Below are 57,671 nucleotides of genomic sequence, written 5' to 3'. Positions count from 1 at the left end.
TGAAAACTGTCGGAAAGTTAAATCCAGTCGACGGAATCCGGTGTCCTGAAAATGAAATTTGCAGATCTCTCAGAGATATGGAGAGAGAACACATTATCAAGGTTCTTGAGTATTATGATGAAAATATAAGCAAAGCGGCAAAACAATTGGGCATTGGAAGGAATACTCTTTATAGAAAGTTGGAAATGTACGAAATTTGCTGTTCTGAAAAGTAACAATGTTCCAAAAACGAACGCGCTAGTCGTGTAAATGTGTTCGAAAATCATACATATTAAAAGATCAAATAAACATGCTTTGAAAAAAACCACTGAAGACTCTACCTTTGGAGTCTTCTTTTTATTTGGCACGAAACTTGCAACTAAATAGATATATATAAAATTTATCGAGGAGGATGAATATGAACGGTTATAACGGAACGGTGTTAAGAGTAAATCTTACTGATGGAAAGATAACAAGAGAAGCTTTAAATCAGGATGAGGCCAGGAAGTTCATTGGAGGAAGAGGATTGGCAACAAAAATGCTCATGGATGAGATAGATCCCAAAATCGATGCTCTCAGCCCTGAAAACAAGCTGATATTTGTTACAGGTCCTTTGACCGGAACTCCCACACCAACTGGCGGAAGATACATGGTCGTAACGAAAGCGCCCCTTACTGGGACTGTTGCCAGTTCAAATTCAGGAGGATATTGGGGGGCAGAGCTGAAGTTCGCCGGATACGATGCGGTTATTTTTGAAGGAAAATCTGAAAAACCGGTATATTTGAATATCGTGGACGATCAGGTGGAACTTAAAGATGCCCAACCACTTTGGGGCAAGCTTGTTTCAGAAGCGACTGCGCAGCTTGAAGAAGAACACGGCAAAAAAGCAAAAGTTGCAGTTATCGGACCGGCAGGAGAAAGATTGTCGAAAATCGCAGCAATCATGAATGATAGAGGCAGGGCTGCGGGAAGATCCGGAGTCGGAGCAGTCATGGGATCAAAAAACCTCAAAGCCATAGTAGTTAAGGGAAGCAACAAGGTCAGTATTGCAGATGAAGCTAAATTAAAGGAAGTCTTTGCAAGATGTATGACGAAAATCAAGGAAAATGGCGTTACAGGTCAGGGTTTGCCTGCATACGGAACAGCTGTGCTCGTAAATATCATAAATGAAAATGGAGTTTTTCCTACAAACAATTTCCAGGAATCTGTTTTCGGTGAAGCTGAAGAAATAAGCGGTGAGACTTTGGCAGAAAAGTATCTAAAGAAAAAAGACCCCTGCTACCGATGCCCGATTGGATGCGGCAGATACTGCGAAGTCGATGACATAAAAGGACAGGGTCCTGAGTATGAGACCATATGGGCTTATGGATCAGACTGTGGAGTTTCAAATCTGGGAGATATAATCAAGGCAAACTACTGGTGTAATGAGTATGGCCTGGATACCATATCTGCTGGTGCCACAATAGCTGCAGCCATGGAACTTTATCAAAAAGGATTGATAAAGGAAGAAGAGATTACCGGAGCTCCTTCTCTTGAATGGGGCAATAGCCAAGCCATCATAGACTGGACTAAGATGATGGGTGCAGTTGAAGGATATGGCGCCAAGATGGCCGAAGGGTCGTATAGACTGTGCGAAAGTTACGGCGTTCCAGAGCTTTCAATGTCAGTCAAGAAGCAGGAACTTCCCGCATATGATCCACGGGGTATTCAAGGCCAGGGAATCCAGTATGCCACTTCAAACAGAGGGGGATGTCACGTAAGAGGATACATGATTTCACCTGAAATTTTAGGTCTTCCTGAAAAACTTGACAGGTTCACCTTGGACGGAAAAGCCGAATGGTCAAAAATCTTCCAAGATTTCACAGCAGCCATAGATTCTTCAGGTCTTTGCCTGTTCACATCATTTGCAATGGGAGCCGATGACTATGCGGATATGGTAAATGCAGTGTGTGGTTCAGATTATACAGGAACCGACTTTATAGAAGCTGGCGAAAGGATTTGGAACTTGGAAAAAGTCTTTAATTTAGAGGCGGGGATCGATCCTTCACAGGACACCCTTCCGAAGAGATTGTTGGAAGATCCTATCGAGGAAGGTCCTTCAAAAGGTTGGGTAACCAAGCTGAGCGAGCTTCTGCCACAATATTACAGTGTAAGAGGTTGGGACGAACAAGGCATACCTACCGATGAAAAGCTTAAAGGATTAGGTCTTAAGTAATAAAATTTAAATCACGACGAGGGTTCCGTTTTTGGAGCCCTTGTTTTACAATGAAGATGAGGAGGTGGCCTATGAAATATACGGTGAAGCTCTTTGCCACCCTGAGAGAAAACAGAGGCAAAATTCTAGAAATGGAAAAAAGCGGAAAAACTTCTATTCGGGAGATCACTGAAGAGCTTGGAATCAAAGCAGACGATGTTGCCATACTTTTGCTAAACGGTAGAGATGCTAAACTGGACGACTACCCATCCGATGGAGATACTATTTCAATATTCCCGCCGGTAGGAGGAGGTTGATATGGACTTGAGATATGCCAGAAATATTGGGACTTTTACCGAAGCGGAAATGGAAGCATTATTGAGCAAAAAAATCGGTATCGTAGGTTGTGGAGGCCTGGGAGGTTATTTGATCGAAATAATGGCCAGACTGGGAGTTTCTGAAATGATAGTGGCGGATAAAGACGTATTCGACGAATCAAATCTTAACAGGCAGTTGCTCTCAGATGAAAAGAGCCTGGGTTTACCGAAGGCTGAAAAGGCAAAGAATAGAGTTGCTGAAATCAATTCAAACATAAAGGTAAATCACTACGTGGGTGAAGTTAATTTAAAAAACGGTTTGGAAATATTCAAGGGAGTGGATCTCATACTTGACGGTGTGGACAGCATCAAGGCCAGGTTTGTTCTCCAGGAATTGGCCGAAAAATTGGATGTCCCCATGATACATGGTGCAATTGCAGGATGGTACGGACAGGTTACTACGGTTTTTCCGGGAGATCGAACACTGGATCTGATATATCCTTCAGATGTTCCCGACGTGAAGGGCATCGAGACAGGGCTTGGAAATCCCTCTTTTACACCTGCCCTGGTCGCCTCGATTCAATGCAGTGAAGCTGCAAAAGTACTTGCAGGCAAAGGAGAACTTCTAAGAAAAGAGTTGCTCTACATCGATACACTTAACCAGGAATTTGAAAAAATACAGCTAAGACCATGAATTGGAACAGAGCGGAAATTTCCGTTCTGTTCTATTTAATTATAAAAAGACTTACCATAAGATAATGTGAAAGGCTGCCGAGCAATATGAAAATATGGAATATTTCGTGATATCCAAAGTTGGCCACTCTGATTTTTTCGCTTTTTGTTCCGTAAATGATTGCTCCAAAGGTGTAAAAGAGTCCACCTGCAACAAGTAATAAAAACCCGGGCAGAGGCATCTTGCTGAAAAGGGGCTTGATGACTGAAATGCTGGCCCAACCAAGAAACAGATACAGACCGGTGGATATCCACCTGGGTACGTTGATAAAAAACATTTTTATGATCATTCCAACGATTGCAAGACCCCAGATGATACCCAACAAGATATAACCTATTTGTCCTTGAAGAGTGATCAGACAAACGGGGGTATAGGTTGCAGCAATAAGGAAAAAAATCATAACGTGATCCAGTTTTCTGAGTCTGACAAGTATTTTTTCTTCTGCTATTTTTCCATGATAGTAGAATGAAGCAAAGTAGAGTCCAATCAATCCTGCAGAAAAGATCACCGTGGACAATATGTTAAGGGAATTGAAGTCCATTATTGATTTTATCATCAGGTATATAAAGCCGATGATGGAAAGTACGAATCCTGCAAAATGTGTTATTGTGTTGATCGGTTCGCGTATAATAATTTTCATTTTTTATATCTCCTTTGATAATATGCTGTATAATAATATTATTACTTATCTGGGAACAAGTCAACATAAAAACTATTACATCTAGTTATTAAAACCAGATAAAACAAAGCAAGGTGGATCTTAAATGGAAAAACACTATATCCCTCCCGATATCATGGAAATCCCGGACATAAAACTTTATATGGATCAGATGATCGAGTATTTGGAAGTTAAACTTGAGCCATTGAAAGATGACGACAAGGCTGTTATAACCAAGACCATGGTGAACAACTATGTAAAAGCCGGTTTGATAGCGAAACCCTTTAAGAAAAAATATTCCAAAGATCAATTGATGGATCTGTTGATGGCGTGCCACTTTAAAAATGTCCTGTCCATAGACGAAATTATTCAACTGTTTAAAATCAAGGAAAAATCAACTTCAAACGATGAATTCTATTTATCCTACAGAAGCGTCTGTCTGGAAATCGAAGAGGGTATCGAAAAAGAAATTCCTTCAAGCAGGGGATGGGTAAATCTCATAAGAGCCATCATCAAGTCCGACTACCATAAGAGACAAGCGAAGAAATACTTGAAATTCACATCTGTCGAGGTTGATATTGATGTTGTATGATTCACGGCACTATATTATAATTAACGAAAAACTAAAAAAACCTATATATACAAGTTAATGGAGGGAAAACCTTGATACTTATGATAGACAACTACGACTCTTTTACGTACAATTTGGTGCAGTATATCGAGAGCATAGGACCCAAGGTAAAAGTAGTCAGAAATGACAAGATAACGATCGAGGAGATCGAAAGGATCAAACCGGACATTATTGTCATATCCCCCGGTCCTGGCAGACCGGAAGATGCAGGAATCTCCTTGGAAATTGTTAAGAAATTCAGTGGAAGCATACCTGTATTGGGAATTTGTTTGGGGCATCAAACCATAGCCCAGGCATTCGGTGCTAAAATTATAACAGCAGACCAACCAGTCCATGGCAAGGTCCATGAAGTGACTCACGATGGAAAAGGCGTTTTCAAGGACATAAAAAATCCACTAAAGGTAACCAGGTATCATTCTCTTGTAGTGGATAAAGACACACTTCCGGATTGTTTCGAGATCACCTGCGAAACGGCCATGGGGGAAATCATGGGTATAAGGCACAAAGACTTCCCGGTCGAAGGAATACAGTTTCACCCGGAAGCGGTATTGACTGAAATGGGTTTGGACATCTTAAGAAACTTTTGGATAATGCAGGGAGGCAAGGCATGATAAAGGAAATCGAAGGTGTTTACATCGATGCGTTTGACTTATTTTCTTTTATTAAGGATGAACCATACCCTTTCTTATTGGAAAGTGGAATGGATCACGAAAATTTAGGCAGGTACTCGATTATCGGGTGGAATCCTTTCATGCTGTTAAAGAGCGATAAGGGATCGGTTCAGTTAACGATGGATGGCCGATCCATGAAAACAGAAAAAGATCCTTTCGATGTTCTGGAAGAGTGCATGAACAAGTACAGACAGACCTCCAGGGAGAAGTTGCCTTTTGTCGGTGGAGGGGTTGGATATTTTTCCTACGATCTGAAAAACAGATTGGAAAGCTTGCCGCAGACAGCTATGGAAGATGTGGACATTTGTGACATGCATTTTGGATTCTACGATGAAGTGATCGTTATAGATCATTTGGAAAAGAAGACTTATGCTGCATCTTACGGAATAGCTGCAAAAGATGAAGAAGTCGTAAACGGCATTGTAAAAAGAGTTAAAGAATGTCTGCAAAATTTGAAATTGGAGTCAGAGTCATTTTCTTTCGATCCTGAAAAAAGAAGAAAAACAAATTTTACTTCTAATTTCACCAAAGAGGAATATCTGGTTGCACTGGACAAAATACACGAATATATCCGGCAGGGAGATCTTTATCAGACAAATTTGACCCAAAGATTCACTGCTGATCTTAAGACGACTCCTGAGAAACTCTACAGAGTTCTGCGAAAGGTAAATCCGGCTCCATTTGCTTCATACATACCTATGGATGAAGGTGCAATAGTTAGCAGCTCGCCTGAACGATTCATGAAATTAACGGACAATATTGCTGAAACCAGACCGATCAAGGGAACCATACCCAGAGGTGCTGACTACAATGAAGATGAAGCAAATAAAAAGGCGCTTTTCAATAGTGAGAAAGATAGATCTGAACTTTTGATGATAGTTGATCTGGAACGCAATGACCTTGGCAAGATCGCGGAAACCGGAAGTGTGGAAGTGACAGAACTTTACAAGATCGAAACCTATCCTACAGTTTTTCATCTGGTATCCAACGTGCGGGCCAAACTTGTGAAAGATGCCGATGCCGTAGATCTGGTAAAGGCAACCTTTCCAGGCGGATCGATAACCGGGGCGCCTAAGATAAGGGCTATGGAAATAATCGATGAGCTTGAACCGACGGCCAGAAATCTATATACCGGATCTATAGGATATTTGGATTTCAACGGAGACATGGATCTTAATATAGTCATCAGAACGATTTTGTGCAAAGGCGACAAGGCTTACTTTCAGGCAGGTGGAGGAATCGTATGGGACTCGAATAATGAGATGGAATACGAGGAAACATTTCACAAGGCGGTGGCATTGATGAAAAGCATTGAAATCGCAAATGGATTGGGTGATTAGATGAGCGCAGTCGTAATCGATGGAGTATTGGTCTCTTCAGAAGAAGCAAAACTATCCGCTACATCTCCGGGAGTAATGTATGGATTTGGAATTTTTGAAACATTAAAATACGTGAACAAAAAAGTGGAGCTGTTTTCTGATCATATGAAACGATTCAGAGAGGCGGCACATAAAATCGGCCTGTGCATCGAACGGACTGATCCTGAAATTGAAAAAGACTGCCTGGCGCTTATTGATCATTTTGGTGAAGAGTGCGGAGTGATCAAAATTTCTGCCATAAAGGAAGAGAAGACTCGAGTCATAATAAGTGGAAGAAAATTTATTTATACTCCCGATCACTACAAAAGGGGATTTTCTGTTTCCATATCCGAGGTGCTTCGAAACCAAACGAGTAATTTGGTCGGCATTAAAAGCGATAATTATCTCGAAAATATTTTGGAACTTGAAAAGGCCAGAAATTCCGGTCATGACGAGGTATTGTTTTTCAATACTGAAGGATATCTGGCTGAAGGATCATTTACCAATATATTTTTTGTCAAAGACCAAAAATTGTTCACCCCTGAAAAAAAATGTGGATTGTTGGTTGGGGTTATGAGAAATCAAGTTATCAAGGTAGCCTTTGATTTGGGGATCGAAGTAATTGAAGGAAAATTTACGAAGCTTGAATTGGGTGGATCTGAAGAAGCGTTCCTGACCAATTCCGTAATGGGGATCATGCCCATAAAAAGGATCGAAGAGAAACACATGCCTGTATTTGGCGCTTGCACTAAAATGTTGTATGATGAATTGAAAAATAGATTTTAAAATGGGAGGCAAGGAAATGGACAAGGCAAGAATTGAAAAAGCGGTAAGAGAAATTTTGTTTGCTATCGGGGAAGACCCGGATAGAGAGGGATTGTTGGACACGCCCAAAAGAATTGCTAAGATGTATGAGGAAATCTTTTCCGGACTTGAGGATGATCCTGAAAAGCATCTGGAAATTTATTTTCAGCAGGAAAAATACGAAGAACTTGTACTTATAAAAGATATTCCGTTTTATTCGGTTTGCGAGCACCACTTGGTACCCTTTTTCGGCAAGGCGCATGTTGGATACCTTCCGAAAGACGGAAAGCTTACAGGTCTAAGTAAACTGGCGAGAGTTGTTGAAACCGTTGCGAAGAGACCACAGCTTCAGGAAAGGCTTACAGCGACGGTGGCAGACACCATTCAAAGCAAGCTTTCACCTTACGGAGTGATAGTGGTTATAGAGGCGGAACATATGTGCATGACCATGCGAGGAGTCAAAAAACCCGGATCTAAAACTATAACTTCGGCAGTCAGGGGAGTTTTTGCCAATGATTCAATGGCAAGATCTGAAGTAATGTCATTCATAAACTTTGGCAAATAGAGGTGACAAATGAGTGAGAATATAAAACTCAAGGTTGAAAAGTTGACAGTTAACATAGGCGGAAAAAATATCGTCTTTGGAAACAAGACTTATATCATGGGGATTCTAAATGTTACCCCCGATTCTTTCTCCGACGGCGGAGATTTTTCCAGAATCGATGCTGCAGTAGACCATGCAAAAAAAATGATGGACCAGGGTGCGGATTTTATCGATGTCGGTGGAGAATCTACAAGACCTGGATATACTGTAATATCTGTGGAAGAAGAAATCGCAAGAGTGGTTCCGGTGATCGAGAGGCTTCGAAAGGAAACGGATGCTTTGATTTCCATAGATACTTATAAATCCAAAGTAGCAGAAGCGGCAATTGAAAGCGGCGCTCATGTTATAAATGATATCTGGGGGCTGCAGAGAGATCCTGAGATGATCCAGGTCGCTGCAAAATACCAGGTTCCGGTGATTGTCATGCACAATCAGGATGGAACTGAATATGAAGGAGAAATCATACACAGTATGAAAAAATTCTTTGAAAATTCCATAAAGATTGCATTGGAAAACGGTTTGAGAAAAGAAAACCTTATATTGGATCCGGGAATTGGATTCGGAAAAACCTCGGAACAAAATATCGAAATAATGTCTCAGCTAGGTTTCATAAGGGAGCTGGGTTGTCCGGTGTTGTTGGGGACTTCCAGAAAATCCATGATCGGAAAGATACTGGATGTTCCGCCTAAAGAGAGAACGGACGGGACAGTATCTACTACAGTGTTGGGAATTGTACAGGGAATGGATATAGTCAGAGTGCACGATGTCAAAGAAAATTCTCATGCAGCCAGGGTTGCAGATGCAATATTGAGGTGATAAATGGATTCGATAGTATTGAATAATATGGCTTTTTTCGGGTATCACGGTGTACTTGAAGAAGAAAAAAGACTTGGACAGAAGTTTTTTGTAGATGTAAAGATGTACCTTGATTTAGCCTTGGCAGGGTCAAGTGACGATTTGAATGAAACTGTACACTACGGGATAGCCTATGAAAAAATCAAGGAACAAGTTGAAGGCGCAAGGTACGAACTTATAGAAGCACTGGCAGAAAATATATCAAGAGTGCTATTTGAAACGTTTGAGAAGATACAAAAGGTGGACGTGACGGTTAGAAAACCTCAAGCCCCCGTACCGGGTATTTTTGATCATATGTCAGTAGAAATTTCCAGGGAGCGATCCAAATGAAAAGGGTATATCTGAGTCTTGGAAGCAACATGGGAGATACGAGAAAAAATCTGATGGAGGCAATGGAGCTTTTGAGGGAAAAAGTCCATATCGATGAGATTTCATCTTTTTATAGGACCGAGCCGGTAGGGTACAAAGACCAAGATTGGTTTTTAAATGTGGTGATAACCGGCGAGACCAGTCTCGAACCCATGGATTTGTTGGAGTTTTGCCAGAGTATAGAAAAAGAAATGAAAAGGGTCAAGACAATTAGATTTGGCCCCCGTATCATAGATGTGGATATATTATTATACGAAGGTTACGAATCAGATGATGAAAATTTGACCGTGCCTCACCCCAGAATGAAGGAACGGGCTTTCGTTATGATCCCCCTTGCGGAAATAGCACCTGAAGTTTTGGTGGGCAGAGAATCGGTGATCGAAATTGTAAATCGACTTGATGGCGAAGCGATAGAGAAGGTCGGTGATGTTGATGGAGAGGATAAATAGGATCCTGGTCGATGAAATTTACCTGAGTCACTTGAATAAAATCAAGGAACATGAAAAACAGAGAATTTTTTGCAGACATGACATAACACATTTTCTTGATGTAGCAAGAATTGCCTGGATCATTACCTTGGAGCGAAATCTGAACTTTCAAAAAGAAATCGTGTATGCCTGTGGACTTTTACACGATATCGGCAGGTGGCTTGAATATGAGGAGGGCACCGATCATGCCCTTGCAAGTGGCGAGATGTGCGTGGAAATATTGGAGAAAAACGGTTTTGACCCGGAAGAGATCCGTCAAATAAAAAAGGCAATAGCAAGCCACAGAGTAAAATGTGATGCAAATGAGGATCTGTCTGCATTATTATACGAAAGCGACAAAGCTTCCAGAAGGTGTTACAGTTGCGATGCCATAGGACAATGTAAAAAATTTCAGAACGGTGAAATTCCTGAAATCAAATACTAATCAAAAGGCGGAGGTCAAGGCTCTTGAAAGGCTTTAGAAATGTGCTGATCGAAAAAGTGCTTCGGGTTCAAAAGCTTAAGGCTGGCTTGGGACTTGAAACCATCAATTCAAAAAGAAAAAAGCAGGAGAGACGGGCAGCCATTTTCAATCTGGTTCCCGGAGTCGAATACCACGATATAGAAATCGACGGCATGAAAGCTCAATTGATCGAGGGCGAAGACAAGGTCAAGGGCAGGATAATACTTTATTTGCATGGAGGAACTTTCTGCACCGGATCTGTAAAATCCTATAGGATTTTGGCGCGAAAATTGGCGGACGTGTGCGCAAGCGAGATGCTTATAATCAATTATCGACTGGCTCCGGAAAATAAATATCCAAAAGCCCTTAATGACGCAATAAAAGCTTACAAATGGATACTTGAAAAAGGGTACAGTCCACAGGACATCTATTTAATGGGTGATTCCGCAGGAGGAGGGCTGGCTCTTTCCACTGTTCTTGCTATGAAAAAAATGGGGATAAGTTTTCCGGCAGGAATCGTATGCATGTCCCCATGGACAAACCTGAGTTTGTCATTTTCCAGCATGGCAAACAGACGAAAGCGAGATCCGATGCTGGTGCCGGAAGTGCTCAAGGAATGTGCAAGTCTTTATTGCGGAAATAATGTGAAAGATCCTCTAGTTTCACCTGTCTACGGAGATTTCAAAGATTTTCCTCCGGTTCTTCTACAGGTGGGGACCGAAGAAATACTTTACGATGATTCCGTTGAATTGGCAAAAAGACTTGAGAGACAGAAGGTTGACGTAACCCTTGAAATATGGAAAAACATGTTCCACGTATGGCAGTTTTTTTACCTGCTGCTCCCTGAAAGCAAACTCGCTGTCGAAAATATAGGGAAATTTATTGAAAAAACTTCAAAATCATATAATAACTATTAAAAAACTCCTTCGATATCCGATAAGTATAATAATACGTGAAATCGAAGGAGTTGAATTTATGAGCGAAAGAATTTTTGACAATGATACTTTGGATGCCTTCAGCAAAATCATAGATTATTTACCGAAAGTCATTTCTGATCCCACTGCAATTTATCTTGCAGATAGTGAAGAGTTCAAAGTGACCAGAAACGTGGAAGAACTCCCATTTGAAACAAACAATGGAGATAAGATAGAGGGTTTTGTAGCGGGAGTTGTAAATAAAGGTGAAATCTTCAAACAGGATGTAACCCCGGAAAATCAGGATGGAGTTGCAAGCTTTCCATTCAAGTCTGTGATCATTCCTGTAAAAAATGAAAAGGGAAAGCCGGTTGGAGCCATTTTAACGGCCCAATCCATGAAGAAGCGTTATGAGGTGTCCACCATGACTACGACCGTGAGAAGTGCCCTTGATCAAATAACCGATGCAATCAACGATTTGAATGTCAAAGTGCAGGAAGTGGTAGAAACCAACGGGTACATACTTAAGACCGTTAGGGAATCAAAGGAAAACACAGAAAACACGGATGAAATATTGGCTTTCATTCAGGAAATTTCTTCCCAGACCAATTTGCTTGGATTAAATGCGGCCATTGAAGCTTCAAGGGCGGGAGAATTTGGTAGAGGCTTTGATGTGGTTGCCAAGGAGATAAGAAAGCTCTCCTCTTCTACAAGCGAGTCCGTAAAGAAAGTGGATCAGGTGCTCAAATCCATTAAAACATCCATCGGCACCATCAACGATAAAGTCGGAGAAAACACTGAAATATACGAGACTCAGGCTGCAAGCTTTGAAGAAATCGCCGCTTCCATCGAAGAATTGAATGCTTCAGTAGAGGTTTTGAGCAATTTTGCAGACAACCTGTAATTAAATTTGAAAATTAGGTCGCGAGGAGAGATGATAATGGAAGAAAAAATATTTGAAAATCCGATCATGGATGCATTCCACAAAACAGTAAAATACATTCAAGAAATAATGCCGGAGCCTACAGCCATATTTCTGACTGACAGGACACATTACAAGTACACAGCTCATGCGGAGGGACTGCCGTTCAAGACGAAGGCCGGAGACGAACTGAAACCTTTCGTTAATGATGCAATTGGAAGAGGAAATTTATTTATTGAGGAAATAAAGGCCGGAACCGTATTTGAATTTCCATTTAAATCAATAATATTACCCATTAAGGATGAAAGAGGTGTTCCGGTAGGTGGTGTGCTCTTTGCTCAGTCGATGAAAAAACGTCATGAGATTTCATCCTTGGCTGATTCAGTAAGAAGTGCCCTTGATCAAATCACCGATGCAATCAACGATTTGAATGTCAAAGTGCAGGAAGTGGTAGAAACCAACGGATACATACTTAAGACCGTTAGGGAATCAAAGGAAAACACAGAAAACACGGATGCAATATTGGCTTTCATTCAGGAAATATCTTCACAGACCAATTTGCTTGGATTAAATGCGGCCATTGAAGCTTCAAGGGCGGGAGAATTTGGTAGAGGTTTTGATGTGGTTGCCAAGGAGATAAGAAAGCTCTCCTCTTCTACAAGCGAGTCCGTAAAGAAAGTGGATCAGGTGCTCAAATCCATTAAAACATCCATCGGCACCATCAACGATAAAATCGGAGAGAACACTGAAATATACGAGACTCAGGCTGCAAGCCTTCAGGAAATCGCGGCATCCGTTGAAGAATTAAATTCGACGGTGCAGGTCCTCAATAATTTTGCAGAAAATCTATAAGAATAAATATTGATATAAAATACCGGCAAAGAACAGATCCGTGATCTTGTTTTTGCCGGTGTTTTTATAGGGTGGAAACAGGAACAAAAAATTTTATTGTATTGTCAATATTGCAATCAAGACCTGTTTCGTAGCTGAGATTTTTAAACAGGGAACTTATCCTATCAGGGTTGAATCCGGAGGAAGGATCTGCCATCGCAAAAACTGCCATGACTTTTTCATAAGCATCATCTACAGCACTGTCGAAAAGTTCCGGATAGGAAAAATCATAACATGTGGCATCATCGCAAGGATGGCACCATCTTTGATGGTCTAAATTCAGGATAGTAACGATGTCATCTTCTCTAATTTTATAAAAAGCATTCGAATAATGTCCGTAGTCACCTGCAAGGATTTCTCCAAAGCCTACCATCAACTTTTTTAAGCCTGAAGGATCAGACAGCAAACCGGTAAGGCTTCCGGCCTTGGAAACGCTTTTGGAAACGGTCCCTTGGGTCATGGTTTCGCCAAAAACATTAAACATGATTTCGTCGAAAAAAAACTCTGCGGCATCCAATTCCCGGGAAGTCAAATTAAAAATTTTGTCAAAATCAAATCGATATGCCTTTTTACCGTATCGATATTGATAAAATGCCGTATCCAACTGGATTTCATACTTTTTGTGAAAGTATTTGAAAGTCTTGGTCTCGGGTCGCTGGGGAACATATTTTCCACTACGGTAGAAGATGAACGGGTGAGTGCTTACATCCAGAGAATGATGGCAAATCAAACCCGCCACGTAGGAAAGGATGTTGGTCTTGTCTTCGATCGGTCGGCTTCTGATGATTTCCACCGCTTTTATGAAAAAATCGTTGACCCTGTGTTTGTGGAGCAAGTCGCCATAAGGGATCTTATCCTTGCTTTTTGTAAATACGTTGTGATAAAAAAAGATGTCCGGTCCTTGGGTTCCAAGGTTGAACAAAGTTCTGTTGATTGCCGGGATATGATCTCCTCCCAATAGACGGATCATGAGCTCTTCTCCACACAAATAATGATTCAATGCATCTGACATGAACAAACACCTCCCTTGATAATTCAATCATAACACAAAATTCATTTTAAAATATTAATATAACTGATAAAATATGATTATAAAATACTAGGGGTGACGGCATGAAACTAACCAAAGAAGAAATCAGTTGGATCCTGTACGATTGTGGAAACTCGGCCTATTCCATCATAATCACCACGGCGATTTTTCCCATTTATTTTACGAGCATGGCTTCTGCAGGAGGCGCCACCGGGGCTTCGGCAACGGCTTGGTGGAATTATGGCAATGCTTTAGCAACATTTATCATCGTGGTGCTCAGTCCTATTTTGGGAACCATAGCCGACTACAAAAACTTTAAAAAGAGGTTTTTCACTTTTTTTGCCTCCTTAGGCATTGGATTTACGGCTTTTCTGGCTGTCATACCTCAGGAAAACTGGCAAATCCTCATGATACTTTACGTATTGACTGTGGCTGGATTTGCGGGTGCGAACATCTTCTACGATGCATTCTTGGTGGACGTGTCGGAAGATGACAATATGGACAAGGTGTCCTCCTCGGGATTTGCATTTGGTTACATAAGCAGCGTGATCCCTTTTATATTGTGTATATTTTTGATAAACTTTTCCGGTTTGGATGTAATATTGATGACAAAATTGTCATTTGTTATAACTGCTCTATGGTGGGGTTTGTTTACGCTTCCGATGATCAAAAATGTGCACCAAAAGCATTACATAGAAAGAGAACCGAAGCCTGTAGTAAACAGTTTTAAAAGAATATTTGCAACATTCAGGAACATCAGGAAATACAAGGTCATTGCAATATTTCTATTGGCGTACTTTTTCTACATAGATGGAGTGGACACCATAATTCGTAATGCGGCGGTGTTCGGAGAGCAAATAGGACTGGATACTACAGGTTTAATGATTGCCTTGCTGCTGACTCAAATCGTAGCTTTTCCATGTGCTATTTTATATGGGATGCTTGCCAAGAAGTTCACGGCAAGGAATATGATCATATTTGGCATATTCACTTATTTTGTCGTCTGCCTGATGGCATACAGAATGAAGACAATTTGGGATTTTGCGCTTCTCGGCTTTATGATAGCATCGGCTCAGGGCGGGATACAAGCCTTGAGCAGGTCTTACTTTGCCAAGATCGTACCCAAGAAAAATTCCAATGAATTTTTTGGTTTTTACAACATACTGGGCAAATTTGCAGCAATAATGGGTCCTATTCTCATTGGAACCATAACTTTGATAACCGGGGACATAAGAAAGGCCGTTATGAGCTTGATACTGCTTTTCGGCATTGGCTTGATATTGATTTTAAGATTGCCAAAAGAACCCGAGAGAGTCGAAAAAATTTAAATATTAAAAAGCCAACAGACATTGGCACGCCAATGTCTGTTGGCTTTTAAGGTGCGAAGTTTATATTTTACTCACATTTCAAGGTTGCAGAATTTTCCCATAAGCCATGGATGTTACAGTAGCTCATGGCCATCAATTCGCCGGATTCCTGGACCTTTAGCATTACATCTGCACAGTACGAAGTAAATACTCCGGATTCGCCGTGGGAATCGAATGCGACAGTTGCCACTTCTATCGGGAACTTTCCGCTGTCAGGTTTAAAGAACAGCTTGATCCATTTGATGTAATGTTCAAAGGTGTTGGGATGGGCAATTTCTTCGCCCACGACTACGGTTACTAAAAAAGCTTCGTCTTTTTTGACAGATTCAGGTGCCTTGATCACAGGTACGTGTTTTTCATTTTTCCAGTCGCCGCTTTGAACGGTGGAAGTTAAATTTGACATATAATATACACTCCTTCTATTATGAATTCACAGTACAATTCATACCCAGACAATAAATAATATAAACAAATTAATATTTTTAGAAAAATTGGGTATAATAGACGAAGAGGTGAAGAGGGATGATCAGGGTAAACTTAATAATCGAAGGACGGGTTCAGGGCGTGGGCTTCAGATGGTTCGCCAAGGAGCTTGCGTTAAAGTTGGATTTAAGCGGCAACGTCAAAAATAATTACGATTCCACTGTAGAAATCAACGTACAAGGAAGAGAAATCGACATAGAAAAATACATATATCGACTATATGAAGGACCAAACAGGTTTGCTGAAGTTGAAAACATAAGGGTCCGTGAAATTCCAGTGGTAGAGGGAGAAAAAGATTTTAACGTTGTATTATTGTAATAATTATGGAAGTACGGTATAATTCCTTTTATTGAAAAGGGAGGTAAAAAAATGGCCTTATACGAAGAATGGAAAAATATAATAGAAAAATCCATGGAAAGCGAAGAAAAACAGCAGGAATTTTGGGATGATTTTTGTGGCAGAGAACAAAAGATATACGAGAAGATCCTTGGAGAAAAACAAGGTGAAATAAAAGGAAAAATATCAGATCTTGCCCAAGTGTATGGAGTGGATACAACATATTTCATGGGATTTTTAGATGGGATAAACGACAGCATCAAAGAACCAAACGATTTGGAAAAGTTGAGTGAAAGTGATACGGTTCAGATAGACATAGATTTTGAAAAACTTTATTACAACATGTTGGCTGTTCCAGCGCCTTGGCTTTACGAATTGGAGCAGTGGGAAGGAATTTTGTCTGCTGAGAAAAGAAAAGCCATAACCAAGGAATACAATCGTTCTAAAACCATCGTTAAAGAAAACAAGGTGGGCAGAAACGATCCCTGTCCTTGTGGAAGTGGAAAAAAATACAAGAAGTGTTGTGGAAAAGCATCGTAAAAGATTCAAATAAAAGGCGTCTCGAAAGTTTCAAAAATACTTTCGGGACGCCTGTTTTCATCCGTTGCTCAAATACAACAAAGTAATTATTGACAGTGAAATTTCAGGGGTAAAATTTTCAGTCAGTTTTTTCAATGGAAATCTGGAATTGACTCCAATACTTAAAAAATACATGTAATAAGACAGAAATGATATCTCATCCAGAGGAGTTCCTTCCTCATCGTTCAGTTTGAAAATACTGAGTATCTTTTCAGGACTTTTTATGCTGGCCAGATGTTTGTCCAACAGGCTGTTAACGCTCTGAAAGATTTCTCCGATCAGTTCATCGCAAGTATACTTCTTCAGCCTTGGAACATTCAAGTTTCTGGCGGTCATTTCAATCATGGATATGGCCATGGGCCTGCCGCGATAAGGAGTGAATCCCAATAGTCCGGATATTGAAGAAATATTTTCTTCCCGTGTTCCAAAATTCTTGATCCCAAGAAGAGATGGCAATTTGATGCCGTCCTCGCCTGGCAGAGGAAAACCCAGGTGCTCCTTGAACTTAGTGAAGTCACTCATTCCCTCGGTCAAGTCAAGGTAATAATACTTTCCCTGGAGGACATCGAATTTTTTTAGAGTGTCCAGATGACCCATTGCAACGTTTCTTTCAAACATTACAGGATCGAATTCCAAAGTCAAACCCAGATGCTCCGAGTTTTGGATGCTGACAGATTCAATGGGTCGGGGCTTGTTTCCGTACGGAAAACCGTGATCGGCGGATTGACCGGCCAAAATATGCTTCAAGTATCCGAATTCAGTCAACAGGCTTCCTGGAGTTTCAGAGATGTCGGTACCGATCCTGAGAGCCGGATAGGAAAAACCGGACAAGATGTGATCCATCAAATCTCCTTCGGGAATTTGATCTATGGAGATGCCTGCGGGTTTTATGTCTTTGGGAGAATAGGTTTGAAGAATCAAGTTGACGGAAGAACCCCTTATTTTATCTTCGTTGAGATATTTTGCCAAATAATCTTTAAAAGCTTTTATTTCAGGAATTTCAGAATAAATAAATGTTTTAAAGGCGGACCTGAATTCATGATCTTCCAACTTGGACCAAAGAGCCAGATAATTTTCAGTCAGTATCTGATTATATCTGTTGTATTCGGACATAAAGCCTTCAGACCAAAATGAAATAGCCAGCTCAAAATCATTTTGTGCAATAAGAGCCGCATTTACAAGGCCAATTGAACTTCCAGTTACAGCGCAGATTTCTACATTGATTTCCATTAAACCTTTCCATACGCCAAGTTCGAAGGCGGATTTGGAACCATCGCCTCCAAGGATCAATCCGTAACTCATCAACACCACACTCCAATAATGACATTATATCACAGAGAATGCCTGTTATTCAGCAGGGCGGATTAAATTTGAGTTGTTTTATATCGAAAACTGGAGTATAATAACCTACCGTGACAGTTCGCAAAATCCTGTCAATAAAAAAAACTACGGAGGTAAAAATGAATAGTAGAACAAAGTATTTGGTTAAAGCTGGCATTATCGCTTCGATTTATGCCGCACTGACTCTGTTGCTTCCATTTCTAAGTTATGGAGGCTTGCAGGTGAGATTTTCTGAGGCATTGACTGTACTCCCCTGGTTCACCCCCGCAGCCATTCCCGGATTGTTTGCCGGGTGTTTACTGGCAAATTTTTTCGGCAGTCCTTTAGGGATGCTGGATGTGGTGGTGGGAAGTCTTTCGACCCTTGTGGCGGCGTGGATGGCGTCAAAGATCAAAAACAAGAAATTGGTGCCTTTACCGTCCATTGTGATAAATGCGCTGGCAATACCGTACGTGCTTTTCAAGGTCCTTTCGATACCTTATCTGCCCAGCGTGTTTTGGGTGGGTCTGGGTCAGACACTGGCCGTATACGGATTGGGATATCCCTTGTTGAACTTTATCGACAAATCAGAGAAGCTTAAAGAACTCATAAAAAAATAAAACGCCCGGGCGTTTTATTTTTTTTGATTGAGATGTTCAACAAGTTTGTATGCTACCTGGTTTATTGTTCCTGCACCAGCCACCAGTACGAAATCTCCCGGTTTGGCTATGGAAGACACTTCATTGACGATGTCGTCAAAATCAGATATGTGCTTAGCAGGGATATTAAGCCTCTCTCCGGCGGCTTTTGCAAGATCGCCATGGTCAACGGGATATGTGTTTTTTTCCCTGTCGGAGTAGATATCGCTGACAATAAGATGATCAGTTCCTCTCAACGCCTCGACAATTTCGTCGAAGAAGTGGAAAGTCCTCGAGAAGGTGTGAGGCTGGAAGACGACTATCAAATTGTTTGCCTTGTAATTTTTACACGCATTGATGGTGACTGCGACTTCAGTGGGATGATGGGCGTAATCTTCAACTACGGTTATTCCGTTTGCCACACCCCTGAGTTCAAACCTTCTTCCGGCTCCTGAAAATCCGGTCAAAGACTCTGCAATGGTTTGGGCGGGGACGCCGCAGATATCTGCGCAGGCTATGGCTGCAAGCGAGTTCATCACGTTGTGTTCTCCTGGAATATTCAGTTTAAATCGCTGCCAGAGTTTTCCGTTTTTGTACACATCGTAAGAAGGACGACCAAAATCATCGTAGGTTATATTTTTTGCATGGTAGTCATTGTGTTCGCCAAGCCCGGTTTTTATGATCTGGCAGTTCAAGCCTTTAGTGACGTCTAAAACAACAGGAGAGTCTCCGTTGACGATCAGATATCCGTCTGACGGGATGATCTCTGCAAATTTGCGAAATGATTCTTTGACCTGGTCGAGGCTTTTAAAGTAATCAACGTGTTCGTGTTCAATGTTCAATATGATTCCGATATTGTGCCGGGATCGTAGAAAGCTGTCCACATACTCACAGGCCTCTGTGACAAAATAATTTCCCGCTCCTACATGGAAATTGCTTTTAAATGTTGAAATTATACCGCCTACGCTGACAGTAGGATCCAGATCGCCTTCATAAAGGATCGTTGCAATCAGAGACGAAGTCGTGGTTTTGCCGTGAGTTCCCGCCACTGCTATGGTGTGGGGGAATGTTTCAGTAAGCAAACCCAAAAATGCGGACCTTTCCATGGTGGGGATCTTCAGGCCTTGTGCAGCCAGAAGTTCCGGATTGTCTTTTGATATGGCGGCAGTGTAAACTACCAATGAACACGAAGGTTCAATATTTGATCCCTGATGGCCTATGAATATATCGGCTCCCTTTGCCTGCAATTTTTCGGTGTAGGCGGATGACTTCATATCAGATCCGGAAACGCTTATACCGTTTTTTAATAGTATTGAAGCCAGACCGCTCATGCTCGAGCCGCCAATTCCTATAAAATGGACTTTTTTTATCTTGTTACCAAGTAATGCTTCAAGTTTTTCTTTCATCATCATACCTCGCTTCAGAAGTTGGTCCCAAGCCAAATCCTGGTTCGGCTGGAATGTAAATATTATAACATAAGGCATGGAATTTGAAGTCCATGGTAAAAAATAAATTGGGAATAAACAAATATTAGTTGAAAAAACTTGAAAACATGAATAAAATTATAAACAGAAGTATTAATATTCGTGTTTTAAGAGATTCTAAAAGAGGTGGAAAGTGGAAAAATACAAAAGAAACGAGAGGATCGGGGCAATTATAAAAATATTGGCCGACAATCCCAATAAGGTAATTACATACAATTTTTTCAGTGAAAAGTTTTTTGCAGCAAAGTCGAGCATCAGTGAAGATATTTTAGTGGTCAAAAAAATTATCGAAAACTTGGAAATGGGGAAGATAGAAACCGTTTCAGGTGCGGCAGGAGGAGTCAAGTACGTGCCTTCCATGTCCCATGGAGATCGGGAGTATTTTTTGGAGGAAGTTTGCAAGAAATTAAGGGATCCGGAGCGAATAATCCCGGGAGGATTTTTATATTATACGGACATTTTGTACATGCCTGATATAGTCGACAAACTCGGCAGGATAATAGCGGGTAAATATCTTTATGAAAAGGTCGATTATGTGGTCACTATGGAGACCAAGGGAATACCGGTGGCGTTGATGACGGCAAGATATCTGAATATTCCATTGGTAATAGTGAGAAGGCAGACAAGGGTGACTGAGGGGACGACTGTTACCATCAATTACATATCGGGATCCAGTTCCAAGATTGGGACAATGTCGCTGTCGAAAAGAGCAATGAAGAAGGGGTCAAATGTTGTTATAGTCGATGATTTCATGAAAGGCGGCGGCACCATAAAGGGGATCATCAGCATGATGGAGGAATTCGAAGCTGAAGTCAAAGGAGTATCTGTGCTTATAGCGACCAAGGAACCGGAAAAAAAATTAGTGCAGGATTATAACCCGCTGATGGTGATAAGAAATCTCGACCCGGAATCAGGTGCTATCGATATTATTCCATATAATGAATAAAATTGAAGACAAAGATCGTTTTTAGAAAAATAAAAAAAATCAAAAAAAATACTAAAAAAAGTGTTAGAAGTCCTATATAATGGGAATATAAGTATATGTCAATGTTTTCGATGTTTTATTACTAAAGGGGAGGCTAAAAAATGCAAATCACAGATGTAAGAGTTAGAAAGATCTCAAAAGAAGGTAAAATGAAGGCCATAGTTTCGGTTACCTTTGACGATCAGTTCGTTGTTCATGACATTAAGATCATAGAAGGACAGAACGGTTTGTTCATTGCCATGCCAAGCAGAAAGACTCCTGACGGAGAGTTTAAGGATATAGCTCATCCGATCAATATGGAGACAAGAACTCAGATTCAGGATTCCGTTCTGGAGAAGTATACTGCAGTTCTTGAAGAACAGGATGACGAAGAGGAATCATCGGAAACAGATTATTGATACAGGCAAATGATACTTCAGGGATCTAATGGTCCCTTTTTTTATTTTTTGCAGGTTGTGAGGCTAAACCCCATTTTATATGTTATATTGGCGGTGTACAAAAGCTGTAATAAATCATATAATATTATTGCGTTGATTAAGAAAATTGGAGGTACAATGAATGAGCAATACGATCGCATTGATATTGGCAGCCGGAAAAGGAACTCGGATGAAGTCCGAGATACCCAAGGTACTGCATAAGGCGGCCGGAAAATATATGCTGGCACATGTTGTCGATGGCTGCACAGAGGCTGGGGTGTCCCAGGTTTACGCCATTGTCGGTCACAAGAAAGAAATGATAATGGAAGCTATGGGGTCTGAAATAAATTACATATCTCAGGACCAGCAGCTGGGTACAGGGCATGCATTGATGGTTTCAAAAGAATTTCTTCCAAATGATGACACGAATGTCTTGGTTCTTGTAGGAGATGCTCCTTTAATAGATGGAAATACCTTGTCGAAAATGATGGAAAACCATGAATCCGGGGGGAATAGTGCAACTGTTTTGACTGCAATGATGCAAAATCCTACAGGTTATGGTAGAATTGTCAAGGATAACAACGGCAATTTGTCGAGGATCGTAGAACAAAAAGACGGAACTGACGAAGAATTGAAAATCAATGAAATCAATTCCGGCATGTATTGTTTTAACAGTGGTGATTTGATCAAATCCCTGGATAAATTGGGAAATGACAATGCCCAGCAAGAGTATTATCTTACTGATGTGATCGAAATAATGAATAAAGACGGTTTGAAGACAGGGACATTTATTACAGATGTTGAAAATATCAAGGCTGTAAACTCAAGGGTAGAGCTTGCCCAAGTCGAAAAAATCTTGAGAAGACGCATCAACGAGCATCACATGGAAAATGGAGTCACTATAATAGATCCTGACGCAACTTATATAAACAAGGAAGTTACCATAGGCAGAGACACCGTAATATATCCAGGGTGCATTTTGGAAGGAGAGACTCAAATAGGTTCAGGGTGCACAATATTGGAAAGAAGCAAGATCACGGACTGCAAAATTGCCGATGGTGTGACCATACAGACCTCGATACTTGTGGGCAGTTCTGTAGGAGAATACTCAAAGATCGGTCCATATGCGTATATAAGGCCGGACTGCAAAATTGGAAAGAATGCGAAAATCGGTGATTTCGTAGAAATGAAAAATGCCAGATTCGGTGACGGTTCCAAAGCTTCCCACCTTACTTATGTTGGAGACGCATACGTTGGAAAAAACGTTAACTTGGGTTGTGGAGTAGTTTTTGTAAACTACGATGGAAAGGAAAAACATATAACGGTCGTCGAAGACGATGTTTTTGTTGGCTGTAATACAAACCTGGTATCTCCAGTTACCGTTAGGGAAGGATCCTATATAGCGGCAGGTTCCACAATAACTGAAGAGGTTCCCAAAGATTCCCTTGCTATTGCAAGATCCAGGCAAGTAACAAAAGAAAATTACTATAAAACTCATGACAGAAAAAAGGTGGATGAAAAGTAAACCAATTGGACCTTGCGAAAATCGATCGGGGATTCAATATTGGATAGATATTAGGAGGAGATAAGCGCAAATGGACGGTAAATTCAAAGAAATGAAAATTATTGCAGGCAATTCAAACATTAAACTGGCGAAGGAAATTGCAGACCATCTGGAGATGAATCTGACTGATGCATCTTTAAAGACTTTCAGTGACGGGGAGATATCATTCAACCTTAATGAAACTGTGAGGGGTGCGGATGTGTTTGTCATTCAATCCACGTCATATCCAGTCAACAACAATCTGATGGAACTCTTGATAAGCATCGATGCCATGAAAAGAGCTTCTGCAGGTAGAATAAATGCTGTAATACCTTACTACGGTTATGCGAGGCAGGATAGAAAAGCTAAATCAAGAGATCCGATAACTGCAAAACTGGTGGCCGACTTGATCACCGTGGCAGGAGCGGACAGAGTGATCACCATGGATCTTCATGCAACGCAGATCCAGGGATTTTTCGATATGCCGGTAGATCACCTTTTGGGGCTGCCGATCATTGCAGAATATTACAAATCTTTGAACAGAGACGATTTGGTGGTAGTTTCACCGGATGCGGGAAGTGTTCCAAGATCTAGAAAATTGGCTGAAATGCTTAATTCTCCCTTGGCCATCATAGATAAAAGGCGACCAAAAGCGAATGTATCCGAGGTCATGAACATTATCGGGGACATAAAGGACAAAAACTGCATTTTGGTTGACGACATGATAGATACGGCGGGTACCATCTGCAATGGTGCCAACGCACTTAAACAGATGGGCGCAAAGAGCGTATTTGCAGCTTGCACCCATGCGGTATTGTCGGGTCCTGCGGTGCAAAGGATAAAGGATTCCGCCATCGAAGAGTTGGTGACGCTGAATACCATAGACATACCCGATGAAAAGTTTCTGGACATGTTCAAGGTGCTATCAGTGGGACCTATCTTTGCAAAAGCCATTGAGAGAGTTCACAATAGTGAATCTGTCAGCACATTGTTTGATTGATCAATTGAGAAAATCAAGGAGGCAAGGAGACTTGCCTCTTAATATTTATAAAGAATCAAAAGAAATATGGTGAAGATATGAAAGTAGTGGTAGGATTGGGAAATCCGGAAAGAAAATACGACCTTACAAGGCATAATATCGGGTTCGAATTGGTAGATCACATGGCCCAAAGGCATCAAGTGGATTTCAAATCCAAGCATAAAGCTTTAGTCGGGGAATTCAGATTCAAAGGGGAGAAGGTTTTTTTGGTCAAACCGCAAACTTATATGAATTTGAGCGGTGAAAGTGTAGCTGAAATCCTGGATTATTATGATGTTGACCCGGAAGATATTCTGATAGTTTACGATGATGTGGATCTGGAACCGGGAAAGATCAGGCTGAGGAGCAAAGGTGGACCGGGAACGCACAATGGAATGAAATCCATAATAAGTATGGTCAAAAGCGACCAGATGCCCAGACTCAGGATTGGCATAGGTAAACCAGGGCATGGGGATCTCGCCGCATACGTTTTGGGAAGGTTTTCCCCTGACGAGATGACCCTGATGAAAGATGCAGTTATCAAATCAGCGGAAGCTGTTGAAATGTTTTTGGAAATGGGTATAAACGAAGCCATGAACCAATACAACAGGTAAGAACCTGGTAAAATCCACGCCCGGCTAATTGCCGGTCTTTACCGATATGGAGGAGAAATCTATGAAAGACCCTTTGGTCGATATATTAAAAAGAACAAAATTATTGACCGAAATTCACAAAAGCTACAAATCAAACCGTCAGAGGATTGGGGTTTACAATGCGGAAGACGAGATAAAAGCCATCGCAGCTTTGGTTTTATCCCATGAAAAAAGAAACCACATGATGATTTGTGCAAATGAATCCAAGGCAAAGGAATATGTTGGTTTCATGGAGTCGGTAGCTCCAGGAAGAGCTTTTTATTTACCGGCGGAGCCGTATCATTTTTTGTTCTTGGAAAACAGGAGCAGAGAGGTGAGTCTGGAACGGCTTAAAGTACTCGATGCCGTGATTTCGAAAAAAGGAAAGCTGATTGTTACCACGCCTGATGCGCTGATGCAGAAAATGATTCCAAAGGACAGGTATAAAAAGTCCTCCATATCCATAAGAATGGAAGATGAGATAAATTTAAATTCCCTTCTGGATGATCTAAGGGCTTTAGGATATGAAAGAGTGGAACAGGTTGAAAACAGGTGTGAATTTGCTGTCAGGGGAGGAATATTGGACGTATTTGACGCCATCAGCGAAAGACCCTTCAGGATCGAATTGTTTGATGAAGAAGTCGATTCCATTAGAGTATTCGACCCTGCCGACCAAAAGTCGGTTAGCAAACTTGACAAATTAAAGATAACTCCTGCCCGGGAGCTTGTCTTCTCCAAGGAAACATTAGATAAGATGCAAAACGGGGCTTTAGAATACCTAGCTGATTACGTTTCCAAAATAAGCAACAGGGATTCCCAAAGTGCTTTGCAGGAATTGAAAGAACGCATAGGGGAAGGCACTTTAAAAAATATTTCCTCACTGATACCTTGGTCTGAAGATGAATTAGTAGATATTCTAGGTTGGTTTGATGATGAGGACAGGGTGTTTCTTGACGAAGCTAATGGATTTGCTGAAATCATCCAGTCAATAAATGTCAGGATAGAGGAAGAATTCAAAAATTTGTTGGAAAAAGGTGAAGTTTTGCCTAGGTTGTTGGAAACGTACAACGACCCTTCTTTTATCCATCGCAGGATTTCCGGCCGAAGGACAGTTGAGTTTCATAAATTGACCAGAAATTTTTCCGCTTTTCCGGTAGACGTGGAAATCGATGCGTCCAGCAGACAGGTTTATTCCTTTTACGGAAAGATCGGAGCTCTGGCAGATCAAATAACTGATTGGTTCGCAAAAGATTACCATGTGTTCATCTCTTACGAGACTTCGAGGGAACTCGAATCCTTGAAAGAGATGTTGGGTGGTTATCAGATAGCGTTTACTTCGGAAATTAAAGAAGACCTGGACAAGGGCAGTGTAAATATAATAAAGTCCGGGATCAAGTCCGGATTCGAGTTATATTCGGATAAAATGGTTTGGCTGACTTACAGTGAGATATTCAAAAAAGAAGTAAAGAAGAAAAAAGAGAAAAAGAAAAAAAGAAAAAAGATAGAAAGTTTCACACAGCTTAAAGTCGGGGACTATATAGTTCACGATGTCCATGGTATTGGTGTGTATATGGGCATGGAACAAATCCCCATCGAAGGGATAAAAAAAGATTTTTTGCACCTTAGATACGCAAAAGGCGATAAACTGTACATCCCCATAGACCAAATGGATTCCATACAGGTTTATATGAGTTTCGGTGACAAGGAGCCAAAACTCAACAGGCTGGATTCCGCCGAATGGAAAAAGGTCAAGAGCAACGCCAAAAAATCTGTAGATAATTTGGCCAGAGAATTGATGGAAATCTATGCTAACAGGATGAACGTCAAAGGTCACAGGTTTCCCCCGGACAATGAATGGATAAAAGAGTTTGAAGAAAAGTTCCCATACCAGGAAACCGATGATCAACTGAGAGCCATTGAAGATGTGAAAAAAGACATGGAATCTGCGGTGCCGATGGACAGGTTGATATGCGGAGACGTTGGATATGGAAAAACCGAAGTTGCCATCCGCGCAGCATTCAAGGCGGTCATGGACAGCAAACAAGTAGCGGTTTTGGTTCCCACCACGGTTTTGGCACAGCAGCATTTCAACAACTTTGTTCAAAGATTTTCAGATTATCCAATCAAGATAGAAATGCTGTCCAGATTCCGGACAAAAGCCCAGCAGGAAGAGATCATAAAAGATATAAGAAAAAAGAGAGTCGATATCGTCATTGGGACCCATAGACTGTTGTCCAAAGATGTAGTTTTTGAAGATCTGGGACTTTTGATAATCGACGAAGAGCAAAGGTTCGGAGTCAAACACAAAGAAAAAATAAAAGCCATAAAAGCAAACATCGACGTGATAACTTTGACGGCTACGCCCATACCTCGAACGCTGCACATGTCTTTGATAGGCGCGAGAGATATGAGTGTTATAGACGAACCGCCCCACAACCGGACGCCTGTTCAGACTTATGTCATGGAGTACAACGATGTGATCATCAAGGATGCCATTGAACGTGAAATTGCCAGAGGCGGGCAGGTATACTACGTATACAACAGGGTCAGGGGGATCGAATCCGTTGCCGAAAAGATACAAAACATGGTTCCTGAGGCAAAAATCGGGGTCGCCCACGGGCAGATGGGAGAAACAAGACTCGAAAATGTGATGATGGAATTTATAGATCACGAGTTTGACGTCCTTGTCTGTACGACCATCATTGAATCCGGGTTGGATATTGCACGCGCCAATACAATGATCATTGAAAATGCTGATCAAATGGGACTTTCCCAGTTGTACCAACTCAGGGGAAGAGTCGGAAGATCTGATAGACTGTCTTTTGCATACATAACTTATAAGCAGGATAAGGCACTTAAAGAAGTTGCAGAAAAACGGTTGAAGGCAATCAAGGACTTCACGGATTTCGGTTCCGGGTTCAAAATAGCCATGAGAGATCTGGAAATTAGAGGAGCGGGAAATATTCTGGGACCTGAACAACACGGGCACCTTCTGTCTGTGGGTTACGAGATGTATACACGTCTTCTGGAAGATGCGGTCCATGAACTTCAAGGCTTGAAAAAAGAGGATAAAGTTAAGGCGTCAGTTGAAATCAAGGTGGATGCATACATACCGGATTTCTATATCCAAAGCGAGAAACAAAAGTACGAATTGTATAAAAAAATTGCAGGGGTTGAAAATTCCGGTGATGCTGACGAAATCAAAGACGAGCTGATCGACAGATACGGGGATATACCCAAAGCTGTTTTAAACCTGATAAATGTGGCTCTTGTGAAAAATTCAGCTTCAACGGCAGGGATCGAGTCGGTTAAGGAAACAGGACAGGATATCAAATTCGTTTTTGATGAAGGACATTATCTGGAGCCTTTGGAAATTAAAGAATTGATTAAGACTGATAAGATAAAATTCAATCCCGGAGACACCAAGATGAGCTTGACGATCAAGGGCCATGGAGATGGAGTGAAAAATCTTCAGGCAGTCAAGAGCTTGATCGAAAGAATCAATGATTTTAAAAAGGACGGTCAAGGGATATAATGTTCATAATAAACACGAGGAGATGAGTATCTTAACATGAGAAAAAAATTGATAATACTGATCGTGATCGCACTTGTAGCAGTATCTGCAGGCTGCAATATGATCCAGGTCGACCAGGAAAAAGACATGGCCAGGGTGGTTGTCGAAGTTGGAGATGTGGAAATTCTTAAATCCGAGTATAATAACTATCTTACCTACCACAAATTGATCTATGCTCTCAATGGCTATGCAATGCCTGAAGGAGATGAGCTGGAGGCGTTGAATGAAGATATCTTAAACACCATGGGAGAAATCCACATGCTGAAAAGCGAAGCGGAGAAGCTGGAACTGGAAGTGGACATGGAAGGTTTTCAAGAGGAGGTCGATTCGTCTCTGGACAGTTTTATCGATGGATTGGGAGAAACCGAATATTCCAAAATACTGTCTGCGAGTAATATGACGGAGGAATCTTTCAAGGAATTTTTTACCAGATACATGGAAGAGGTAAAATATGCGAATGCCGCCATCGTGGACTTCAATACGGAGTTATTCGACAACAAGGATTCGGAGTTGGAAAAGAAAGTAATGGAAATCGATGGAGAAACCATTACAAAAGACGAGTTTTATTATCAGTTGAGTTCGCTTGAATTCGATTATTATATGAACACGGGGTCAGGTTTGCCCAGTGATGATGAAAGTCTAGGTTACATATACGATGAGATACTCAACAAGATAGCTGAATCCAGACTGATGTCTGTCAAAGCTGATCAAGCGGGAATATCCGTGTCTGAGGAAGAAATATCTCAGGAAGTGGAAAATTTAAAATCAAAGTACGCAACTTACTTTGATGAAGAATCCTTAGCGGGATATTTGTCGGATTATTACCTGACTGTTGAAAAATACGATGAACTTGTTTCACAGGAAGCACAAAGGGCTGCACTGATCAAAAAGTACCAAAAATCCCTTGAAACCGGATTAACGGTAACTTCGGAGGAAATCGCCGAGTATTATGAAGAAAACAAGGGATCGTATGATACAAGCACCGTATCTGCCAAGCATATCTTGACCGACTCAAAAGAATACGCTGACACTTTGATGGGATCCATCAAGAGTGCGGAAACCTTTGAAACGGCGTTTGTGGCCGCTCAGGATGATGAAAATATCAAAGAAGCCTCTGATTTAGGCGAATTTACCTATGATCAGATGGTTAAGGAATTTTCCGAGGCTGCATTCAATCTTGAAAAAGGCCATGTAACAGTTGAGCCCGTTGAAAGTCAGTACGGATATCACATCATCTACGTTTACGACAAAAATCATGCTGAAATTCCATCCTTGGAAGAGAAAACGGATGAAATCAGAACAAATCTTTTGGCGACAAAAGCAGCATCTGCATACACAACCAAGGTAGAAGAAATCAGATCCGATGCCGACATAACAAAAGAAGAGATAAAGGATCCTTTCCAGATATATATAGAAGAGCTGAAAAATGAATACAATGTCAAAACATATCCTTCCAGAGTCAATTAAGTAAGGATTCAGGATAATAGGGGGCAAATATGAAAAAAATCATTGTATTGATGATCTTGGCGGCAGTATTCATGGTTGGTGGCTGTGCCGGACAAAGTAATGCCGTGGCTGTCATCGGTGAGCAGGAGATCGGATACGAAACATTCAACCACCACATGTTATTGACTCAGATCAGCTACGACCTTTCAGAGATGGAAATGCCCACAACGGGTGAAGATGGACAAAACCTGAAAAACAATATACTGAATGGCATCATCGAGAACGTAATATTGGTCGATGTTGCAAAAAATATGGAATTGAAACCTGACGCGGATGAGGCTCAATCCCAAGCGACACAATTGCTGGAAACAATTTATGATTTTTACGATGAAGGTGACCTGGAGGCTTTGCTTAAGGAATATGAGCTTTCTGCAGATGAGTTTGAAGAATTGATCAATGAGAGCTATTTAAACAATCAGCTCATATTTCAACTGTATGATGAAGTTATAGCCGATGTAGCATTGACCGAAGAAGAAACTCTCAAGTACTACGAGGACAATATGGATCTATTCAATTACTCCACGGTTCATGTTAAAGGGTTTGTAATGACCGATCAGACTGTTGCCGGAGATGTTTTGAAGGCTTTAGAAACTGATGGCTCGGACGTGGATCAAGTTTTAGAGGATTTTTCAAATAATGAGAAGATAATAGTTGCCGCCGATTTCGGACCTGTGTTTTATACGGATGTGGAAAATATTTTTTGGGATGAATTGATTTCAACGCCCATAGGTGAAAACACGGAAGTAGTGGTTAGTGAAGGGGTATATTACCTGGGACATGTATATGGAAGGGAAATAGTGGAGACTCTGCCACTCGAGCAAGTGGAGGATGCCGTCAGGGAAAGGGCGCTGTCGATAAAGAAAAATCAATTTTATGAGAAGTTCGTGCAAGATGAATTTGAGAAAATCGAAGTAGAGGCATTTTATGACAGATTGAAGTAATAGCCGGTGGATACCGGCTTTTTTTTCGGGTTATCGGCCTTTGCTTTACAAAGAGGAACTTAAGAAGTAAAATTGTTAGTTAGTGAGATAATAAGGATTAACAACGTGGAGGAATGAAATGGGTAGGGGTTCATATATAAAAGGTGCAAGTATAATTGCAGCCGGAGGGATCGTCGCTAAATTGCTGGGCCTTTTTTTCAAGGTGCCTATCGGTAGAATACTCGATAGTTTTGGTATGGGGTTGTACATGAACTCCTACAGCATATATAATCTAATGCTTACCATATCCATAATTGGGATCCCGGTGGCCATATCAAAGATGATATCCGAGAGAGCCACTGAAAAAAACTACCTGGGAGTCATGCAGGTGTTCAAGGTTTCCATGTCTGTCATGTTCATTATCGGTTCGATAACCACAGCTATCCTCTACTTTGGTGCTGATTGGATAATGGATCTTGGGAGATGGGATGAGGAGTCTTACTATGCGATTTTGGGTTTGGCTTTTGCGCCTCTTCTGGTAGCATTGATGTCCGGATTTAGAGGGTTTTTCCAAGGAATGCAATTAATGGTGCCTACCGCACTTTCGCAAATAGTCGAAGCATTTGTCAGAGTAATATTTGGTATTGGTCTATGCCTGTATCTGACAAACAATTTTGGTCAGGCTGAAGGTGCCGGAGGAGCTTCATCGGGAGCTTTCTTCGGAGCGGTGGCGGCATTTGCCTTTCTGGCTTTTTCATGGATAGTATTCATGAAAGGATTCAGGCCCGGCATAAAAAAGAGCTCTCGAAAGTTTAACAGGGAATCAAATAAAAAAATATTGAAAAGGCTGGTTCAAATAGCGGTCCCCGTTACCATGACATCTGCAATAGTATCGCTGTTCGGGATAGTAAATTCTTTCACTTATGTTTCCAGATTGGGAATGGCGGGTTTTGACTTGAGAACGGCTACTATAATGTTCGGTGATTACGGATATGCTCAAACCATGATAAACGTACCGCTGACATTTAGTACCGCCATGTCCATAACTTTGGTCCCGGCTATAAGCGGTTCTTTAATACTTAAGGATAAGGCGGCCATCCGGCACAAAACTGAGCTTGGCATAAGGGTGATATTGTTGATAGCTATCCCGTGTGCAGTCGGGTTGTCCATATTTTCGGATCAGATATTTGCTCTTTTATTTCCAAACTCGGTATACGGCGGAGGGATTTTAAGATATTTTGCCTTTAGCACCATCCTCATTATGTTTGCCAATACACTGCAAAGCATTTTGCAGGGACTGGACAAGTTCAACGAACCCATGAAACATCTTATTCCGGGATTGGGAGTGAATCTGCTGTTCAATTTCATATTTGTTTCAATGCCTTCCATAAACATATACGGATTGGTGATCAGCAACATATCCGCTTATGCCGTTGTGGGTATTTTGAATTACATTAGCGTAAGACGTTATACAGGAGTCAGGATACAAGTGGTGCAAACATTGATCAAACCATTGGTGGCTTCGGCGGCGATGGCGGTTTTCGGGATAAGCATCTACAATATATTGGTGGGTGTGTTAGGTAATGGGATCACCGTATTGCTGTCCATAGTATTGTGTATTGGAGTATATTTCTTTGGATTGATAGCGATCAAGGGACTCACGGAAGAAGAAATTCAATTTATGCCCGGAAGAAGAAAGTTGATGAGCATATTCAAAAAACTGGGTGGAAAGGATTGAAATGGATAAAACGATTTATATAGTTGGCTTGGGTGCCGGTGGTCTGGGTCAGATGACGATTGAGACCTACAACGTAATAAAAAACAGTTCAAAAGTATATTTCAGAACAGGAAAACATCCGGCTGTGGAGGAGCTGAAGTCCGAGGGGATCGAATTTGAGACATTTGACGAACTTTACCAAGAAAGCGAGAGTTTTGACCAGGTTTATCAAGGCATAGCCGAGATTTTGGTCAATGAAGCCGAAAAATACCATGAGTTGGTATACGGAGTGCCCGGACATCCTCTTTTTGCTGAAAAAAGTGTTGAAATACTCTTGGAAATATTAGATAATAAACATTGCGAAGTCAAGGTCCGCTTGATGTCTGCGGTTAGTTTTGTAGACAATATGGCGGCGGCACTTCGGATCGATCCGGTCAAGGGACTCGCCATCGTTGACGCTTTGTCTGCCAACAGGAAAAACATCAACACCCATATGGGGATTTTGGTAACGCAGGTCTACGACAAGTTTGTGGCCTCGGAATTGAAATTGATGCTGACTGATGGGATATACGACGGAGAAAAAGAAGTGTATCTTGTTCACGGAGCCGGTACCAATTGCGAACGGATCGAACGGATCAATCTTTACGAGCTCGACAGGTCCGAGCATATTAGTTATTTGACTACTCTTTACATTCCACCGGAAAAGTTGGAAGATCCAAAAAAACTGGATGTTTTAATGAACACCATGAAAACTCTCAGAAGTGAAGACGGGTGTCCGTGGGATGCCAGGCAGACCTACGAATCTTTGCGAAAATACGTTATCGAGGAAGCCTACGAAGTAGTTGATGCCATAGAGAGGCAGGACTGGGAGGGTTTGTCCGAGGAATTGGGAGATTTGCTCTTGCAGATAGTTTTCTTAAGCACCCTGGCAGAAGAAGATTATTATTTTGATATTGGAGATGTCATCGAAGGTATCAACAACAAATTGGTGCATCGTCATCCTCATGTTTTTGGGGACGAAGACAAGGAAAATTTTAACGCTCACCTGTGGGAAAAACTTAAAAGACAGGAAAAAGGACACATCAGGATCTCTGATCAAATGGATGTCATTCCCAAGAATTTCCCTGCGTACATGAGAGCCGAGAAAGTTCAAAAGAAAGCGGCTTTGGCAGGTTTTGACTGGAAGGATCCATTGGGTGCGATGGAAAAGGTGAAGGAAGAAATTGTCGAGATACACGAGGCAATGAAGACGGGCGACAAGACTCAGATAATCAGCGAGTCAGGAGATTTGGTTTTTGCGGTTGTAAATGTCCTGAGACTGCTCAAAGTAGACTTTAGAGAAGCCTTGGACCTTTCCACTGAAAAATTTATAAAAAGATTCAAAGATATGGAGATCCAAGCCGAGAAAAACAAGGTGAAGATCGAAGAACTTTCGTTGGAGGAATTGGAATCCCTTTGGAAAATCGCCAAGCAAAGAGAATCGGATAAGTAACAAGTATTTTCTTTATAAAGAAAATATATTACTATAAATTTATTAAGAAATTAGGAGGGAACAAAATGAACAAAGCTGAATTGGTGGCTGCAATGGCCGAAAAGACCGATATTGCGAAAAAAGACTGCGAGAAAGCCCTTAACGCATTTGTTGAGGTAGTAACAGAAGAACTTCAAAAGGGAGATAAAATTTCCTTGGTTGGATTTGGAACTTTCGATGTAAGAGAAAGAGCAGAAAGAAAAGGAAGAAATCCAAAAACAATGGAAGAACTTATAATTCCTGCATCAAAAGCTCCGGGATTCAAAGCGGGCAAAGCTTTAAAGGATGCTATAAACAAGTAATTTACCGGGGACTGAAAAGTCCCTTTTTTCATATGTGATATAGAGAAAGTTCGAGGTGCGTTATGAGACTGGACAAGTTTTTAAAGGTCAGCAGACTGATCAAGAGAAGGACCTTGGCCAAAGAAGCCTGCGATAAAGGAAAAATACAAGTCAACGGAAACGTTGCAAAAGCGGGGACAGAGCTAAAGGTTGGCGATGAAATAGCCATAACTCTGGGACAAAAAACCGTCAAGGTCCAGGTGATGAATCTGACGGAACACGTAAAAAAAGAAGAAGCACAGGATATGTACATATACAAGGAACAGTAAGCTTACTGTTCCTTGTATATTTTTTGATTTTTGTGTGAACAGTTCAACAAAATTGTTTTGTCCGTTTGAAGCTTTTTATCGAGATCATTGTAATAGGCGTAGTCGCCAAAGGAATGCATGGGGATAAGATACTTGGGCTTTACTGTATCAAGAAAATACTGTGCCGCTAAAAGTCCAAACTCCTCCAGTCTTGGATCCACCGGCACAAAAGCGAAGTCTATAGACTTGTCTTTGATCTCGTCGATGACTCTCTTAAAGTCCGACTCCTCCAAAAGCAGTTGCTCCGGAGTCATTTTTTTCCAATGCCACCAGTTCAAATCCCCGCAATGGAAGTAAGTATAGTCGTTCAGTTTGACAAGATAAGAGACACCTCTGTCGGTACTGTCATAAGTTTCCACATGCAAAGGACCCAGGGTGACTTTTTCCTTGGGCTTCATTATACAGGTAAGATCCTTTGAGGGGCGTTCTTTAATATCGTAACTCAATATATAAGTGGTATGCAGCTCTGACAAAGCTTCGGCTATCGTTGGATCGAAATGGTCTTTGTGAGAATGACTTGCAAAAAATATGATTTCCTTTTCTTTGATCTTTTTGGTATCGAGTTGATCGATACAGTCGAACAAAATTACAAATCTGCCGTCTTCGATCAGAAAACCGCTGTGGTTTAAATGGGTTATATTCAAGTTATCACATCCTTCAAATCAATTATATCATCGGCGGTCACAAATAAAAATACGTATATTTATAAAAAACTTGAAAAAAATGTTCGTTTAATTTAATATTAAGGTAGAAAATTAAAAGGTGGTTGAAGATGAATAATAACATTCGCAGAGTTTTCGTAGAAAAGAGGAAGGGCTTCGATCAGGAGGCCATTCATTTGTTCAAGGAACTTAAGGAAACCTTGGAGATTGATTCATTGATCGATGTAAGGGTCATAAACAGATATGATGTTCGCCTTGAAGGATTTGAAGAGTTTGAATTTATCAAGAAAACAGTACTTTCAGAACCCAATGCAGATAACGTATGGGAATCTGACGTTGAACTGAGGGATGAAGAAACACCTATAGCAATAGAATATCTGCCGGGACAATACGATCAAAGGGCTGATTGGGCTTCCCAAGGCATACGGATAATTACCCACGGAAAAGATGTAAAAGTAAAATCAGCCAGAATAGTGGTGCTTGAGGGAAAGTTGACTGCAGAAGAATTGGATATGGTGAAGGATTATCTGATCAACCCTGTGGATTCCAGGGAAGCATCCATGGAGATGCCACGCGACATAGACGACGAAACAGTTTTAGCTGAAGACGTTCAAGAGGTGGAAGGCTTCGTTGATTTTTCCTCTGATGAGTTGGAGGGCTTCAGGAAATCGGCGGGATTTGCAATGAGTGCGGACGATGTGGTGTTTGTTCAAAAATATTTCAAGGAAACCGAGAAAAGAAATCCCACTGAGACGGAATTGCGGGTCATCGACACATACTGGTCCGACCACTGCAGACACACGACATTTTTAACTGAGATCACCGATGTGAAGATCAATGAAGGAAAATTCAGTGACAGCATAAAAAGAGCTTACATGGATTACCAAAATATTCGGGAAGAACTTTATCCTGCTGGAAACAGACCCTTGACATTGATGGATCTGGCCACTGTTAACATGAAGTTTGAACGAAAACGTGGAAATCTTCAAGATTTGGATCAGTCTGAAGAGATAAACGCATGCAGTATCGATATAGATGTGGATGTGGACGGTAAAGACCAAAAGTGGCTGTTGATGTTCAAAAACGAAACTCACAATCACCCCACTGAAATAGAGCCTTTCGGAGGCGCAGCCACTTGTCTTGGCGGAGCCATAAGAGATCCGCTGTCAGGCAGAAGTTATGTTTATCAGGCCATGCGGGTGACGGGTGCGGCAGACCCGAGAAAGCCCGTTAAAGATACTTTAAAAGGGAAGTTGCCGCAAAGAAAGATTTGCAGGGAAGCGGCAAAGGGATTCAGTTCATACGGCAATCAGATCGGTCTTGCCACAGGGCAGGTGACCGAGATATATGATGAAGGATATGTAGCCAAAAGAATGGAGATCGGAGCGGTCATGGGCGCTGCGCCTAAAGACAACGTGGTAAGAGAGAGGCCACAACCTGGGGACATAGTCCTCCTTATCGGCGGAAGAACGGGAAGAGACGGATGTGGTGGTGCCACTGGATCTTCAAAGAGTCATACGGAAGAGTCCATAAATGAATCAGGTGCTGAAGTTCAAAAGGGAAATCCACCTGAGGAGAGAAAGATCCAGAGATTGTTCAGAAATCCTGAAGTTTCAAGAATGATAAAAAGATGCAACGATTTTGGAGCTGGAGGGGTTTCAGTTGCCATAGGAGAACTTGCAGACAGTCTCGAAATCGATTTGGACCTGGTGCCTAAAAAATACAACGGTCTGGATGGTACGGAACTTGCCATATCTGAGTCACAGGAGCGGATGGCTGTTGTTGTTTCCGCAAAAGACGTTGAAAGATTTCTCGGGCATGCATCTTTGGAAAATATCGAAGGTACGGCAGTTGCGAAGGTGACGGATACAGGGCGTCTGGTAATGAAGTGGAGAGGCAATCCAATTTTGGATCTAAGCAGGGAGTTTTTAGACACCAACGGTGCAAAGCAATATTCCAAGGTGGAACTTGAGATGCCTGACGAACAGGGAGTTCCTGTGGGATTTGCGGCAGGAGAAAAGGAATTTGCAGATAGATTTGAAGAAATGTTGTCTGATCTTAACGTATGCTCCCAACAGGGTTTGTCTGAAATGTTTGATTCAACAATTGGTGCGGGAACCGTGCTGATGCCCTTCGGTGGTAAAAATATGGTAACGCCTCCTGACGGAATGGCGGCAAAGATCCCGTTGACAAAGGGAGAAACCCACACGTGCAGCCTTATGGCTTTCGGATACCAGCCGGAATTGTCCAAATGGAGTCCCTTTCATGGTGGGGTCTATTCCATCGTTGAAGCAGCATGTAAAATCGCGGCCATAGGCGGAGATGTATCAAAAATCAGGTTCAGCCTTCAAGAGTACTTTGAAAAGCTGGGCAGCGATCCGAAAAAATGGGGGAAACCATTCTCAGCGCTTTTGGGTGCATTCCATGCCCAAAAAGAATTGGGGCTGGCGGCCATAGGCGGTAAAGACAGTATGTCCGGCAGCTTCGGAGATATCAACGTGCCGCCTACATTGGTAAGTTTTGCGGTAACTGTCGATAAGACACAAAATATCGTCACGCCGGAATTCAAAGGGCACGATTCAATTATTTATTCCTTGTCCCCATTTAAAAACCAGGATCAGATTCCTGATTTTATAAAATTAAAAGAAGGATTTTCTGTTTTGAAAAACCTTATGGATCAAAAAACAGTCATATCGGCAAAGGCTGTAGGAAAGGGCGGAATGGCTGAAGCATTGGCAAAAATGTCATTTGGAAACTCCATCGGCGTAGTAATTAATGAAGATATCTGTATGGAAGACTTGTTTTCCATGGATATAGGTGGTTTGGCAGTCGAAGTGACGAAAGACAACAAGGAAAATTTCCTGGCCCGAATGTCAGGATTTAAAATGCAGGAAATAGGTGTGACCACCGAGCGAAATATACTAAAATATCAAAAAACGGAAATTGATTTGAGCAGATCACTGCAAATATGGAAAGAGCCTTTATCAAAAATTTATCCCGAAATGGAAAACGAAGGAATGAACTATAAAAACTTCTTCTGGAACAAGGGTCCTTTGGTGAAATCGGGAAATTTGTCGGCCAGACCAAAAGTCTTTGTTCCCGTATTTCCTGGTACAAATTGCGAGTACGATTCCATAAGAGCTTTTGAAAAAGCGGGCGCATCAGTCGAAAGCTTTGTCTTTAGAAATCTTTCTGCATCAGATATAGAGGATTCTTTAAGTCAGATGGCTGAAAAAATCTTAAAGTCCCAAATAATCATGTTCCCTGGAGGATTCAGCGCAGGTGATGAACCTGAAGGATCGGCAAAATTTATCGCCGCCATCTTCAGAAACTCCAAAATCAGAGACAGTGTCATGGAAATGTTGTCTAAAAACGACGGATTGATACTTGGGATCTGCAACGGCTTTCAGGCCCTTGTAAAACTTGGGCTATTGCCATACGGCGACATAAGGGAAATTGGCGAAAACGATCCGACCTTGACTTTCAATACCATTGGACGGCATATTTCTCAGGTGAGCGAAACGGAAATCATATCAAACCTTTCTCCCTGGTTGAGCAATGTCAGGGTTGGCGACAGACATATGGTGGCGTTGTCCCACGGGGAGGGAAGATTTGTGGCCGATGATGAAACTTTGAACAGCTTGGCTGAAAATGGTCAGTTGGCCACCAGATATGCAGAAGAGAACCCCAATGGATCAGTGTGGGCCATCGAGGGAATAACCAGTCCGGATGGACGGATTTTCGGAAAGATGGGTCACTCGGAGCGTATAGGAAAAGGGCTTTACAAAAACATTTATGGAGAAATGGATCAAAAGATATTCGAGGCGGGAGTGTCGTATTTCAAGTAAATCGAAGACGACAAGATCCAGCTGAAGCGATATTCTCAAACCTAGGAGGTTAATTGATGAAAAAATTGGAAATGCTTTACGAAGGAAAAGCAAAAAGAGTGTACAAGACCGAAAAAGAAGATCTGTATGTAGTTGAATATAAAGATGACGCTACGGCCTTTGACGGTACAAAAAAGGGCACCATTTCAGGCAAAGGAGTCGTCAACAATAAAATAAGCAGTGTAATATTCAAGTTGCTGGAAGAAAAAGGGATACCTACACATTTTGAAAAATATATCTCGGAAACAGAACAGCTCGTCAAGGCGGTGGAAATAATACCTTTGGAGGTAATAATAAGAAATGTGGCCGCAGGATCCATGTCTAAAAGATTGGGCATCCCTGAAGGCAGTTCACTACCGGTAACTGTTTTGGAATTCTGTTACAAAAATGATGAGTTTCACGATCCGTTGATAAATGATTACCACGTATTGGCCATGGAACTTGCTACAAAAGAAGAAATAGACAAGATCAAGGAACTGACCTTTAAGATCAATGAAATAATGATAGATTTCTTTAAGGAAAAGGAACTTAAGCTAATAGACTTTAAAATCGAATTCGGAAGGTACAAGGGCGATGTGATTTTGGCTGACGAGATTTCTCCTGATACCTGCAGACTTTGGGATATGAAAACCAATGAAAAAATGGACAAGGACAGATTCAGACGGGATCTGGGAAATGTTGAAGAAACTTACCGGGAAGTTCTCGGAAGGTTGGAATAAAACCAGGAGGATAAGATGATAGATATATTTGACAAGGACAAGATGGAGGAAGAATGCGGAGTTTTTGGGGTTTACAAACATGACACTGAAAAAGCCGTATCGCAACTTCTATATTATGGACTTTATGCGCTGCAACACAGAGGACAGGAAAGTGCCGGAATTGCCACAAACAAAAATGGGAAGATATTTCAACACAAGGGCATGGGACTGGTTTCCGAAGTTTTTAGAAACGGAACTGTAAAAGAACTTGAGGGAAACATTGGGATAGGACACGTAAGGTATTCTACTGCTGGTGAAAGCAAGATCGAAAATGCACAACCCCTTGTCGTAAGCTACAAAAACAGTCATATAGCACTTGCCCACAATGGAAATCTTGTCAACGCAAGAGCTTTGAGGGAAATGCTCGAAGACGGTGGCGTAGTCTTTCAAACTACCATAGACACGGAAGTCATAGTAAACCTTATCGCCAGGGGACTAAGAAACGGAATCGTAGAATCCATAAAAAGAATGGTGGAGATCATCAAAGGGGCATATGCTCTTGTAATAACTACAGAAGACAAATTGATAGGCATCAGAGATCCCCATGGCCTAAGACCATTGTGTATGGGAAAGACGAAAAACGGATATGTATTCTCTTCTGAAAGTTGCGGTCTGGATGCAGTTGGCGCGGAATACGTAAGAGATCTGGAGCCTGGAGAAATAGTGATCGTAGATGGAGAAGGGGTCAACAGCTACTCGCAAAACAATTGGGTAAAGAAAAAGCTTTGCATATTTGAGCTTATTTATTTTGCAAGACCAGACTCTGTTATCGACGGAATAAGCGTTTATCTCTCAAGGCACAATGCGGGCAAGATACTAAGCCAGGAAAGCGGAGTGGAGGCTGATGTGGTTATAGGTGTGCCCGATTCGGGAATACCTGCGGCCATAGGTTATTCGGAAGCATCGGGAATACCGTACGGCATGGGTCTGATCAAAAATAAATATACCGGTAGGACCTTTATCCAACCAAATCAGGAACTCAGAGTTGAAGGGGTAAAGATAAAACTGAACGTTCTCAAGGAAAACGTCAGGGGTAAAAGAGTAGTCATAGTTGATGATTCCATAGTAAGGGGAACAACCTCCAAGAGACTTGTGGAAATGCTAAGGGAAGCAGGAGCCACAGAAGTCCATTTCAGGGTCAGCAGTCCGCCGGTTACCCACACATGTCATTTCGGCATCGACACGCCCTACAGAAAGCACCTTGTAGGCGCTATGAAAACAGTGGATGAAATTCGAGATATGATAGGGGCCGATACACTGGCATTTATTTCAATCGATGGTTTGGTCAAGTCCGTTGGTGGTGGAACCACTTTCTGTAAAGCGTGTTTTGACGGAGATTATCCAATGGAAGTGCCTGTCGTAGAGGATTGAGGAGGAGAAGGATAATGAAGGAATTTACGTATAAAGATTCAGGGGTCGATATTGAAGCGGGATATGAATCGGTGGAAAGAATCAAAAAGCACGTGGCAAGAACGGCAACCAAGGGAGTTATTTCAGGCCTGGGAGGATTTGGAGGAATGTTCGAACTGCCTGAAGGCTATGAACATCCGGTTTTGATCTCCGGCACAGACGGGGTGGGAACAAAACTTTTGATTGCCCAAATGATGGATAAGCACGACACCATAGGTGTGGATTGCGTGGCGATGTGTGTCAACGACATAGCATGTCAGGGAGCTTCCCCCATGTTTTTTCTTGATTATATAGCGTGTGGAAAGAATGATCCTGCGGTAATAGAGAACATAGTCAAAGGCATATGCGATGGCTGCATTGAAGGAGAAATGGCTCTGGTAGGCGGTGAAACTGCAGAAATGCCGGACATGTACAAACCTGAAGAATACGATTTGGCCGGGTTTGCCGTGGGAGTGGCGGAAAAGAGCGAAATAATCGACGGGAGCAGCATTGGTGAAGGAGACATCCTTGTTGGGATCCCATCAAGCGGAGTTCATTCGAACGGGTTCTCGTTGGTAAGAAAAATTCTTTTCGACCATAGGGGATATTCTGTGACAGATTATATAGATGACCTCCAGGATAAACTGGGGAATGTGCTTCTTACACCCACCAGGATCTATGTGAAAGCTGTGAAAGCTGCATTGGCTGCGGGAAAAGTCAAAGGAATAGCCCATATAACGGGCGGAGGATTTTATGAAAACATACCCAGGGCGTTGCCTGTAGGATGCAAGGCGGTAATAGATCTTGGTTCTTTTGAAAGACCGAAAATATTCGAATTTATTCAAAAGGAAGGTTCTGTGGCGCAAAAGGAGATGTATTCTACATTCAATATGGGTATAGGGTTGATGCTTGTGGTATCGCCGGAAGAAAAGGATGCGGTGTTGAACGGTCTTAAAGCTGCCGGGGAAGATCCCAGGGTCATTGGCAAAGTGGAAAAAGGTGAAGGTGTGGAGCTATGGGGCTAGTTCGCATAGCCGTTCTCGTATCGGGGGGCGGAAGCAACCTGCAAAGTCTTATAGATAAAATCCACGGAACATATGGCGAGATAGTTCTTGTGGCATCCAACAGAAAAAATGCCTACGGCCTGGAAAGGGCGAAAAAAGCCGGAATAGCAGCGCAAGTGGTGTCCGGTGAGGATTACGATGAGAAGTTGGAGGCGTTACTGAGAGAAAAAGAAGTAGATTTGGTAGTTCTTGCCGGATATCTTAAAAAAATATCTCCTGAATTGGTGGGAAGATACAAAAACAAGATAATCAACATACATCCGTCACTGATACCTTCCTTCTCGGGGGAAGGCTGCTACGGATTAAAAGTCCATGAGATGGCTGTTGAGTACGGGGTCAAGATATCCGGTGCAACTGTACACTTTGTGGATGAAAACATGGATACGGGAGCCATAATAGCGCAGCGGGCGGTGGAAGTGGACTGGAACGACACGCCAGAATCCTTGCAGGCGAAAGTGCTCAAAATAGAGCATGAAATACTTGCCGAGGCGGTAAAAAACTATTGTTTGGAGAAGATAACCGTAAACGGCAGAATAGTTGCAGTAAAAGAATGAGGAGGGAAAAATGAGAGCGTTATTGAGTGTTTCTGATAAAAGCGGAATTTTAGAATTTGCAAAATCTCTGGACAAACTTGGGGTGGAAATAATTTCTACCGGTGGAACGGCGAAACTGTTAAAGGACAACGGAATAAAGGTTATGGGAGTAAGCGACGTTACGGGATTTCCCGAATGTCTGGACGGCAGGGTAAAGACGCTGCATCCAAAAATTCACGGTGGGATCCTTGCGGTTAGGGACAACCCGGAGCATATGGCTCGGCTGGATGAACTGGATATAAAAACCATCGATCTGGTTGTGGTAAATCTGTATCCTTTCAAGGAAACGATCTCCAAAGATGACGTGACGCTTGCGGATGCAATTGAAAATATTGATATTGGCGGGCCCACGATGATCAGGGCTGCTGCAAAAAATCATGGAGATGTAGCCGTTATAACCGATCCGAAGGATTATCCGGAAATCATACGACAGCTTGAAGAAAACAAAAGCATAAGCAAGGACACCAAATACGCTTTGGCGCTAAAAGTGTTTGAGCACACCGCCTCATACGATGCAATGATAGCCGATTATCTGAAAAAGCAAATTGAAACGGAACCGTTTGGAAAAACCATGACTCTGACTTTTGAAAAGGTCCAGGATATGAGGTATGGCGAAAATCCTCACCAGAAGGCCGCATTTTACAAGGAAATCGGTTCTGAAAAAGGAACTTTAGTCGAAGCTCAGCAACTGCATGGAAAGGAACTTTCCTACAACAATATCAACGATACTGACAGCGCAATACAAATTTTAAAGGAATTCCACAACGAACCCACAGTTGTTGCAGTAAAACACGCCAATCCCTGCGGGGTGGGAAGTGGAACCCACATTTATGAAGCTTTCAAAAAAGCCTACGAAGGTGATCCTGTTTCCATTTTTGGTGGTATCATCGCTGCGAACAAGGAAATAGACGAACAAACGGCTTCCAAAATCAGTGAATTGTTCATAGAGGTTTTGGTGGCCCCGGGGTATTCTCAAGAAGCGCTGGCAATACTAAAGGCTAAAAAGAACATAAGGATTCTGAAACTGGAGAATATTGCTCATAAGTACCATGGATACGAACTAAAAAAAGTCATGGGCGGGGTACTGATCCAAGATGTCAACCATGTGCTGCTGGGCGACGATCTGAAAGTTGTAACCAAAAGACAGCCTACTGCCAAGGAGATGGAAGACCTAATGTTTGCCTGGAAAATAGTGAAGCACACAAAATCCAATGCAATAACTTTTGCTAAAGATAAAATGCTTGTGGCAAATGGACCTGGGCAGGTAAGCAGGATAGCAGCTTTGAACAATGCAGCCAGACAGGGTGGAGAGGCCCTGATCGGTTCCGTTTTGGCTTCAGATGCCTTTTTTCCTTTCCCCGATTCAGTAATGGCCGCTTATGAGGCTGGTATCACTGCCATTATACAGCCGGGTGGAGCCATGAAAGACGAAGAGTCCATAGAGTTGTGCAATAGATACAACATTGCAATGGTGTTTACGGGCATCAGACATTTCAAACATTGACCGGAGGTGTGAAAATGAAGATTTTAGTTGTAGGTTCAGGTGGCAGGGAACATGCCCTGGTTTGGAAAATAAGACAAAGTCAAAAGGTGGATGAAATATACTGTGCGCCCGGCAATGCAGGCACTGCTGAAATTGCAAAAAATATCGACATAAAAGTAGATGAAATAGACAAGCTTGCAAATTTTGCAGAAGAAAATGGCATTGACTTGACTGTGGTAGGCCCGGAGTTGCCTTTGGTAATGGGGATAACCGATATCTTCAAGCGCAGGGGGCTGAGAGTTTTCGGACCTGACAAGAACTGCTCGCAATTTGAAGGGAGCAAGGCATTCACTAAAAAATTTCTGCAAAAATACGGGATACCTACGGCTGCGTACGGAGAATATACGGATATGGAAAAGGCTATGGCAGACTTGGATTCTTTTGGATATCCGGTCGTGATTAAGGCAGATGGTCTTGCAGCCGGGAAAGGCGTTGTAATCGCTACGGACAGAAGCACTGCAGAAAAAACACTCAGAGACATGATGGAAAACAAGGTGTTTGGTGATTCGGGCAATAAAGTAGTTCTCGAAGAGTTTTTGGAAGGTACCGAGGCATCAGTTCTATGCTTTGTGGACGGTGAGAGTATAATTCCTATGGAAAGCGCCAGAGACTACAAAAGAATATTTGACGGCGACGAAGGGCCCAATACGGGCGGAATGGGTACTTATTCCCCCAACGAGCTATTTGACGACGGTCTTAAATCGATAATGGATGAAACGGTTTTGAAGCCGATAATCAAAGGATTTTTGGAAGAAAATATGGATTATAGAGGTGTGTTGTTTATCGGGCTAATGATAAAGGACAACGTGACCAAGGTTTTGGAATTCAATGTGAGGTTCGGAGATCCTGAAACAGAATCGGTCCTGATGAGAATGGAAAACGATTTGGTTGATGTTTTTGAAAAGGTGATCGATGGAAATCTTAAAAGTGAAGATCTAAAGTGGAGGAGAGAAAAAGCTCTCTGTGTAGTCGTCGCTTCCGGTGGATATCCTGAACAATATCAAAAGGGTCTGGAAATTTCCGGGTTGGACGAGTTGGAAGATGTAGTGGTGTTTCACTGCGGAACGAAAAGATCCAAAGACAAAATCCTGACTGACGGAGGAAGAGTGTTGGCGGTGACTGGTTTGGGCAAGGATTTTGGGGAAGCTCGAGAAAAAGTTTACGGTCAACTAAAGAAGGTAAAGTTCCAGGGAATGCAGTACAGAAAAGATATTAGCGGAAGTAACAAGTAACCATGTATAAAAATGGCGATAATATAGAATTATCGCCTGATATCCTTGTATTTGGGATAATTTTGTGGAATAATATAGTTAGTATTCTTTGAGGGAGCAAACCGGTGAAAAAGAAGAGAAGAAAAAGAACTAACAGGTCCACGTTGCTGATAATTTTGTTGGTGTGCGGTTATTTTGTCTACAGTTTTGTTTCGACTGAAATTCAGCTGATTCAATTGAACGATCAAAAAAATTCACTTCAAGGGCAACTTGCTGCGGAACAGGATAAATCCGAACAACTTGACCAGGAATTGGATCTGCTTCACTCTGACGATTATATCGAGACACTTGCCAGAAAGTACTTCGGACTTGTATATCCCCAGGAAAAGGTAATTATTGAAGTCGAGCCTAATAGTAAGAATAACTAACAAATAAACAAGGAGGAAATTTTTGATGCCATTTGAGGTTAATCAAATTGTTGAAGGCGTAGTAAAGAGCATTACCAAGTTTGGAGCATTTATTGATTTAGGGGGTAAAGTCGGGTTAGTACATATTTCTGAAGTAGCCGATGGTTATGTAAAAGAGATCTCCGATTATCTTAAGGTGAATGATACTGTCAAAGTCAAGGTCATTTCTGTGGCTGAAGGTAAAATCGGATTGTCAATTAGACAGGCACAGCCAAAAAAAGAAGAGGCGCCTCGTCCGCCGAGACAAAGCAATTATAAGAAAAGCGCTCCAGTCAGCGCAGCACCTGTTACCATAGACGATAAAATAAGCCAGTTTTTGAAGGACAGCGACGAGAGACAGCAAGCGCTCAAGAAAAGTGCAAAGAAAGGCAAAAACAGGTGTTTCAACCGTTAGCAATCATATCCGCATCCCAAAAGGGGTGCTTTTTTGTATCTTGATTCAATGAGGGGAGTATGATCATGATTTGTGCATCTATAGATATAGGAACCAATTCTACGAGGCTGATGGTGGCAAAAGTGGAAAATGGGAAAATTTCCAACAAGAAAAAATGGGTGTTCTATACCCGTATGGGCGAAGGGCTGGGAAAGGATTCCGTGATAACTGAAAAAGCCATGAAAAGAAATCTCGACGCATTGTACAAAGCGAAGGCAATCTGCGATGGATCGGGTGTGGAGGTCATCTGGGCCTTTGGGACCAGTGCTCTCAGAGATGCAAAAAATTCACAAGATTTTATAAGAGAGGCTTTGATGCGAACGGGCATCGAAGTTGAGATATTGACAGGAGAAAGAGAAAGCGAGTACGGATTTTTAGGGGTCAGTCAGTCTTTTGAAGAAAAAAATATACTGATCGTGGATCTCGGCGGAGGAAGTTGTGAATTTATCGCAGTCAGGAATGGTGAAAAAGTGTTTGCCCAAAGCATAGACGTCGGGGCGGTAAGGCTTAAGGAAATGTTTATAGGGACATATCCTGCCGATCATAGTGCTCTGGCGGCGCTGAAAGGACATGTTGTTAAAAATCTGGAAAAGACTTTTAAAAAGAATGACATGGTGGATCTGACGCTGGTAGGCATTGGAGGCACGATCACAAGTATAAGCTCCATGAATCAAGGACTGGAGTGTTACGATTCGGAAAAAATCGACAAGAGCGTGGTAAAGTTGAGTGAAATAGATGATATTTATAACGGCTTAGTTGGATTGGAAATCGATGAAATCAAGAAAATAAAGGGGCTTGAGGAAAAAAGGGCGGATATAATACTGCCTGGGATACTCATCATTAAAACCCTCATGGAGTACGGAGATTTTCAGTCGATCACCGTAAGCGACAGCGACAATTTAGAGGGTGCCATAGCCTACAAAATAAAATAAAACAATGTTTGGAAAAAGTATTGACTTAAGATTTTTTTTATACTATAATGATGCTTGTCTCTTACGAGAGCCGGAGTGGCGGAACTGGCAGACGCACAGGACTTAAAATCCTGCGATCCTAAAAGATCGTATCGGTTCGATTCCGATCTCCGGCACCAAGTATCGCGGGGTGGAGCAGCTGGAAGCTCGTCGGGCTCATAACCCGGAGGTCGCAGGTTCGAATCCTGTCCCCGCAACCAATTACAATATGGCGGCGTAGCTCAGTTGGCTAGAGCATACGGTTCATACCCGTAGTGTCAGCGGTTCAAATCCGTTCGCCGCTACCATCTATTTAACCAGGCCCCTTGGTCAAGCGGTTAAGACACCGCCCTTTCACGGCGGTAACAGGGGTTCGAGTCCCCTAGGGGTCACCATTCAATTTAATAGTAAGTTATTTGCGCAGACTAGGTCGCTCATTTAACTTAAGTAGTCGAAGGCAAGTCTTTCGGCTAACAACTTGGTCGCATAGCTCAGCTGGGAGAGCACCTGCCTTACAAGCAGGGGGTCATAGGTTCGAGCCCTATTGCGACCACCATTTTTTAAGTTCATTTATTTGGGCTTTTTTTTATTTGTGTTTGATAAGCTTTTTACTTGTTGAATACCTGGTTTAAAAAATGTAAAATACTTCTATAGATGAGCAAAGCGGTGATCCCATGGAAAAAGAAGTTGAAAAATTTATAAAAAGCCATAATATGATTTCCGATGGGGACACGGTGGTGATCGGAGTTTCCGGAGGCGCCGATTCCATGGCGCTTTTACATGTTCTATTAAATTTAAAAGACAAAATAAACTTCAGTATGATTGTGGCGCATGTGAACCACAATCTAAGGAAGCCTGAATCAGATGAAGATGAGAGATTCGTCGAAGACCATTGCAAAAAACTGGGTGTTGAATTTAAAAAGTTAAACGCCAACGTATCCGGTTACAGCAAATTCAAGAATATTTCCGAAGAAGAAGCAGGCCGAAAAATCAGGTATAATTTTTTTGGCTTAATAAGAAAAAACAGCGGCAGATCAAAATTGGCTACAGGACATCACAAAGATGATCAAACCGAGACAGTTTTGATGAGAATCATCAGGGGGACAGGAATAAAGGGACTTAAAGGAATAGAAGCAAAAAGGGAAGACGGAGTGATAAGGCCGCTTCTGTGTGTGTCAAAGGAAGACATATTGGAATATTGCAGGTTGAACAATATTCCGTTCAGGAGTGATCAAACCAACTTCATGAACGTTTATCACAGAAATAAGATCAGATTGGATTTGATTCCTGTTTTGAAGGAATACAATCCTTCTTTTGAGGATGCTATCGTGAAATTGGCTGAAATTTCATCTGAATATGACGATTATGTAGAAACGATCGCGAAACAAACTCTGGACAAATGTCGAAAAGAGAATGGCATCGATTATAATAAGTTCTCCATGGAAGACCGATTGATACAAAAGAGAGTATTGTTGCAGGCGTTAAATGAAAAATTTAAAACTGCGGACATTGGAAGCATACATCTTAATGATCTGATCGATAAGATAATGGACGAAGGCCACACCGTATGGACGATGGATCTTCCGGGGAAAATCACTGTGCAAAGATCATATGACATGATTTTGTTTGACAAGGAAAATCCAGCTAACAGTGAAGGATATTTCGAATATCGAATTTTGCCTGGAAAAACCTATGTTTTTTCCAGATTGGGTACGATTTTGGAAACAGAAATCCAAAAAAGCTTTGAAAAAGGCGAAAATAATCAAAAATATGATGAAATATTTCTTGACTATGATAGAATTAATAAAATCCGGTCAAGTTTGATCTTTAGACAAAGAAAATCCGGTGATAAAATCCGGCTAAAAGGTCACACAGGCAAAAAGAAGGTAAAAAAAATATTGATAGACAAAAAAATTCCACGGCAGCTAAGGGCAAAAATACCAATGCTTATAATCGACCAGGATATCATCTGGATTCCGGGAATAGGCAAAAGCGATGAATTTGAACCTTCGAGTGAAACAAAAAAAATCTTGCGTTTGACGCTTTACAAAAATCAGGAGGAAGTAAATGATTGATGATATTAAAGATGTTTTGATCGACGAAAAAACACTGGCTGACAGAGTGGCGGAAATAGGCAGCCAATTAGCGGAAGAGTACAAGGACAAAAATCCTTTGGTGATATGCGTTCTGAAAGGTGCCGTGCTTTTCATGTCAGACTTGGTGAAAAGCATGGATATACCCTTGGAAATCGATTTTATGGCAGTCAGCAGTTATGGGAATGAGACCCGAAGCAGCGGAGAGGTTCGTATCATAAAGGATTTGGATAAAAGCGTGGAGGGAAGGCACCTGATAATCGTTGAAGACATAGTCGACAGCGGATTGACATTGTCATATCTGATAAAGATGTTCCAGGACAGAAACACGAAGAGTGTCAAAGTTTGCAGTTTGTTGGACAAGCCCGAAAGAAGAACAACAGGTGTAAAGATAGACTATGTAGGATTTGTCGTTCCGGATGAGTTTGTAGTAGGGTATGGACTGGATTTTGCGGAGCACTACAGAAACCTTCCTTTTATAGGAGTATTAAAAGAAGAGGTATATCAAGAAGCTTAATTGTATTTAAGGAAAATATATGTTAGAATTATTTATCATTATATGATAGACGAAGGAGCGTGAGAGATTGAACAAGTATTTGAAGATGATCAGCTTTTATTTGATAGTTCTTCTGATAATCATTCTGGCGGTAACGACCATAAATCCAAGCCAGACAGATATAAAGATTATTTCCTATGACGAACTTATTGCAAGTATGGCAGATGACAAAATAGAAGAAATGAATGTGAACATAGATCAGTACAAAGCTACAGGTACTCTTACAGACGGAACGGAATTTACCAGCGTCATAATACCCGGAACATTTTCCGAGTATATAAACGACTATATACAATCGGGCGGAGAAATAAACGTTTCTTATGTCGAACCCCAACAGACGCCTTGGTGGGTTACATTGCTGCCCACGTTGTTCATTGTAGTTCTGATGGTTGTTTTCTTTATGATGTTTACCCAGCAATCAGGCGGCGGAGGCGGGAAAGTCATGTCCTTCGGAAAAAGCAAAGCCAGATTGCATACACCGTCAAAAAAAGGTGTTACATTTAAAAACGTTGCGGGTGCAGATGAAGAAAAGGAAGAGCTTGAAGAAATCGTCGACTTTTTAAAGTCGCCGGTCAGATATCTGGAGTTAGGCGCGAGAATACCAAAAGGGGTGCTTTTGGTGGGACCTCCCGGGACTGGAAAAACACTTCTTGCAAGAGCGGTTGCAGGAGAGGCGGGAGTGCCGTTTTTCAGCATTAGCGGTTCCGACTTTGTAGAAATGTTTGTTGGTGTAGGTGCATCAAGGGTAAGGGACCTTTTTGAAACGGCCAAGAAAAATTCGCCATGCATCATATTTATAGATGAAATAGATGCAGTGGGAAGACAAAGGGGCGCCGGTTTGGGCGGAGGCCACGACGAGAGAGAACAAACTTTAAATCAGCTCCTTGTGGAAATGGACGGCTTTGGTGAAAATGAAGGCATCATAATGATTGCCGCAACCAACAGACCTGACATCCTTGACCCCGCGCTTTTGAGACCAGGCAGATTCGACAGACAGATACTTGTTGGAATACCTGATGTCAAAGGACGTGAAGAAATATTAAAAGTCCATATAAAGGACAAGCCATTGGATGAGGAAATCGACCTTAAGACCATAGCCAAGAGCACTCCGGGATTTACTGGAGCCGACCTTGAGAATATTATGAATGAATCTGCTTTGTTGGCTGCAAGAAAACGCAAGAAAACCATCGGAATGAAAGAGATGGAAGAAGCCATAAAAAGAGTAATTGCCGGTCCCGAGAAAAAAAGCAGGATAATCACAGAGCACGACAAAAAAATCACTGCCGTTCATGAGGCGGGACACGCAATTGTGATGAAAGTATTGCCAAATTGCGACGAGGTCCATGAGATATCAATAATTCCAAGAGGAATGGCTGCAGGATACACCATAGCTTTGCCGGACAATGACAACAGCCACATTTCAAAATCCAAGATAATCGACGAAATATCCGGTCTGCTTGGCGGAAGAGCGGCAGAAAAGATCATGCTTGACGAAATCTGTACCGGAGCGACCAATGATATAGAAAGAGCAACGGAAATGGCCAGAAAAATGGTTACTGAATTCGGCATGAGCGATTACCTGGGCCCCATGACTTTCGGAAGCAAGCACAATGAAGTGTTCATAGGCAAAGACCTTTCAAGAAGCAGAAACTACAGTGAAGAAGTCGCTGCTGCTATAGACAAGGAAATAAGGACAATAATAGATACTGCTTATAAACGCTCTCTTAAGATTCTGGAAGAGCACAAAGACAAGCTTCAAAAAGTAAGCGATGTTCTGCTCGAAGTAGAGACGATCAACAGTCAGGAATTCAACGAGCTTTTCAATGAATAAAGCCAACCATCCCGAAAGGGATGGTTTATCTTGTATCTAAGCGAACTAAAATTATTTGGCGGGAGTTGTGCAAATGGACATGGAACAGTTGATTGGCAAGGAAACTATTGCCAATATCGAAGTAGGCTTTAATGACACTGCGAAGGCGATGAAAAGCGGCGGACTAGATGTATTGGCGACCCCTAAGATGGTGGCGCTCATGGAAAATGCGGCATATGATTTGGTGCAAAGTCACTTGGATCAAGGCAAAACTACAGTTGGAACTGGATTGACGATCAAGCATCTGTCTCCTACCCCTATGAGAATGACCGTTAAGGCCACGGCAAAACTTGTCGAGGCTCAAGGTAAAAAACTTGTTTTCAAGGTTGAAGCCTGGGACGAAATCGAAAAAATCGGGGAAGGTACACACGAAAGATATATTGTCGATATGGAAAGATTCATCGATAAGTGCAATTCAAAAATAAAAGGGATATAAAATGTGGGCGATGAGCTCATACTTTATATAAATAAAAAAAGTCTTGTATCCCAAAGGGAACGAGAACAGGAGGAGAAAAAATGAGTAAAAATGATTTCAACAAGACCGGCAGATTGACCTTTATGGCAGTCATGTTGGCAATGACCATCGTGTTTGTTATGGTCACAGCGATCCCCAACTTTTCGATAAGTATGGCAGTGGCGATGTTTCTGCCTACATTGCTTACGGCAATGGTTTTAGGGGTCAAGGATGGTATGATAATGGGTGCACTGGCGGGTATTGTTACAATGGCCAGAGCTTATTTTATGCCTTTGTCACCTTTCGATTATTTCTTTATGAATCCGTTGGTGTCTGTTTTGCCAAGGATGTTTATAGGAATGAGCGCAGGGTTGGTTTTTGTATTGTTTAAGGAAAAAATCAAGTTAGGTGCAACAGTTTCGGCTGCCGTTGCAGGGGCTGCAGGCATGTTGACAAATACGGTTCTGGTCATTGGAATGTTGTTTCTGGTCAATGGACAGAAGATGGTAGATGCCATGGGAGCCGGATTCTTTACTGTTTTAGGAACGTTGTTTCTTTCAAATGGATTGATCGAAATGATCACGGCGGCGATCCTTATGCCTATCATTTACAACGTATACGTTAAATACAAAAAATAAATTGACTGATGGATGTGATTTTTGATGCTTATGACAATTGATGTGGGCAATACGAATATTGAAATAGGTATTTTCAAAGGAGACGAGTTTGTCGGTACCTGGAGAATGATTACCAGCACAAGAAAAACCTCCGATGAGTATGGCGTTTTCATAATAACCCTGCTTCAGGCAAAGGGGATAAATCCAAAAGACGTTAAAGATGCCATAATATCTTCGGTAGTGCCCAATATTATGTATTCTCTTGTAAACGGAATAAAAAAATATTTGTATATAAATCCGATGCTCATAGAACCTGGGATAAAAACAGGCATAAGCATCCACACAGAAAATCCTAAAGAAGTTGGCGCCGACAGGATTTGCGACATCGTTGCAGGGTATTTCATTTATGGAGGGCCTGCCATAGTGATCGATTTCGGCACAGCCACTACGTATGACTACGTGGATGAAAAGGGAGTCTTCAGTGCAGCGGTAACATCACCAGGCATACAAATTTCTGCAGATGCCTTGTGGAGCAGAGCGGCACAATTACCAAATATAGAAATAGAAAAACCTGACAGCATTTTGGCGAGAAACACCGTTACCAGCATGCAGGCCGGATTGGTGTACGGCTACATTGGTCAGGTAGAATACATAGTGAAAAAAATCAAGGAAGAAACGGGAAAGCATGATGCAAAAGTTATTGCCACCGGAGGGTATGCAAAGATAATATTTCCGGAGACAGATGTGATAGACATCGTTGACTCGGCTCTTTCCTTAAAAGGAATAAAAATCATTTACGATAAGAACAAGCGGGTGAAGAATTGATTATTGGCAACACAAGAATTGAAAATGGCTTATTTTTGGCTCCAATGGCGGGTATAACTAACTTGCCATTTAGAGAGCTTTGTTTGGAATTTGGATGTGGCATGGCGTTTACCGAAATGGTAAGCGCCAAAGCCCTGTATTTCAAAGACAGAAAGACAAAAGAACTTATGGAAACTTCCCACAGGGACAGGCCTGCAGGCATACAGCTGTTTGGTTCTGAACCGGATTTGATAGCGGAGGTCATAAAAGAGCACATAAATGAAACGCCTTATGAGGTCATTGATATAAATGCAGGTTGTCCTGCGCCCAAAATAGTGAAAAATCAAGAAGGATCCGCCCTGATGAAAAACCCGAGACTGATCGGCGAAATTTTAGAAAAAGCTGTCAAGGCTTCAACTAAACCGGTAACCATCAAAATAAGGGCGGGCTGGGACTTTGATAACATAAATGCTGTGGAAGTGGCCAAAATATCCGAATCAGCCGGCGCAGCAGCGATTACCGTTCATGGAAGGACTAGAACTCAGTTTTACTCCGGCAATGCAGATTGGGACACAATCAAAAAAGTGAAAGAATCTGTCAAGATCCCTGTGATTGGAAATGGAGACGTAGACAGTTTGGAAAGAGCAGAATCGATGAGAAACTTCACAGGTTGCGATGGAGTTATGATCGGGCGGGCTGCAATGGGAAATCCGTGGATATTCAACAGTGATCATTACGGGGATATCGATCCTATTATAAAGATAGATACCTGTTTGCGGTATTTTTCTGAATTGTTGGAGACAAAACCCGAAAATGTGGCTGTGAGCGAAATAAGAAAACATGCATCCTGGTTCACCAAGGGGATACGTGGATCTGGTGAATTTCGAAACAAGATCAACAAAACCACAAGTAAAAACGAGGTTTATGACCTGTTCGAAGGCTACAAAAATCAGATTCGGACACAGAATTTGTAAAAAGGATTTGTGTTTTTTATAAAATTAACTATAATAGTAATTATATATTTTTAAGTATATAAAATAAATCAAAATAAATAACTAGAAGTATGAAAAGGGGTATTATACATGGCACAGAAAGAATTGATCTTAACCTATGAAGGTCTGAAAAAGCTTGAAGAAGAATTGGATAAATTAAAAACCGTAAGAAGACGAGAAGTTGCTGAAAGAATCAAAACAGCTAGAGAATTTGGGGATTTAAGCGAAAATGCCGAATATGATGAGGCAAAAAACGAACAAGCATTTATTGAAGGCAGAATTGCAGAACTCGAACATAAACTCAAGAATGCGAAAGTTATCGATGAAGACGAATTGGGCACGGATGTTGTCAGCATAGGTTCAATCGTTAAAGTTAAAGATGATGATATGGACGAAATTTTTCAATATCATATTGTCGGTTCGGCCGAGGCGGATCCGCTTGAGGACAAAATTTCTAATGAATCGCCGGTTGGAGCAGCATTGTTGAGCAAAAAAGTCGGTGATGTGGTGACGATAGAGGTTCCGGACGGCAGCATTGTAATGGAAGTAATTGAAATAAGCAAGTAGTAATAGAGGAGGAAAATCATTGGCATTGGATAGCAGTGAAAGTTTAAATGAATTATTACAAATAAGGAGGGACAAGCTTTCAAAATTAATGGAAGAAGGCAAGGATCCTTTTAAAAATACAAAGTTCAACGTAACGGATCATGCTTTAAAGGTTGAAGAAAACTTTGAAGCCATGGAAGGCAAGCAGGTTTCTTTAGCTGGCAGGATCATGTCTAAAAGAGGCCAGGGAAAAGTTTCTTTTTACGATTTGCAGGACTCAACGGGAAGAATACAACTTTTTATCAAAAAGGATATTATGGGAGATGAGCTCTACGAGGAGATCAAAACTTATGATATAGGCGACATAGTCGGTATCCAGGGAGAAGTGTTCAAGACTAAGATGGGACAGGTGTCCGTCAGAGTTGAAAAAATCGTAATATTGTCCAAATCATTGCAGATATTACCCGAAAAATTCCACGGTTTGAAGGATCCGGATCTTAGGTACAGACAAAGGTATGTGGATCTCATTATGAATCCGGCGGTCAAGGAAGTTTTTGTCACTAGATCAAAAATCATGAACGCTGTTAGAGATTATTTAAACAATAGAGGGTTTTTGGAAGTTGAAACTCCAGTCCTTTCGAATCTCGCGGGAGGAGCTAACGCCAGACCTTTTGCGACACATCATAATGCATTGGATATTCCCATGTTTTTGAGGATAGCTTTGGAACTCCCTTTAAAGAGATTGATCGTGGGAGGATTCGACAAGGTTTATGAGCTCAGCAGAGTTTTTAGAAATGAAGGAATGGATCCGACGCACAATCCTGAGTTCACCATGCTTGAAACCTACGAAGCGTATGCGGACTATGAAGATGTAATGAACATGGTGGAAGAACTATTATACGATGTCGCTTTGAAAATCAAAGGCCAGGACTCTGTAATTTATCAAGGGGATGAAATCAGTTTTAAACCTCCTTTTAAAAGAGCGCGAATGGTGGATTTGGTAAAAGAGCATACCGGAGTGGATTTTGACGTTATCGATGACCAAAAAGTTGCTTATGCCGAGGGTATAAAACTTGGCCTGGAAATTGAACCGCACACTTCCATAGGCAAGATAATAGAAGAAGCCTTTGACACATTTGTCGAAGACAAGTTGATACAGCCAACTTTTGTGACACATCATCCGGTAGAGATATCTCCCCTGGCAAAAAAAGATTACACCAATCCAAAATATACTGAAAGATTTGAACTTTTCATCAGAGGTAGTGAATACGCAAATGCTTTCTCCGAGTTGAATGACCCTATCGATCAAAAGGAAAGATTCATGAGCCAGGTAGAAAACAAAAATACCGGAGATGAGGAAGCGCATCCCTTTGATCATGATTTTATCAACGCTTTGGAAGTAGGTTTGCCGCCAACAGGTGGTTTGGGTATTGGAATAGATAGATTGGTAATGTTGATGACCGATCAAAGGAGTATTAGAGACGTTATTCTTTTTCCGACCATGAAACCGGAAAAAACGGGTACAGAAGAAGAGCAGGCTGAAGAGAAGTAAAAGTCTTTATGCTGAACAAAGCAAAGAGACCATATAAAGTTTGTCATCTTGAGCTTGTCGAAGGATCTGTTCACATAGTATGAAATGTCATCTTGATTTTGTCGAAGGATCTACATAGTTTACGTCATACTGAACGAATGTGAAGGATCTCCATAACCAATGACACATGAGTAGAATCTTCTCTTCGTTACACTTCGGTCAGAATGACGATTTTTAATATAGTCTACGTCATCCGAGCTTGTCGAAGGATCTGTTCACATAGTATGAAACGTCATCCTGAGCCTGTCGAAGGATCTAATTAATAATAGAACAAAAATGTATTTTTATGTTTAAATACTCGCAAACCCGGGTACTTATAAAGTTACACGGCACACCAAACAAAACAGATTGCTCATTGAAACCTTTGCCAGTCAAGGGTTTCAAACTTTCTTAAAGAAAAGATTAAAAAAGTTGATAAAACCTGTTGACAGGGTGGGTGGTGATGCGTATAATAGTAAGAGTCGCCAAGAGAGACAGCGAGAAACACTCGGCAGCGACAGAGCAAGAAAAGAGATCTTTGAAAATATAATAGCACACGAAAACCAAGCTAAAAGAAAGAACCAAAAACAACGTTGATACCAAGAGTATCAAAAGCCAAAGAGAGTTCTAGCGGACTCAAACACTTATAATAGA

General features: G+C 41.6%; 58 protein-coding genes and 5 tRNA genes (1 of these 63 running past the window's edge). 57 read left to right on the top strand and 6 right to left on the bottom strand.

Translation table 11 applies throughout. From position 1 onward, the window contains the following. From IWB18_RS07420 to IWB18_RS07405, 4 genes are all read left to right on the top strand, one after another. Positions 1–215 carry the final stretch of a sigma-54-dependent Fis family transcriptional regulator gene (locus IWB18_RS07420; protein WP_332310675.1) on the top strand. The gene continues 1,717 nt to the left of window position 1, outside the view, so the window shows 215 of its 1,932 coding nt (coding positions 1,718–1,932); the start codon falls outside the window, past its left edge; its stop codon occupies positions 213–215. A gap of 182 nt (positions 216–397) precedes the next feature. After that, positions 398–2,194, top strand: coding sequence for an aldehyde ferredoxin oxidoreductase family protein (locus IWB18_RS07415; RefSeq protein ID WP_195682985.1), 1,797 nt, complete (start codon positions 398–400; stop codon positions 2,192–2,194). 71 nt (positions 2,195–2,265) lie between these two features. Then, entirely contained in the window at positions 2,266–2,490 is a 225-nt protein-coding gene (locus tag IWB18_RS07410) for a MoaD/ThiS family protein (protein ID WP_195682984.1), read from the top strand. A gap of 1 nt (position 2,491) precedes the next feature. After that, complete coding sequence (locus tag IWB18_RS07405) at positions 2,492–3,184, top strand: HesA/MoeB/ThiF family protein (RefSeq protein WP_195682983.1); 693 nt, start codon at positions 2,492–2,494, stop codon at positions 3,182–3,184. A gap of 31 nt (positions 3,185–3,215) precedes the next feature. Here IWB18_RS07405 and trhA read toward each other — a convergent pair whose 3' ends face one another. Continuing rightward, positions 3,216–3,863, bottom strand: coding sequence for a PAQR family membrane homeostasis protein TrhA (trhA, locus tag IWB18_RS07400; RefSeq protein WP_195682982.1), 648 nt, complete (start codon positions 3,861–3,863; stop codon positions 3,216–3,218). 124 nt (positions 3,864–3,987) lie between these two features. Here trhA and IWB18_RS07395 point away from each other — a divergent pair, with 124 nt between their 5' ends. From IWB18_RS07395 to IWB18_RS07340, 12 genes are all read left to right on the top strand, one after another. Further along, positions 3,988–4,473 carry a DUF1836 domain-containing protein gene (locus tag IWB18_RS07395; protein WP_195682981.1) on the top strand — a complete coding sequence of 162 codons (486 nt, stop codon included), beginning with the start codon at positions 3,988–3,990 and terminating at the stop codon, positions 4,471–4,473. A gap of 71 nt (positions 4,474–4,544) precedes the next feature. Next, complete coding sequence (locus IWB18_RS07390; RefSeq protein WP_195682980.1) at positions 4,545–5,123, top strand: anthranilate synthase component II; 579 nt, start codon at positions 4,545–4,547, stop codon at positions 5,121–5,123. Beyond that, positions 5,120–6,523: an aminodeoxychorismate synthase component I gene (gene pabB, locus IWB18_RS07385; RefSeq protein ID WP_195682979.1), complete on the top strand. Its 1,404-nt coding sequence runs from the start codon at positions 5,120–5,122 to the stop codon at positions 6,521–6,523. The genes IWB18_RS07390 and pabB overlap by 4 nt, the downstream gene beginning before the upstream one ends. Then, complete coding sequence (locus IWB18_RS07380; RefSeq protein ID WP_195682978.1) at positions 6,524–7,327, top strand: aminotransferase class IV; 804 nt, start codon at positions 6,524–6,526, stop codon at positions 7,325–7,327. Positions 7,328–7,343: 16 nt separating this feature from the next. Next, entirely contained in the window at positions 7,344–7,910 is a 567-nt protein-coding gene (gene folE / locus IWB18_RS07375) for a GTP cyclohydrolase I FolE (protein ID WP_232366964.1), read from the top strand. Positions 7,911–7,919: 9 nt separating this feature from the next. Continuing rightward, positions 7,920–8,765 carry a dihydropteroate synthase gene (gene folP, locus IWB18_RS07370; protein WP_195682976.1) on the top strand — a complete coding sequence of 282 codons (846 nt, stop codon included), beginning with the start codon at positions 7,920–7,922 and terminating at the stop codon, positions 8,763–8,765. A gap of 3 nt (positions 8,766–8,768) precedes the next feature. After that, positions 8,769–9,134, top strand: a complete 366-nt coding sequence (folB, locus tag IWB18_RS07365; protein WP_195682975.1) for a dihydroneopterin aldolase — start codon at positions 8,769–8,771, stop codon at positions 9,132–9,134. Further along, positions 9,131–9,622 (top strand): 2-amino-4-hydroxy-6-hydroxymethyldihydropteridine diphosphokinase, encoded by a 492-nt coding sequence (folK, locus tag IWB18_RS07360; RefSeq protein ID WP_195682974.1) that lies wholly within the window; start codon positions 9,131–9,133, stop codon positions 9,620–9,622. Before folB ends, folK begins: the two co-directional genes overlap by 4 nt. Beyond that, positions 9,606–10,085 (top strand): HD domain-containing protein, encoded by a 480-nt coding sequence (locus IWB18_RS07355; RefSeq protein WP_195682973.1) that lies wholly within the window; start codon positions 9,606–9,608, stop codon positions 10,083–10,085. Before folK ends, IWB18_RS07355 begins: the two co-directional genes overlap by 17 nt. 23 nt (positions 10,086–10,108) lie before the next feature. Further along, a complete protein-coding gene (locus IWB18_RS07350) occupies positions 10,109–11,020 on the top strand; it encodes an alpha/beta hydrolase (protein ID WP_195682972.1) in 912 nt (303 codons plus the stop codon). A 58-nt stretch (positions 11,021–11,078) separates the two neighbouring features. After that, positions 11,079–11,921 carry a methyl-accepting chemotaxis protein gene (locus tag IWB18_RS12615; protein ID WP_195682971.1) on the top strand — a complete coding sequence of 281 codons (843 nt, stop codon included), beginning with the start codon at positions 11,079–11,081 and terminating at the stop codon, positions 11,919–11,921. Positions 11,922–11,957: 36 nt separating this feature from the next. After that, on the top strand, positions 11,958–12,791 hold the full coding sequence (locus IWB18_RS07340) for a methyl-accepting chemotaxis protein (protein WP_195682970.1): 834 nt from the start codon (positions 11,958–11,960) through the stop codon (positions 12,789–12,791). Positions 12,792–12,855: 64 nt separating this feature from the next. Here IWB18_RS07340 and IWB18_RS07335 read toward each other — a convergent pair whose 3' ends face one another. Next, a complete protein-coding gene (locus IWB18_RS07335; protein ID WP_195682969.1) occupies positions 12,856–13,842 on the bottom strand; it encodes a zinc dependent phospholipase C family protein in 987 nt (328 codons plus the stop codon). A 101-nt stretch (positions 13,843–13,943) separates the two neighbouring features. On the opposite strand from IWB18_RS07335, the gene IWB18_RS07330 reads away from it, so the two are divergent. Then, on the top strand, positions 13,944–15,188 hold the full coding sequence (locus IWB18_RS07330; RefSeq protein ID WP_195682968.1) for an MFS transporter: 1,245 nt from the start codon (positions 13,944–13,946) through the stop codon (positions 15,186–15,188). A gap of 67 nt (positions 15,189–15,255) precedes the next feature. Here IWB18_RS07330 and IWB18_RS07325 read toward each other — a convergent pair whose 3' ends face one another. After that, positions 15,256–15,630 (bottom strand): class II SORL domain-containing protein, encoded by a 375-nt coding sequence (locus IWB18_RS07325; RefSeq protein WP_195682967.1) that lies wholly within the window; start codon positions 15,628–15,630, stop codon positions 15,256–15,258. A 119-nt stretch (positions 15,631–15,749) separates the two neighbouring features. On the opposite strand from IWB18_RS07325, the gene IWB18_RS07320 reads away from it, so the two are divergent. Both IWB18_RS07320 and IWB18_RS07315 read left to right on the top strand, forming a co-directional pair. After that, positions 15,750–16,028, top strand: a complete 279-nt coding sequence (locus IWB18_RS07320) for an acylphosphatase (protein ID WP_195682966.1) — start codon at positions 15,750–15,752, stop codon at positions 16,026–16,028. Between the two features lie 51 nt (positions 16,029–16,079). Then, positions 16,080–16,586, top strand: coding sequence for an SEC-C metal-binding domain-containing protein (locus tag IWB18_RS07315; RefSeq protein WP_195682965.1), 507 nt, complete (start codon positions 16,080–16,082; stop codon positions 16,584–16,586). A gap of 57 nt (positions 16,587–16,643) precedes the next feature. On the opposite strand, the gene IWB18_RS07310 is transcribed toward IWB18_RS07315, so the two are convergent. After that, a complete protein-coding gene (locus IWB18_RS07310; protein WP_195682964.1) occupies positions 16,644–17,927 on the bottom strand; it encodes a patatin-like phospholipase family protein in 1,284 nt (427 codons plus the stop codon). Positions 17,928–18,085: 158 nt separating this feature from the next. Between IWB18_RS07310 and IWB18_RS07305 the strand changes: the two genes are divergently transcribed. Beyond that, the gene (locus tag IWB18_RS07305; RefSeq protein WP_195682963.1) at positions 18,086–18,565 is read left to right on the top strand and encodes a QueT transporter family protein; all 480 of its coding nucleotides are present in this window, start codon (positions 18,086–18,088) and stop codon (positions 18,563–18,565) included. A gap of 14 nt (positions 18,566–18,579) precedes the next feature. Here IWB18_RS07305 and murC read toward each other — a convergent pair whose 3' ends face one another. Further along, complete coding sequence (murC, locus tag IWB18_RS07300; protein WP_195682962.1) at positions 18,580–19,989, bottom strand: UDP-N-acetylmuramate--L-alanine ligase; 1,410 nt, start codon at positions 19,987–19,989, stop codon at positions 18,580–18,582. A gap of 211 nt (positions 19,990–20,200) precedes the next feature. Here murC and purR point away from each other — a divergent pair, with 211 nt between their 5' ends. The 12 genes from purR (at position 20,201) to IWB18_RS07240 (ending at position 34,519) form a co-directional block, all read left to right on the top strand. Beyond that, entirely contained in the window at positions 20,201–21,013 is an 813-nt protein-coding gene (gene purR, locus IWB18_RS07295; RefSeq protein ID WP_195682961.1) for a pur operon repressor, read from the top strand. Between the two features lie 140 nt (positions 21,014–21,153). Beyond that, positions 21,154–21,450, top strand: coding sequence for a septation regulator SpoVG (spoVG, locus tag IWB18_RS07290; RefSeq protein ID WP_195682960.1), 297 nt, complete (start codon positions 21,154–21,156; stop codon positions 21,448–21,450). A gap of 160 nt (positions 21,451–21,610) precedes the next feature. Continuing rightward, complete coding sequence (gene glmU, locus IWB18_RS07285) at positions 21,611–22,993, top strand: bifunctional UDP-N-acetylglucosamine diphosphorylase/glucosamine-1-phosphate N-acetyltransferase GlmU (RefSeq protein ID WP_195682959.1); 1,383 nt, start codon at positions 21,611–21,613, stop codon at positions 22,991–22,993. A 70-nt stretch (positions 22,994–23,063) separates the two neighbouring features. After that, positions 23,064–24,011, top strand: a complete 948-nt coding sequence (locus IWB18_RS07280; protein WP_195682958.1) for a ribose-phosphate diphosphokinase — start codon at positions 23,064–23,066, stop codon at positions 24,009–24,011. A 77-nt stretch (positions 24,012–24,088) separates the two neighbouring features. Next, the gene (gene pth, locus IWB18_RS07275) at positions 24,089–24,643 is read left to right on the top strand and encodes an aminoacyl-tRNA hydrolase (protein WP_195682957.1); all 555 of its coding nucleotides are present in this window, start codon (positions 24,089–24,091) and stop codon (positions 24,641–24,643) included. 61 nt (positions 24,644–24,704) lie between these two features. Then, entirely contained in the window at positions 24,705–28,196 is a 3,492-nt protein-coding gene (gene mfd, locus IWB18_RS07270) for a transcription-repair coupling factor (RefSeq protein WP_195682956.1), read from the top strand. A 36-nt stretch (positions 28,197–28,232) separates the two neighbouring features. Then, positions 28,233–29,702 carry a SurA N-terminal domain-containing protein gene (locus tag IWB18_RS07265; RefSeq protein ID WP_195682955.1) on the top strand — a complete coding sequence of 490 codons (1,470 nt, stop codon included), beginning with the start codon at positions 28,233–28,235 and terminating at the stop codon, positions 29,700–29,702. Positions 29,703–29,731: 29 nt separating this feature from the next. Continuing rightward, complete coding sequence (locus IWB18_RS07260; RefSeq protein WP_195682954.1) at positions 29,732–30,682, top strand: SurA N-terminal domain-containing protein; 951 nt, start codon at positions 29,732–29,734, stop codon at positions 30,680–30,682. Positions 30,683–30,800: 118 nt separating this feature from the next. Continuing rightward, a complete protein-coding gene (locus IWB18_RS07255) occupies positions 30,801–32,399 on the top strand; it encodes a putative polysaccharide biosynthesis protein (protein ID WP_195682953.1) in 1,599 nt (532 codons plus the stop codon). 1 nt (position 32,400) lies between these two features. Continuing rightward, the gene (gene yabN, locus IWB18_RS07250) at positions 32,401–33,870 is read left to right on the top strand and encodes a bifunctional methyltransferase/pyrophosphohydrolase YabN (RefSeq protein ID WP_195682952.1); all 1,470 of its coding nucleotides are present in this window, start codon (positions 32,401–32,403) and stop codon (positions 33,868–33,870) included. Between the two features lie 65 nt (positions 33,871–33,935). After that, the gene (locus IWB18_RS07245) at positions 33,936–34,211 is read left to right on the top strand and encodes an HU family DNA-binding protein (RefSeq protein ID WP_195682951.1); all 276 of its coding nucleotides are present in this window, start codon (positions 33,936–33,938) and stop codon (positions 34,209–34,211) included. 62 nt (positions 34,212–34,273) lie between these two features. After that, positions 34,274–34,519: an RNA-binding S4 domain-containing protein gene (locus tag IWB18_RS07240; protein ID WP_195682950.1), complete on the top strand. Its 246-nt coding sequence runs from the start codon at positions 34,274–34,276 to the stop codon at positions 34,517–34,519. Positions 34,520–34,521: 2 nt separating this feature from the next. Here IWB18_RS07240 and IWB18_RS07235 read toward each other — a convergent pair whose 3' ends face one another. Beyond that, on the bottom strand, positions 34,522–35,202 hold the full coding sequence (locus IWB18_RS07235) for an MBL fold metallo-hydrolase (protein ID WP_195682949.1): 681 nt from the start codon (positions 35,200–35,202) through the stop codon (positions 34,522–34,524). A gap of 128 nt (positions 35,203–35,330) precedes the next feature. On the opposite strand from IWB18_RS07235, the gene IWB18_RS07230 reads away from it, so the two are divergent. The 25 genes from IWB18_RS07230 to IWB18_RS07110 all read left to right on the top strand — a co-directional run bounded on the left by IWB18_RS07230 (position 35,331) and on the right by IWB18_RS07110 (position 57,614). Beyond that, positions 35,331–39,068, top strand: a complete 3,738-nt coding sequence (locus tag IWB18_RS07230) for a phosphoribosylformylglycinamidine synthase (protein WP_195682948.1) — start codon at positions 35,331–35,333, stop codon at positions 39,066–39,068. A 56-nt stretch (positions 39,069–39,124) separates the two neighbouring features. Further along, complete coding sequence (gene purC, locus IWB18_RS07225) at positions 39,125–39,826, top strand: phosphoribosylaminoimidazolesuccinocarboxamide synthase (protein ID WP_195682947.1); 702 nt, start codon at positions 39,125–39,127, stop codon at positions 39,824–39,826. A 15-nt stretch (positions 39,827–39,841) separates the two neighbouring features. After that, positions 39,842–41,236, top strand: a complete 1,395-nt coding sequence (purF, locus tag IWB18_RS07220; RefSeq protein WP_195682946.1) for an amidophosphoribosyltransferase — start codon at positions 39,842–39,844, stop codon at positions 41,234–41,236. A gap of 14 nt (positions 41,237–41,250) precedes the next feature. Next, entirely contained in the window at positions 41,251–42,279 is a 1,029-nt protein-coding gene (purM, locus tag IWB18_RS07215) for a phosphoribosylformylglycinamidine cyclo-ligase (RefSeq protein ID WP_195682945.1), read from the top strand. Next, positions 42,270–42,872: a phosphoribosylglycinamide formyltransferase gene (gene purN / locus IWB18_RS07210; protein ID WP_195682944.1), complete on the top strand. Its 603-nt coding sequence runs from the start codon at positions 42,270–42,272 to the stop codon at positions 42,870–42,872. Before purM ends, purN begins: the two co-directional genes overlap by 10 nt. 10 nt (positions 42,873–42,882) lie before the next feature. Continuing rightward, positions 42,883–44,415, top strand: coding sequence for a bifunctional phosphoribosylaminoimidazolecarboxamide formyltransferase/IMP cyclohydrolase (gene purH, locus IWB18_RS07205; protein ID WP_195682943.1), 1,533 nt, complete (start codon positions 42,883–42,885; stop codon positions 44,413–44,415). 14 nt (positions 44,416–44,429) lie between these two features. After that, positions 44,430–45,686 (top strand): phosphoribosylamine--glycine ligase, encoded by a 1,257-nt coding sequence (purD, locus tag IWB18_RS07200; RefSeq protein WP_195682942.1) that lies wholly within the window; start codon positions 44,430–44,432, stop codon positions 45,684–45,686. A 104-nt stretch (positions 45,687–45,790) separates the two neighbouring features. Then, the gene (locus tag IWB18_RS07195) at positions 45,791–46,093 is read left to right on the top strand and encodes an FtsB family cell division protein (protein ID WP_195682941.1); all 303 of its coding nucleotides are present in this window, start codon (positions 45,791–45,793) and stop codon (positions 46,091–46,093) included. A gap of 25 nt (positions 46,094–46,118) precedes the next feature. Continuing rightward, entirely contained in the window at positions 46,119–46,526 is a 408-nt protein-coding gene (locus IWB18_RS07190) for a S1 RNA-binding domain-containing protein (RefSeq protein WP_195682940.1), read from the top strand. Between the two features lie 59 nt (positions 46,527–46,585). Next, the gene (locus IWB18_RS07185) at positions 46,586–47,497 is read left to right on the top strand and encodes a Ppx/GppA phosphatase family protein (RefSeq protein ID WP_195682939.1); all 912 of its coding nucleotides are present in this window, start codon (positions 46,586–46,588) and stop codon (positions 47,495–47,497) included. Positions 47,498–47,566: 69 nt separating this feature from the next. Beyond that, positions 47,567–47,655: transfer RNA gene (locus IWB18_RS07180), tRNA-Leu, on the top strand. Between the two features lie 5 nt (positions 47,656–47,660). Beyond that, positions 47,661–47,736, top strand: a tRNA-Met gene (locus tag IWB18_RS07175). A 10-nt stretch (positions 47,737–47,746) separates the two neighbouring features. Continuing rightward, positions 47,747–47,823 (top strand) — tRNA-Met (locus tag IWB18_RS07170). A gap of 12 nt (positions 47,824–47,835) precedes the next feature. After that, a tRNA-Glu gene (locus tag IWB18_RS07165) sits at positions 47,836–47,910 on the top strand. A gap of 85 nt (positions 47,911–47,995) precedes the next feature. Further along, a tRNA-Val gene (locus IWB18_RS07160) sits at positions 47,996–48,071 on the top strand. Between the two features lie 118 nt (positions 48,072–48,189). Next, positions 48,190–49,590: a tRNA lysidine(34) synthetase TilS gene (gene tilS / locus IWB18_RS07155; RefSeq protein ID WP_195682938.1), complete on the top strand. Its 1,401-nt coding sequence runs from the start codon at positions 48,190–48,192 to the stop codon at positions 49,588–49,590. Next, a complete protein-coding gene (gene hpt, locus IWB18_RS07150; RefSeq protein ID WP_195682937.1) occupies positions 49,583–50,125 on the top strand; it encodes a hypoxanthine phosphoribosyltransferase in 543 nt (180 codons plus the stop codon). Before tilS ends, hpt begins: the two co-directional genes overlap by 8 nt. Positions 50,126–50,210: 85 nt before the next feature. Then, positions 50,211–51,995, top strand: coding sequence for an ATP-dependent zinc metalloprotease FtsH (gene ftsH / locus IWB18_RS07145; RefSeq protein WP_195682999.1), 1,785 nt, complete (start codon positions 50,211–50,213; stop codon positions 51,993–51,995). A gap of 73 nt (positions 51,996–52,068) precedes the next feature. Beyond that, entirely contained in the window at positions 52,069–52,470 is a 402-nt protein-coding gene (locus IWB18_RS07140) for a thioesterase family protein (RefSeq protein ID WP_195682936.1), read from the top strand. A gap of 80 nt (positions 52,471–52,550) precedes the next feature. Next, positions 52,551–53,126, top strand: coding sequence for an ECF transporter S component (locus IWB18_RS07135; RefSeq protein ID WP_195682935.1), 576 nt, complete (start codon positions 52,551–52,553; stop codon positions 53,124–53,126). A 24-nt stretch (positions 53,127–53,150) separates the two neighbouring features. Then, positions 53,151–53,930: a type III pantothenate kinase gene (locus IWB18_RS07130; protein ID WP_195682934.1), complete on the top strand. Its 780-nt coding sequence runs from the start codon at positions 53,151–53,153 to the stop codon at positions 53,928–53,930. Next, positions 53,927–54,883 carry a tRNA dihydrouridine synthase DusB gene (gene dusB, locus IWB18_RS07125; protein ID WP_195682933.1) on the top strand — a complete coding sequence of 319 codons (957 nt, stop codon included), beginning with the start codon at positions 53,927–53,929 and terminating at the stop codon, positions 54,881–54,883. The genes IWB18_RS07130 and dusB overlap by 4 nt, the downstream gene beginning before the upstream one ends. A gap of 108 nt (positions 54,884–54,991) precedes the next feature. Next, a complete protein-coding gene (greA, locus tag IWB18_RS07120) occupies positions 54,992–55,468 on the top strand; it encodes a transcription elongation factor GreA (RefSeq protein WP_195682932.1) in 477 nt (158 codons plus the stop codon). A 19-nt stretch (positions 55,469–55,487) separates the two neighbouring features. Continuing rightward, the gene (gene lysS, locus IWB18_RS07115) at positions 55,488–56,999 is read left to right on the top strand and encodes a lysine--tRNA ligase (protein ID WP_207740771.1); all 1,512 of its coding nucleotides are present in this window, start codon (positions 55,488–55,490) and stop codon (positions 56,997–56,999) included. A 387-nt stretch (positions 57,000–57,386) separates the two neighbouring features. Continuing rightward, positions 57,387–57,614 carry a hypothetical protein gene (locus IWB18_RS07110; RefSeq protein ID WP_195682931.1) on the top strand — a complete coding sequence of 76 codons (228 nt, stop codon included), beginning with the start codon at positions 57,387–57,389 and terminating at the stop codon, positions 57,612–57,614. Positions 57,615–57,671: the final 57 nt, after the last annotated feature.

The sequence above is a fragment of the Alkalibacter mobilis genome (assembly GCF_015594845.1).
Taxonomy (GTDB): domain Bacteria; phylum Bacillota; class Clostridia; order Eubacteriales; family Alkalibacteraceae; genus Alkalibacter; species Alkalibacter mobilis.
This window is presented reverse-complemented; position numbering and strand designations above follow the sequence as displayed.

Bases quoted from the DNA above. Each gene is read 5' to 3' on its own strand.
- IWB18_RS07415 (WP_195682985.1), top strand. From the start codon at position 398: ATGAACGGTTATAACGGAACGGTGTTAAGAGTAAATCTTACTGATGGA.
- IWB18_RS07410 (WP_195682984.1), top strand. From the start codon at position 2,266: ATGAAATATACGGTGAAGCTCTTTGCCACCCTGAGAGAAAACAGAGGC.
- IWB18_RS07405 (WP_195682983.1), top strand. From the start codon at position 2,492: ATGGACTTGAGATATGCCAGAAATATTGGGACTTTTACCGAAGCGGAA.
- trhA (WP_195682982.1), bottom strand. From the start codon at position 3,863: ATGAAAATTATTATACGCGAACCGATCAACACAATAACACATTTTGCA.
- IWB18_RS07395 (WP_195682981.1), top strand. From the start codon at position 3,988: ATGGAAAAACACTATATCCCTCCCGATATCATGGAAATCCCGGACATA.
- pabB (WP_195682979.1), top strand. From the start codon at position 5,120: ATGATAAAGGAAATCGAAGGTGTTTACATCGATGCGTTTGACTTATTT.
- IWB18_RS07380 (WP_195682978.1), top strand. From the start codon at position 6,524: ATGAGCGCAGTCGTAATCGATGGAGTATTGGTCTCTTCAGAAGAAGCA.
- folE (WP_232366964.1), top strand. From the start codon at position 7,344: ATGGACAAGGCAAGAATTGAAAAAGCGGTAAGAGAAATTTTGTTTGCT.
- folP (WP_195682976.1), top strand. From the start codon at position 7,920: ATGAGTGAGAATATAAAACTCAAGGTTGAAAAGTTGACAGTTAACATA.
- folB (WP_195682975.1), top strand. From the start codon at position 8,769: ATGGATTCGATAGTATTGAATAATATGGCTTTTTTCGGGTATCACGGT.
- folK (WP_195682974.1), top strand. From the start codon at position 9,131: ATGAAAAGGGTATATCTGAGTCTTGGAAGCAACATGGGAGATACGAGA.
- IWB18_RS07355 (WP_195682973.1), top strand. From the start codon at position 9,606: ATGGAGAGGATAAATAGGATCCTGGTCGATGAAATTTACCTGAGTCAC.
- IWB18_RS12615 (WP_195682971.1), top strand. From the start codon at position 11,079: ATGAGCGAAAGAATTTTTGACAATGATACTTTGGATGCCTTCAGCAAA.
- IWB18_RS07340 (WP_195682970.1), top strand. From the start codon at position 11,958: ATGGAAGAAAAAATATTTGAAAATCCGATCATGGATGCATTCCACAAA.
- IWB18_RS07335 (WP_195682969.1), bottom strand. From the start codon at position 13,842: ATGTCAGATGCATTGAATCATTATTTGTGTGGAGAAGAGCTCATGATC.
- IWB18_RS07330 (WP_195682968.1), top strand. From the start codon at position 13,944: ATGAAACTAACCAAAGAAGAAATCAGTTGGATCCTGTACGATTGTGGA.
- IWB18_RS07325 (WP_195682967.1), bottom strand. From the start codon at position 15,630: ATGTCAAATTTAACTTCCACCGTTCAAAGCGGCGACTGGAAAAATGAA.
- IWB18_RS07320 (WP_195682966.1), top strand. From the start codon at position 15,750: ATGATCAGGGTAAACTTAATAATCGAAGGACGGGTTCAGGGCGTGGGC.
- IWB18_RS07315 (WP_195682965.1), top strand. From the start codon at position 16,080: ATGGCCTTATACGAAGAATGGAAAAATATAATAGAAAAATCCATGGAA.
- IWB18_RS07310 (WP_195682964.1), bottom strand. From the start codon at position 17,927: ATGAGTTACGGATTGATCCTTGGAGGCGATGGTTCCAAATCCGCCTTC.
- IWB18_RS07305 (WP_195682963.1), top strand. From the start codon at position 18,086: ATGAATAGTAGAACAAAGTATTTGGTTAAAGCTGGCATTATCGCTTCG.
- murC (WP_195682962.1), bottom strand. From the start codon at position 19,989: ATGAAAGAAAAACTTGAAGCATTACTTGGTAACAAGATAAAAAAAGTC.
- spoVG (WP_195682960.1), top strand. From the start codon at position 21,154: ATGCAAATCACAGATGTAAGAGTTAGAAAGATCTCAAAAGAAGGTAAA.
- glmU (WP_195682959.1), top strand. From the start codon at position 21,611: ATGAGCAATACGATCGCATTGATATTGGCAGCCGGAAAAGGAACTCGG.
- IWB18_RS07280 (WP_195682958.1), top strand. From the start codon at position 23,064: ATGGACGGTAAATTCAAAGAAATGAAAATTATTGCAGGCAATTCAAAC.
- pth (WP_195682957.1), top strand. From the start codon at position 24,089: ATGAAAGTAGTGGTAGGATTGGGAAATCCGGAAAGAAAATACGACCTT.
- mfd (WP_195682956.1), top strand. From the start codon at position 24,705: ATGAAAGACCCTTTGGTCGATATATTAAAAAGAACAAAATTATTGACC.
- IWB18_RS07265 (WP_195682955.1), top strand. From the start codon at position 28,233: ATGAGAAAAAAATTGATAATACTGATCGTGATCGCACTTGTAGCAGTA.
- IWB18_RS07260 (WP_195682954.1), top strand. From the start codon at position 29,732: ATGAAAAAAATCATTGTATTGATGATCTTGGCGGCAGTATTCATGGTT.
- IWB18_RS07255 (WP_195682953.1), top strand. From the start codon at position 30,801: ATGGGTAGGGGTTCATATATAAAAGGTGCAAGTATAATTGCAGCCGGA.
- yabN (WP_195682952.1), top strand. From the start codon at position 32,401: ATGGATAAAACGATTTATATAGTTGGCTTGGGTGCCGGTGGTCTGGGT.
- IWB18_RS07245 (WP_195682951.1), top strand. From the start codon at position 33,936: ATGAACAAAGCTGAATTGGTGGCTGCAATGGCCGAAAAGACCGATATT.
- IWB18_RS07240 (WP_195682950.1), top strand. From the start codon at position 34,274: ATGAGACTGGACAAGTTTTTAAAGGTCAGCAGACTGATCAAGAGAAGG.
- IWB18_RS07230 (WP_195682948.1), top strand. From the start codon at position 35,331: ATGAATAATAACATTCGCAGAGTTTTCGTAGAAAAGAGGAAGGGCTTC.
- purC (WP_195682947.1), top strand. From the start codon at position 39,125: ATGAAAAAATTGGAAATGCTTTACGAAGGAAAAGCAAAAAGAGTGTAC.
- purF (WP_195682946.1), top strand. From the start codon at position 39,842: ATGATAGATATATTTGACAAGGACAAGATGGAGGAAGAATGCGGAGTT.
- purM (WP_195682945.1), top strand. From the start codon at position 41,251: ATGAAGGAATTTACGTATAAAGATTCAGGGGTCGATATTGAAGCGGGA.
- purN (WP_195682944.1), top strand. From the start codon at position 42,270: ATGGGGCTAGTTCGCATAGCCGTTCTCGTATCGGGGGGCGGAAGCAAC.
- purH (WP_195682943.1), top strand. From the start codon at position 42,883: ATGAGAGCGTTATTGAGTGTTTCTGATAAAAGCGGAATTTTAGAATTT.
- purD (WP_195682942.1), top strand. From the start codon at position 44,430: ATGAAGATTTTAGTTGTAGGTTCAGGTGGCAGGGAACATGCCCTGGTT.
- IWB18_RS07190 (WP_195682940.1), top strand. From the start codon at position 46,119: ATGCCATTTGAGGTTAATCAAATTGTTGAAGGCGTAGTAAAGAGCATT.
- IWB18_RS07185 (WP_195682939.1), top strand. From the start codon at position 46,586: ATGATCATGATTTGTGCATCTATAGATATAGGAACCAATTCTACGAGG.
- tilS (WP_195682938.1), top strand. From the start codon at position 48,190: ATGGAAAAAGAAGTTGAAAAATTTATAAAAAGCCATAATATGATTTCC.
- hpt (WP_195682937.1), top strand. From the start codon at position 49,583: ATGATTGATGATATTAAAGATGTTTTGATCGACGAAAAAACACTGGCT.
- ftsH (WP_195682999.1), top strand. From the start codon at position 50,211: ATGATCAGCTTTTATTTGATAGTTCTTCTGATAATCATTCTGGCGGTA.
- IWB18_RS07140 (WP_195682936.1), top strand. From the start codon at position 52,069: ATGGACATGGAACAGTTGATTGGCAAGGAAACTATTGCCAATATCGAA.
- IWB18_RS07135 (WP_195682935.1), top strand. From the start codon at position 52,551: ATGAGTAAAAATGATTTCAACAAGACCGGCAGATTGACCTTTATGGCA.
- IWB18_RS07130 (WP_195682934.1), top strand. From the start codon at position 53,151: ATGCTTATGACAATTGATGTGGGCAATACGAATATTGAAATAGGTATT.
- greA (WP_195682932.1), top strand. From the start codon at position 54,992: ATGGCACAGAAAGAATTGATCTTAACCTATGAAGGTCTGAAAAAGCTT.